Here is a 56,731-nt window from a genome sequence, read left to right as displayed (position 1 = left end):
GGCGCGGAAGCAGCGGCAACTTCTGGCATTATTGTTGATTCGTCATTCTACGGTGGTACCGGTGGCGACACTTGTCGAGGAGTTGTGGAACGATAATCCGCCGCGGAGTGCCACCACCGTCGTACAGACCTATATTTTGGGTATCAGAAAAAACTGGCCGAAAATTTGCGTGTCGATCAGGGTGAGGTTGCGGAGAAGTTTCTGCGCACCTGGAGCAAGGGATATATGTTCGATGCTCAGGATTGCGTGCTCGACCTGCGTGATTACCGGTCGATGACCAGCGCTGCGCGGTGCGCGGTGCACGCCGGCGACGATCGGCGCGCCGTGGAGTTGTTCACGGCCGCGGAGGCGCTGTGGACCGGGCCGGCGCTGCTGGACGTGGAGGCGGGGATTCCGCTCTCGGCGGAGGTTTCACATCTCGACCAGCTGCGTCTCACCGATCTGGAGCTGCGGATCGAGGCGCAGCTGCGGCTGGGCTGGAATCGGGAGGTGTGCCCCGATTTGGCCCGTTTGACCGTCGAACAGCCACTGCACGAAAAACTGCAGGCGTACTACATGTTCGCGCTGTGCCGCTCCGGCCAGCGGCATCGCGCCTTGGAGTCGTATCACCAGTTCGTCCGAGTGCTGCAACGTGAGCTGGGATTGGATCCGTGCCTGAAACTGCAACGGTTGCATCGGGATATTCTGAATGCTTGCGATGAGGACGTGGCGGAGATGCTGGAGGCCCGGCACGCTGTTTATCTGATCGGCTGGCGGTCGCTGGCATCCGGTAAGGTGAATACGCGGCCCGCCTAGTCGTTGTTCCGGACCGTATCGTCGATAATTTCGGCGACGAGTGCGGTCGAATGGTTCCCGGACCGAAAATCGGCGTGATCGAGGACGCTCATGAGGAATTCACGGGTCGTGTGCAGTCGCTCGCCGTCGATTTCGAACTCGGCGAGGGCTCGCCTCATGCGCGCAATGGCGCCGTCGCGGTCCGGCGACCATACGATCACCTTGGCCAGCAGAGAATCATAATTCGGCGGAACCGAGTAGCCCGTGTAGGCGTGCGTGTCGACACGTACGAACGGCCCGCCCGGCGGCATGAACGTAGCGATACACGCCGGCGTCGGTGCGAATCCTGCCGCCGGGTTCTCGGCATTGACCCGGCACTCGAGGGCCGCCCCTCGAGACACGACCTGATCCTGCGCGTAGCCCAGGCGCAAGCCCGCCGCGATTCTGATCTGTTCGGCGACCAGGTCGATGCCGGTGACCATCTCCGTGACCGGGTGCTCGACCTGGATTCGGCAGTTCACCTCCATGAAGTAGTAGTTCCCGGCGTGGTCGACGAGGAATTCGACGGTGCCCGCACCGACGTAGCCCGCCGCCAGCACACCCTCGACGGCGGCGCGGCCCATGCGTGCGGCCAGCCCGTCCGGCATGTGCGGGGCCGGTGACTCCTCGATCAGTTTCTGGTGCCGGCGCTGGACCGAGCAATCGCGTTCGCCCAGGTGGATGCCCGCACCGTGGCCGTCGCACAGCACCTGGATCTCGACATGGCGGGCCCGTTCGAGGTACTTCTCGACGTAGACGCGGCTGTCGCCGAACAGCATGCGGGCCGTGGCCCGGGTCTCCCGGTAGGCCTCCGGGAATTCCGCGCTGTCGCGCACGATCCGCATGCCGCGACCGCCGCCGCCCGCGGCAGCCTTGACGATCACCGGGTATCCGATCTCCTCGGCGAGCGCATGGGCGTCGTCGGGTTCCAGAGCGTCGAGGCTGCCGGGTAGCAGCGGCAGCCCGGCCTTCGCCATCAGGGTGCGCGCGGACTGTTTGTCGCCGAGCTCGGCCATCACGTCCGCGGGGGGACCGATCAGCGTGACCCCGGCGGTTCGGCAGGCGTCGGCGAAATCCGGTGACTCCGAGAGGAACCCGTAGCCGGGGTGGACGGCGTCGGCGCCGGTGATCCGGGCGGCGGTCAGCACCGCGGCGGCGTTGAGATAGCTGTGTTTGGCCGCGGCCGGTCCGATGCAGATCGCTTCGTCGGCCAGCCGGACGGCCATGGATTCGCGGTCCGCCTCCGAATACACGGCGACGGTGCGCAGCCCGAGCTCCCGGCACGCGCGCGCCACCCGCACGGCGATCTCACCGCGATTGGCGATGAGGATTTTGTCGAACATGATGCCCCGCATTCGTTTACGCTGCCGACCAGACGGCCACCGGTGCGCCGAAACGGCGGAAGCGGGCGCGGCGCTGTGCCGCGAGGTCCGCACCGCCGTGCCCGAGCAATTCGTGCAACGTCGCCGCGAGGGCGCGTCGCAGGCCGTCGGCCGCGACCGGTGGGGTGTCGCCGGGTTCGGGCAGTACTCCGTCCGCTACCCCGAGGCGCAGGAGGTCCCGCGCGGTAAGGCGCAGTGCCGCGGCGGCTTTCGCGGCGGCGCCCGGGTCGTTCCAGACAATCGCCGCACAGCCTTCCGGGCTGATCACGGAGTAGGTGGCGTCGGCGAACATCAGCACGCGGTTGGCGACGCCGAGCGCGAGCGCCCCGCCGCTGCCGCCCTCTCCGATCACCACGCCGATCACCGGCACGCGAAGAGCCGACATGAGCCGGATGTTCTCGGCAATCGCGATGGCCTGGCCCTGTTCCTCGGCGGTCGCGCCGGGATAGGCGCCGGGCGTGTCGATGAGGGTGATGATCGGCAGTCCGAGTTTCTCGGCCAGGCGCATGAGCCGGGCGGCCTTGCGGTATCCGGCGGGCATCGGCATGCCGAAACTGCGGGCCATGAGGTCCCTGGGCGTGTGGCCCTTCTGCTGCCCGATCACCATGACGGGTCGGTCGCCGAGCCAGGCGGTGCCACCGACGATGGCCGGGCAGTCACCGGAAGCGCGATCGCCCCGCAACTCCCGGAATCCGTCGAAGGTGAGTGCGCAGTAGTCGAGCGCGCTCGGGCGGTCGATCCGCCGTGCCGCGCGCACCCGCGTCGCGGCATCGACATCCGGCAGAGCGTGGGGATCGGTGATGATTCCGGCATCGGCGGGCGGCCGGCCGGTGGGGTCGGCCGGGCTTGCGACGCGCAGCAACCCGGCGAGGGTGGCCCGCAGATTCGAGCGCGGCACGATCATATCGATCAGCCCGTGGTCGAGCAGGAACTCCGCGGTCTGGAAGCCCGCGGGAAGTTCCTGATGGATCGTCTGCTCGATGACGCGGCGCCCGGCGAATCCGAGCCGTGCGCCCGGCTCGGCGACGAGCACGTCGGTCAGCGTCGCGAAGGAGGCGGCGACGCCCCCGTAGGTGGGGTCGGTGATCACGCTGACGGTGAGGATGCCCGCGCGATCCAGCTGCTCCAGTGCCGCGCTGGTTTTCGCCATCTGCATGAGCGCCAGCGGCCCCTCCTGCATCCGGGCGCCGCCGGACGCGGTGACGATGATCAGCGGAAGGCGTTCGGCGAGAGCCGTTTCCGCGGCGACGGTGATCTGCTCGCCGACCGCGGTGCCCAGGCTGCCGCCGAGGAAGCGGAAGTCCATGGCGACAACGAGTGCCGGGTTGCCGTCGATGGTCATGGACGCGCACACGGACGCATCGCGCAGTCCGGTACGCGCGCGGGCGGCCGCGAGCCGGTCGGTGTAGCGCTTGGTGTCGGTGAACTCGAGCGGGTCCTCCGTGGTCGCGATGACGGGCAGCAACTCGAAACGGCCGCCGTCGGCCAACTGCCGCAGCCGCTGTTCGGCCGTCACCGGTGTGTGGCGTCCGCATTCGCCGCAGACACCGAGATCGCGATCGAACCGTTTGCGGTACAGGGGTGTCCGGCAGCCGGGGCAGAGCACCCAATCCACCGGACCGGTAGTTTCGGTCGTTCTCACTGGCGTCTCCTGTGCTCGATCGGCGGGTGAACCGGACCGTCGATGCGTCCGGTGATCACGCGGACGACGTCGGCCGCGTGATCACTGTTGCCAAGTTCGCAGGCGGCGCTCGAGAACAGCTCGACCGTCCGACTCGAGCAGCGCTCGAGTGCGGGCGCCCATTCTGATCGCGATCCGGAAGTGGAAACACCCTCGGCGTGAAGGGAGATCGCTGTGAATGTCATGGAAATCGGGGGTGCGCTGTGACCCGTCGTGTGGTTGTCACCGGACTCGGTGTCCGTGCGCCCGGTGGAACCGGCAGGGACGAATTCTGGAAGCTGCTGTCGGAGGGGCGGACCGCGACGCGGTCGATCACGTTCTTCGACGCCTCGCCCTACCGCTCACAGGTCGCCGGCGAAGCGGACTTCGATGCGACCGCGGAGGGCCTGTCCCCCAGGGAGATTCGGCGGATGGATCGGGCGGCGCAGTTCGCGGTCGTCTGTGCCCGGGAAGCGGTGGCCGACAGCGAGTTGGACCTCGACGCGCTCGACCCGCATCGCCTCGGCGTCAGCCTGGGCAGCGCGGTGGCCGCCGCCACCAGCCTGGAGCAGGAGTATCTGGTGCTGTCGGACTCGGGCCGCAACTGGCTGGTCGACGAGAAACATCTGTCGCCGTACATGTTCGACTACATGGTGCCGAGCGTCATGCCCGCCGAGGTCGCCTGGAGCGTGGGCGCCGAGGGGCCGGTGGCGATGGTGTCGAACGGCTGCACCTCCGGCCTGGATTCGGTCGGCCACGCCGTACAGCTGATCCGGGAGGGTTCGGCGGACGTGATGATCGCCGGCGCCTCGGACACCCCGATCACGCCCATCGTGGTGGCATGCTTCGACGCCATCAAGGCGACGACGCCGCGCAACGACGATGCGGAGCACGCCTCGCGGCCGTTCGACAACTCCCGCAACGGATTCGTGCTCGCCGAGGGCGCGGCGATCTTCGTGCTGGAGGAGTACGAGAACGCGCGTCGTCGCGGTGCCCGCATCTATGCCGAGATCACCGGCTACGCGACGCGATGCAACGCGTACCACATGACGGGTCTGAAGGCCGACGGCCGCGAGATGGCCGAGGCGATCCGGGTGGCACTGAACGAGTCGCGGATCGACCCGACCGCGGTCGGCTACGTCAACGCGCACGGATCCGGCACTCGCCAGAACGACCGGCACGAGACGGCGGCGGTCAAGCGCAGCCTGGGCGCGCACGCCTACCGGACGCCCATGAGCTCGATCAAGTCGATGGTGGGCCACTCGCTGGGCGCGATCGGATCGGTGGAGATCGCCGCGAGCCTGCTGGCACTCGAATACCAGGTGGTGCCGCCGACGGCGAATCTGCACGAGCCCGATCCGGAATGCGACCTCGACTACGTGCCGATCACCGCGCGCGACCATCGCATGGACACGGTGCTGACCGTCGGCAGCGGATTCGGTGGATTCCAGAGCGCCATGGTGCTGCGCCGGGCAGAGGATGTGGGCGTATGACGGTCGTGACGGGCGTGGGCGTCGTCGCGCCCAACGGTCTCGGTGTCGAGCGGTTCTGGCAGGCCGTGCTCGAGGGGCGCAGCGGCATTGCGCCGCTCACCCGGTTCGACACCAGCGCATCCGGGGCGTCGCTCGCGGGTCAGGTATCGGATTTCGTTGCCGCCGAACATCTTCCGAGCCGCCTGCTCCCGCAGACCGACGTCTCCACCCGGATGGCGCTGGTTGCCGCGCACTGGGCACTGGACGACGCGAAGGTCGATACCACCGCGCTGACGGACTACGACATGGGCGTGGTGACCGGAAATGCCTCCGGCGGTTTCGAATTCACCCATCGTGAGTTCAACAAGCTGTGGTCGAAGGGATCCGAGCACGTCAGCGTGTACGAGTCGTTCGCGTGGTTCTACGCGGTGAACACCGGCCAGATCTCCATCCGGCACGGTATGCGCGGACCCAGCAGCGCCTTGGTCGCCGAGCAGGCGGGTGGGCTGGACGCCGTGGGACACGCGCGGCGCACCGTGCGCCGGGGCACCCCGCTGGTGGTGACCGGCGGCGTGGACTCCGCGCTGGACCCGTGGGGCTGGGCCTCGCATGTGGCGAGTGGAATCGTCAGTACCGCAACCGATCCCGCGCACTCGTATCGGCCCTTCGATGCACTCGCCACCGGACATGTACCGGGGGAGGGCGGTGCGATGCTGGTTCTCGAGGACGCCGCCGCCGCGCACGCCCGGGCAGTGCCGAAGATGTACGGCGAAATCGCGGGCTATGCGCAGACATTCGACCCGGCACCGGGCTCCGGGCGGCCGTCGGGTCTGCGGCGGGCCATCGACATGGCGCTCGCCGACGCGGGATCGGGCCCCGGTGATATCGACGTGGTGTTCGCCGACGCCGCCGGAGTCCCCGAACGGGACCTCGAAGAGGCAGCGGCGCTGGTGGCGGTCTTCGGGCCGCGCGCGGTGCCGGTCACCGCGACGAAACCCCTGACGGGACGGCTGTTCTCGGGCGCGGGCCCGCTCGACATCGTCACCGCGCTGCTGGCCGTGCGCGACGGGGTGATCCCGTCCACGGCCGCGACGACCGAGGTCACCGAGGGTTTCGATCTCGACCTGATCCTCGGTGAGCCGCGCGAGGCGGCCGTCGGGTCGGCACTGGTGCTCGCGCGCGGCCGGTGGGGATTCAACTCGGCAGTGGTGGTGCGCGCGGTATCCGGCAACTGACCCGAGCGGTGCCGAGCCACGGCAACCGCTTCATCCGACAATCGAGGAGCAGACCATGAGCACGATCATGACCATCGACGAGCTGCGCCGAATTCTGGTGGCATGTGCGGGTGGCGACGAGGACGCGCCCGAACTGGCCGGTGACTTCTCCGCGGCGAACTTCGAGGATCTCGGCTACGACTCCCTGGCGCTGATCGAGACCGCGTCGAGGATTCAGCAGGACTTCGGGGTGACGGTCCCCGAGGAGCAGCTCATCGACCTCGAGACGCCGCAGGAGCTCATCGACATCGTCAACAGCCGGCTGGCGGGTGCGGCGTCATGAGCATCGTCAAGACGCGGCACTCCCGCATCGTGGCCGCCCCGCCCGCCGACCTCTACGCACTGGTCGCCGATGTCACCCGCTGGCCGGTGATCTTCGAACCGAGCGTCGCGGTGCGGCATCTGCACCGCGGGCCCGACGAGGAGCGGTTCCAGCTGTGGGCCACGGTGAACGGCGCGGTGATGCATTGGACCTCCCGGCGCGTACTCGACCAGGAGCAGCGTCGCATCTCCTTCGAGCAGGAGCGCAGCCATCCGCCGATCGCATCGATGGGTGGTGAGTGGTCGTTCGAGGAAATCGACTCGGCCACCACGAGAATCGTGCTGGACCACCACTTCGGCGTGCTGCCGGGCGCCGATCCCGAAGACGTGTCGCGCGCCGTCGACCGCAACAGCGAGACCGAACTGGCCGCCCTCGGTCGCATCGCCGAACTGGGGCATCCGATCGGCGAGATCGTGTACACCTTCGCCGACACCGTGACCCTGGACGCCACGGCCGCGGAACTGTACGACTTCGTCCGTCGCAGCGATCGTTGGCCCGAGCACGTCCCGCATGTGGGCCGGGTGGAGCTGAGCGAGGACTCCGACGGCGTGCAGCTGATGGAGATGGATACCGTCACCGGCGGTGGACTCACCCACACCACCAAGTCGGTGCGGATCTGCTTTCCGGGCGAACGCATCGACTACAAGCAGCTGATGCCCCCGGCGATGCTGTTCGGCCACAGCGGCAATTGGGAATTCGCGGACGGGCCCGACGGCGCCGAGGTCACCGCTCGGCACACCGTGGCGATCAACCCGGAGGCGGCACGCGAAATTCTCGGAGAAGCAACAGATCTCGCCGATGCGCGGGCCTACCTCGAGGAGGCGCTGGGCACCAACAGCCGCAACACCCTGCTGTGCGCGGTGAAATACGCGGCGGCGGAGCGGATGTCGACGACGAAGTCCGCGACATGATCACCGGGACACCCGCGCCCGCGCGCCCGGCGATCCAGGAGGTGGCCGACGGCGTCTTCGCCTATACCCACGACCGCGGCGGCTGGTGCGTCAGCAACGCCGGGGTGCTGATCGGGCCCGGAGGGGCCCTGGTGATCGACACCCTGGCCACCGAGGGCCGGACCCGTGGCCTGGTCGAGTTCGTGGACCGGATGGCGCCGGGACCCGCCCGGACCATCGTCAACACCCACCATCACGGCGACCACAACTTCGGCAACCACCTGTTCGGCCCGGCCGCGGTCGTCCTCGGCCACGATCGGATCCGGCCCGAGATGATCGAGACCGGCCTCGCCCTGACCCAGCTGTGGCCGCAGGTCGACTGGGGCGATGTGCGCGTCACCCTGCCGACCGTCACCTTCGGTGAGCGGGTGACGGTCCACGTGGGCGAGCGGCCGGTCGAGCTGATCCATCTCGGCCCGGCCGCGCACACCACCAACGACGTGGTGGCGTGGCTGCCGCAGGAGAAGGTGCTGTTCGCCGGTGACATCGTCATGTCGGGGGCGGCGCCGTTCTGCTTGTTCGGGTCGGTGCGCGGCAGCCTGGCGGCGGTCCGGCGGCTTTCGCAGCTGGGCGCGGAAACCGTTGTGGCGGGCCACGGTCCGATCGCCGGGCCGGAGATCTTCGAGCAGACGACACGGTATCTGCACTGGATCGAGGACGCCGCGATCGAGGGCCGGGCCCTCGACCTGCCGCCACTCGAGATCGCGATGGAGGTGGGGCTGGGCGAGTTCGAGGAGCTGGTCGACTCCGAACGCATTGTCGGGAACCTGCACCGCGCCTACGCGGAGCTGGACGAGCTGGCCCCGGGGAGTCCGCTCGACGTGTTGTCGATCTTCGACGAGATGGTGCGCTACAACCACGGGCGGTTGCCGACATGTCTGGCGTGACAAGCGAATCCGTCGATGTCTGCGTGATCGGCGGTGGCCCGGCCGGCCTCGTCGCTGGGCTGCTGCTGGCCCGATCGGGAGTCGACGTCGTTGTGCTGGAGAAGCATCCGGACTTCCTGCGCGACTTCCGCGGTGACACGGTGCATCCGTCGACGCTGGCCGTGCTCGACGAACTGGGTGTGGCCGACGAGTTTCTGCGGCTCCCGCATGTGGAGGCGCCGCGGTTGCCGATGGCCACCGATCTCGGGCCCGTGGTCTTCGCCGACTTCCGCAGGCTGCCCGGCCGTTTCCCGTTCGTGGCCTTCATGCCGCAGTGGGATGTCCTCACATTCCTTGCCGAAACCGGCCGTCGCTATGCGGGTTTCCGGCTGCGGCAGCGTGCCGAGGCGACCGAACTCATCCACGAGGACGGGGCGGTCACGGGTGTCCGGGCACGCACGCCCGACGGGACGGCGGAGGTCCGGTGCCGGTTGGTGATCGCGGCGGACGGCCGCAACTCGCTGGTGCGCCGCGACGGCCTGCTCGAGGTGGGGGCGGGCGAGGCGCCGATGGATGTGCTGTGGTTCCGGGTGAGTACACCGGACGGCGACCGGCTGCCCACCGTCCGCAGCGGGAAGGGCTTCTTCATCGTCTGCATCGATCGCGGCGACTATCTGCAGGTCGCCTACATGATCCCGAAGGGCGGGTTCGAGGCGGTCCGGGCGGCGGGGCTGCCCGCCTTCCGCGCGGACCTGGCGGCGATCTATCCCGTGCTCGCGCCGCATCTCGAGGCCGAGATCCGCGACTGGGAGGACGTGAAACCGCTCGACGTGCGCGTGGACCGGTTGCGCCGCTGGTATCGGCCCGGGCTGCTCGCGATCGGTGATGCCGCGCACGCGATGTCACCGGCGGGCGGTGTCGGCATCAATCTCGCGGTGCAGGATGCCGTCGCGGCGGCCCGCCTGCTCGCGCCCACCCTGGCCGCGGGACAGGCGCCGACCGCGGCACGGCTGCGCGCCGTGCAGCGCCGTCGCGAATTCCCCATGCGGGTGGTGCAATTCGCGCAGCTCCGGCTGCTGGCCGATCTGTATCCCAGTGCGGGACGCCCCGGCACGGACAAACCGTTGCTGGCCCGGCTGCTGCGCCGGTTCCCGGGGCTCTCGCACGTGATCGCGCGGGTCATCGGGCTCGGTATCCGCCCCGAGCGCGTGCCGCCCGGAATCGACGAAACACTCACTGTCACAAGGAAGTAGGAGAAACGATCGTGTCGACCTATCTGCTCGTGCACGGAGCGTTCCACGGCGGCTGGGCCTGGCAGCGGGTAGTGCCGCTGCTGGAGTCGGCGGGCCACACCGCGCTCGCCCCTTCGCTGGTCGGACTGGGGGAGCGTGCCGACCAGCTCACCCGCTACGTCGGACTCGATACCCACGTCGATGATCTGGTCGGACTGGTGACCACCGAGGCTCTCACCGATGTGATCCTCGTCGGCCACAGCTATGCCGGGATCGTGATCACCGCCCTCGCCGACCGGATGCCCGACCGCATTGCCGAACTGGTCTACGTGGACACCTTCGTGCCGCGTGACGGCGAGGCGGTCGCCGACATCATGCCCCCCATGGTGGAGGCATTCGCGCAGGCGGCGGCGGACAGCGGCGATGGCTGGCGAGTACCACCGCCGACCGAGCCGCTGGGGGACGGTGGAATCAACGGTGTCACAACGGAACCCGATTTGAGCTGGCTGGCGTCCATGCTCACGGCGCAGTCGCTGAAGACCTTCCAGCAGCCGTTGTGGCTGAGCAACCCACAGGCCCTGGCCTACATACCGGTCACGCATATCTACTGCAGCGAGGGCGGCGCGGAGTTCCAGGCGATGCGCGCGGCGATGCCGCGCACCCTGCCGCCGGACGACCTGCCGCCCGAGCGCCTGAAGGTGCTGCCGACGGGGCACGACTGCATGATCACGATGCCGCGGGAGTTGGCCCGCCATCTGCTCGCGGTGGCGGCTCAGCCCTCCGCGGCGTCGTAGGCGGCCCGTGCGGCGAGCACCTCGCCCAGGTGCTCGTCGGACCACTGCGCGAGATTGTTGAACAGCGGGCGCAGCGTGGTGGCCAGTGTGGTGGCGGTGTACTCCACCCGGGGTGGCACCTCGGGGTGATAGGTGCGCTGCACCAGCCCGTCGCGCTCCAGCTGCCGGAGCCGCTGCGTGAGCACCTTCGGTGTCAGTCCCGGAATGCGTTGCAGCAACTCGTTGAATCGGATGCGGCCATGGTGGGTCAGCACCCACAGCACCTGGGTGGACCAGCGGCCGAAGAACAAGTCGACCACGGGGGAGATGGGGCAGGGATCGACCGGGGGTGCTGTGACGTCTGTCATAACCTCTCCTGCACGCTTTCCATTTGGTAACTACTATACTTTGGAAACTACTGTGTGACCAGACGGCCCGACGGTCGTGAAAGGAGCACAGTGATGACAGCGACGGCCACGCACAGGCATCCGGCCCTCCCTCCTCGCTTCGGTGCGCGGCCGGAGACCCGACCACATACTCCGCACCAGCAGTTGAGTCAGAATGCTCCGGCAGGTCTGCAGCAGACCCTGTGGGCTCGCATGGTCAGCCTCCCGGGTGTCCTGGTCGGGCGCAGCGGAATCTCGGCGCCGGACACCCGTGCGCTGCACCTGAAGCCGGAGTTCGCCGGGGGTCCGGACGACGCGTACCTGCGGGCCACCGAATTCGCCCATCTGCACGGCAGTACGGACGGCAGCCTGCATCTGTGCCTGCCGGAAGCGCTTGCCGTGGAGGCGATCACGCAAGGCTGGGCCGAACAGCATCCGCTGGCCCGCCAGCGGTACCTGCCGCCGTCGGTCCTGATGGTGTACGGCCCGCGCGACCCCGGTGAATTGGAGGTGGTCTGGGAACTGGTGCAGGCCAGCCATGCCTACGCCCGGGGGACCGCTCGAGCATGACTCGAGTGCGGGCGCTCATCGTGGGATCCATGACAGCGAGCGATCTGGTCGGGACCTGGGAACTGGTGTCGTACTACGACATCGACGATGCGGACGTGAGAACCGAAGGGCCACTGGGTGATGCGCCGCGCGGCCTGCTGATCTACAACGCGCACGGCTATGTGTCGGTGAGCATGATGCGCACCGACGCCGCCGCCGGTGCCGCCCCGTTCATGGGTTACGCGGGGACGTGGCGACAAGAGGGAACGGAAGTCGTCCACGCGATCAGGGTCTGTTCCAACCCGGCCTGGGCGAATACCGAGCAGGTCCGGGAAATGTCGCTGCGCGGTGACGTGCTCACGCTGATCGGCAGCGCCCAGGTGGACGGGCGGGCGCAGCGCCGGGTCCTGACCTGGCGCCGCGCCGCCCTGACCGAGCGCCGGGCTCACCCCGCCGAGTAGGAGAACAGGGGGTCGTCGAATTGCACCGATTCACCGTCTTGTTTGCAGATCTCGGTGATCACCCCGCCCGCCTCGGCGGTCACCGGGATCATCAGCTTCATCGCCTCGACGATGGCGACCTGCTGACCGGCCGTGACGTGATCACCGATGTCGACGAACGGGTCGGCGCCCGGTTCGGGACTGCGGTAGAACACACCCACGCTCGGCGCGCGGATCGTGGGGGAGGGCGCCGGGACGTCGGAGACCGCAACGGTTTCCGACGTCGTCGGGGCCGTCGCCGAATCCTGCTGCGGCCAGTGTGCTTCGACGGTCACCTCGCCGACCCGGATGCGCAAGGTGCTCGGTTGTCGTGGGAATCCGCCGAGCAGGCGCAGCGCGCCCGACTGGATCGCATCGAGAACCTGCAGATGGTCGTGTGCGGCCGCGTCGAGTTCGGCGGTCGCGGGTGCGGTGTCGTCTACTGCGGTCATCGCGGTGCCTCCCGGTCAGTAATTGCCCAGTCCGCCACAGACGTTCAGCGCCTGCGCCGTCACCGCGGCGGCCGCCGGGGCGATCAGGTAGTCGACCATGGCGGCCACCTCGCTCGGCTGGACGTAGCGGCCGATCGGCACGCGAGCGCTGACCCTGGCGTGCACCTCGTCGGTGTCGACCCCCCACAGGCCCGAGTACACCTCCCGAACCCGTTCGGCCATAGGCGTTTCCACGAAGCCCGGGCAGACGGCGTTCACCGTGATGCCGGTCTTGGCCAGCTCCAGCCCGAGCGCCTTGGTGAAGCCGACCACGCCGTGCTTGGACGCGGAGTACGGGGCGCCGTGCAGCACACCCTGTTTGCCGCCGGTCGAGGCGATGTTGACGATGCGGCCGCTGCCGCGTTCCAGCATGCCGCCCGCGTTGAGCGCGGCCTTGGTGGCGAAGAAGACGCTGTGCAGATTGGTGTTGACGACGTCGAGCCACAGGTCTTCCTCGATCTGCGCCGTCACGCCGCCGCCACTGCGGCCCGCGTTGTTCACCAGGATGTCGACCGGGCCGAACCGGCGGACGCCGGCGTCGACGAATTCGCGGATCTGCCCGGCGTCGCGCACGTCGCAGGCGACGCCGTCGACGGACAGCCCCTCATCCTGCAGACCCTTGGCCGTATCCGCCACCCGCTGCTCGTTGCGGGCGCAGATGAACACGGAGATTCCCTGCGCCGCCAGGGTTTTGGTGATCTCCAGCCCCATGCCGCTGGTTGCGCCCGTGACCATCGCGACGCGTTGACTGTCCGCCATAGTTCCTCCATCGGTCGGTTGTCCGGACTCGCCGGAGTGTCCGACCTCCAGGCTCGCTGCCGGTCCTATAGCTCCGGTCAACTCACCGCGCGCTGGACCGATGCTCGAGTGCGATCGGGGACGCTGGGGCGCAGTCGAGGCCCGCCGAATCCCCGGCGGGCACACCGTTGTTGGAGGAGCCAGCCATGCCGACCGTCGCCAGCAGGACCGAGTTGTACGCCGAGGTGCAGCAGTTCTATGCCGAGCAGATGCAGCGGCTCGACGGCCGCGACATCACCGGATATGCCGAGACCTTCACCGAGGACGCGGAATTCGAGCACACACCCGGCCGCCCACCGGCGCGGACACGGGCGGGCATCGTGTCCGACCTGGTCGCGTTCCACAAGCGATTCGAAGACGATCCGATGCAGCGGCGGCACTGGTTCAACATGATCAACCTGCAGCCGCAGGACGACGGTTCGATCGTCTCCACCGCCTACTGCCTGGTCGTCAAGATTCGCCCCGGGCAGCAGCCGGAGATCGCGCCCAGCTGCGTGGTGCACGACGTGTTGGTCCGAGTCGACGGCGCCCTGCTGACCCGCTCCCGGCGCGTGGCCCACGACTAGCCGAAACACCTACCGACCCAAGGAGATACCCATGAATATCGCGCAACCCGCCACCGGCCTCGCACTGGCCGCGGAGGCGCAGGACCTGCTGTTCCGCGAGGCACGGACCGCGAACACCTTCACCGACGAGCCGGTCGGCGACGACGTGATCCGCGAGATCTACGAGCTGATCAAGTTCGGCCCGACGTCGATGAACCAGCAGCCGATGCGTATCGTGCTGGTCCGCGGCGAACAGGCGCGGGCGCGGCTGGTCGAACACATGATCGACAACAACAAGCCCAAGACCGCCACGGCGCCCCTGACCGCGATCCTCGCCGCGGACTTGAACTTTCACGATCAGCTGCCGAAGGTGTTCCCGCACGCCCCCGACGCCAAGGACTATTTCGCCGACGACGAAATCCGCGCCGACTCGGCTCGCTTCAACGCCCTCATCCAGGTCGGCTACTTCATCCTCGGCATCCGCGCCGCCGGGCTGGCCGCGGGGCCGATGAACGGATTCGACGCGGCCGGTGTCGACAAGGAATTCTTCCCCGACGGCACGCACAGCTCCCTGGTCGTGGTCAATATCGGCAAGCCGGGCCCGGACGCGTGGTTTCCGCGGTCGCCTCGGCTCGACTACGACGAGGTCGTCTCGATCGCCTGACCGTTCATTCCGTAGCGCGGGGGAGTCGCGGCACGCTGTGGCTCCCCGCGCTCATTTCGCCTACGCACTGTTGTTCGCGCCGAAAGGGATCCGATCATGCCGCACGGTCAGCTCACCGACTCCAGGGTTCTGCTCACCGGGGCGACCGGCGGCATCGGGCACGCGGTGGCGCGCGAATTCGCCACGGAGGGAGCGGAACTCGTGGTGACCGGCCGTCGCTCCGACGTGCTGGACGTACTCGCTTCCGAACTCGGCGCGACCGCGATCGCCGCCGATCTGTCCGATGCCGCCCAGGTTGCCCGCCTGGCCGCCGACTCCGGTCCGGTCGATGTCCTGATCGCCAATGCGGGCCTGCCCGCAGGCGGGCATCTTCTCGAGCTGTCGACCACCGAGCTCGATCGGATCGTCGACGTCAATCTCCGCGCCCCGATGCTGCTGGCACGTCACTTCGCCGAGGGCATGCTGGCACGCGGCCGTGGACATATCGTCTTCGTGGGGTCCATCGCGGGCCTGCTCCCGGCCCCGATGGTCAGCCTGTACAACGCGACCAAGTTCGGCCTGCGCGGATTCTCCCTGGCGCTTCGCCACGACCTCGGCAGCGCCGGTGTCGGTGTATCCGTGGTCGAGCCTGGGTTCGTCCGAGATGCGGGCATGTTCGCCGACGGCGGGAGCAGCCTGCCGCGTGGAATGCGGACGGTCAGCCCCCGACAGGTTGCCCGCGCGGTCGTCCGGGCCGTCCGCGACGATGTCGGCGAGATCGTCGTCGCTCCCCTCGAGGTGCGCCTCCTGGCCAGGATCGGATGTGTCATGCCCGGACTGCTGGCTCCGCTGCATCGTGCGATGGACGCCGAACGGCTGGGCGCCGAACTCGGCGGCGGCCTCCGGAACAAGTTCTGAGGCCACCGCCCGTGGTTCAGGCCATCGCCTCACTGGGCTGTCGGATGGGGCCGGGCATGCCCTGATTGGCGAGCCCGAGGATGCGCCTGTTGAGCAGCATCAGCGGCTGGATGAGCAGATCGACGCCGACCAGGAAGAAGACGGTTCCCACGCCGACCGGTCCGCCGAGCAGATAGCCGCTGAGCAGCAGCACACCCTCGATGAGGCCCTTGCCGATCCAGAACGGCAGGCCGGTCGTGCGGAGTGCCTGAATCGCCACCAGATCCATGGCCCGAATTCCGAGACCGCTCATGATGATCAGCGCCGAACCGTAGGCGCAGAGCAGGGTGGCCACGACGAGCATGCCGTACCCGGACGGCAGTGACCGATCCCAGTCACTCCACATCAGCAGGTCGATCATGCTGCCGCAGAGGAAGAAGGTGACCAGTGAGGAGAGCGGGGGTCGACGCCGGTCCCAGACCGTCACGACGAGAACGCATATCAGCGCGACACCGAACTGGGCGATTCCCACGGTGATCGGGATGTGGCGCTTGAGGCCGAGTGCGAATGTGTCGAGCGGGTCGGTGCCCATATGTGAGGCGATGAAGAAATAGGCGCCGAGCGAGAACAAGACGGCGCCGGAAAGATATTTCGCCAGCACGACGGGATAGTCCCGAAATGCACCTTCCGTGGTGGCGCGAAGCGGTGTGAACATATGACCTCCTGACGATTGGAATCGCAGCAGAAGAACTGCTTTCCCTTTGATAGGTGTCGATTCGGTGTCGAGACGATCCGCGTTCCTACCGGCGGCGCCCCAGCACGAAGTAGACGGCGGCGACCGGCAGGGCGGCCGCAGCGAGTACCGCGAATGTCGGCTGGATCCCGAGGGCGTCGGCGACGGGCTGGGTAACGATGGGAGAGACGAACTGCCCCAGGAACATTGCCGTCGTCAGGCGCCCGCTGTACCGGCCGCGCAAATGCTCCGGGGCGACCGTGACGACCCAGTTGCCGGCGTTGGGCATGATGAGCCCCACCCCGGCGGCCATCACGAACAGGCCCAGCGTGAGCACGTACAGCGTGCCCGCCACGGACATCACCAGCAGGCCCAGCGCGATAGCGAGGTAGGACAGAGCCATCAGGGTGTGCTCGTCGGCGAGCGGCCGGAGGCGCGCGAATTGCAGTGCCACCATGCCCATCGTGAACACCATGGCGGCGATCACCGTGCCCGACGCCAGGGCCCCGGCTCCGAATTCGTCCTCCACCAGGAACGGCACCTGAACCGGGACGGCATAGAACGCGATCTGGCCGAGCAGCATCGCGACCAAGGGCGCCGCGACCCGGGCCCGCACCGACGGCGTAGTCGTGCCGCCTTGTCCCACAGGGTGTTTCGCAGGTACCGCGTTCTGTAGATACGCGAGCGTCGGCACGATCAGCAGCGAACCGAGCAGGTAGACGAGAAACACCATGCGCCAGTCGAGATCCGCCAGCGCGCCGCCGCCGAGCAGGAACGCCACGCCGCCGAACGCGGTGGCCGCGACCTGCTGCCCGAGCAGTCGCCGGCGGGCGTCGCCCTCGTATTTGTCGGCGATCATCGCCACGCTGCTGGTCATGATGAGGCTGACGCCTACGCCGAGGATGATGCGTCCGGCGAGGATGGCGGCGAGATTCGGCAGGTAGGCGCCCGAACTCCCGCCCACACCGAAGGCGACCAGGCCGGCGAGGAGTGCCGATCGTCGCCCCAACCGGTCGGCGATCAGGCCCGCGAGGGGCGCGAAGGCCACGATGGCGATCGCGTGCGTGGTGATGATCATCCGCACCAGCAGATCGGCGTTCGGGACGCCGGCGAACGCGGTCCGGATGCCCGGAATCGCGGGCGCCACGGTCGCTCCCGCCATCGTGGTGAGCGTCCCCAGCAGGACGAGCGTGGCGGCCTCGCGGCGCCCGCGGGCGGGCGTTGTCGAGGCCGGTGTGGTCAGTACTTTCTCCGAGTGGTCCATCGCGTGATCCGTCCGACTCGAACGACTGTGTGGCACAAAGGAATTACGCGTCGCTGAGGCCGATCGTGTTGCCGTCCGGATCGTAGGCGAAGATGTGCTTCCCACCGGGGTGGTCGAGTATCTCGGTGACACCGGCGTCGCGCAACGCGACGCGCGCCGCCTCGAGATCGGCCCCCGCGAAGTTGGGGAGCATTCGCACCGGCGCGTCCTTCCACAGCACCAGTTCGCCACCGTTCCCGGTGTGGAAGGAGGTGAAAGTCGGCCCCGACTTCATCACCCTCATCTGCATCACGTCGCGATAGAAGGCCGTCATCGCGTCGAGGTCCTTGACCTGGATCGTGACAACAGAAAGAGTCCCGAACATCGTGTAGTTCCTCTCCGTCGGAGACGCTCTATTCGAATTTCCTGTGCGCGTGGAAAATACGATAAGCGGGCCACGACAGCGGTAACCAAATGGAAAGCGGCACACGATGCGGTAATCGGTCCGACACCTCGGGTGAGCCGGACGAGGAAAATGGGCGGACAACTCGCCCGCGGGGCGTTACTGCGCGTCCGGATAACCAGGATCGTCGAGTTCGCGCTGTGGCGGTGTGCCGTGCGCTCGGTTGTACCTGCGTAACAGCAGGATCGCGGCGACGAACGTCGCGATCAGCACGATGACCGTCGGTTCGGGCATCCGCTCACGGTACCCCGATCACCCGCCACCCGGCGTCGAAACCGCCGCGTTGGCAGCGTATCTGCGGAGTTGCCCGGCAGGGTGGTCGTCTCAGGTCGTTCGGTGTCGGTTTTCGGTGTCGCGCCGCTCGTGCCAGCGGTCGAACAGTACGGGTAGTTCGGCGACGAAGAATTCGAAGAAGTCGCGCATTTCGGCGAGCCGGTGTCCGGCGGGGGAGTCGGAGCCGATGAGTTCTATTCCCTCGGTGGCGGTTTCGGCCCACATCTTCATCATGCGGTCGCGTTTGAGGAGGCTGGCGTACCAAAGGTCGTCGTACAGGCGATAGGAGTCGCGCCGGGCGCCGGGGAGGCGTTCGCGGGCGACGAGTCCGACCTGGTCGAGGTACCGGACGGCGCCGGAAACCGCTGCGGGACTGATGGACAACGCGTCGGCGAGCTCCCGCGCGGTCATGCGGCCGTCGTCGTTCATCATGAGTGCGGCGAAGACGCGGGCGGGCATGCGGGGCCAGCCCATATCGGAGAGACCGAGTGCCAGCTTCTCGACGAAGCGCGCGGTCGCGGAGGCAACGGTGTCGGGGTCGTCCGGCACGGTCGATCTCCTCTCAGTCGTTCGAGCCGGTCGGGAAGTCGTCGGGGAACAGTTCGCGCCGACGTTGCTGCCATCGTTGCATCGTCTGGGGGAGTTCGGCGCGCAGGAACCGGTAGTACTCCAGGGTTTCGCGGACTCGGCGGCCGCCGGGGCGGGCGTGGTCGAGTAGCTCGACGCCCTCGTTGAGGAACTGCACCGAGCGGTCGAGGGCGGTCTCGCGCTGCATGGTGATGGCCGACCAGACGTCGTCGTCGTAGACGCGGTAGGTGTCTTGCCGGGCGCCCGGCTCGCGTTCGCGACCGAGCAGTCCGATGCGGACCAAGTGCCGGACCGCCCCGGAGATCGCGGCGGGGCTGACCCGCAGCCCTTGCGCGAGTTCGCCTGCGGTGTAGCGCTCTTCATCGTCCGCGAGAACGAAGGCGAACACCCGCGCCGACATGCGGGGCATGCCGGATTCGGTCAACAGCAGGGCGAACTGTTCCACGAACCGCAGGACCGCGTCCTCCTGCTGATTCCCCTGCGCTGCCGACACCGAACAACCTCCCATGTCTCATGCTCGTCGAGTAGCTACATCATAGCTTTCAAACTATTCACACTTTTGTGAAAAGCGTGTACTGTTTCCGTATGGAGAACGCCATCGCCATCTCCGGATTGCGTAAAACTTTCGGCCCCACCATTGCGCTCGACGGCCTCGACATGGAGGTCTCCCGCGGTGAGGTGCACGGCTTCCTCGGCCCGAACGGTGCGGGTAAGACGACCACGATCCGCGTCCTATTGGGCCTGCTGCAGGCCGATGCGGGCACTACCACTGTGCTGGGCGGTGATCCGTGGACCGATGCGGTCGATCTGCATCGCCGCTTGGCCTATGTGCCCGGCGATGTGGAGTTGTGGCCGAATCTCACCGGCGGCGAGGCGATCGATCTGTTCGGGCGGTTGCGCGGCGGCCTGAACGAGAGCCGTCGCGACGAGCTGATCGAGCGGTTCGACCTCGACCCGACCAAGAAGGGCCGCACGTATTCGAAGGGCAACCGTCAAAAGGTCGCGCTCATCGCCGCGCTGGCCTCCGATGTGGAGTTGTACCTGCTCGACGAGCCCACCGCGGGGCTGGACCCGTTGATGGAGGTCGTATTCCAGGACGTCGTCCACGAGGTGAAGGCCGCCGGGGCGACGGTGCTGCTGTCGAGCCACATCCTGGCCCAGGTGGAGAAACTCGCCGACCGGGTCAGCATCATCCGGCTCGGGCGGATCGTGCAGTCGGGCACCCTGACCGAAATGCGGCATCTGACCCGGACCTCGGTCGAGGCGGTGACGGTCCGGCCGGTCACCGGTCTGGCGGAACTCGAAGGCGTGCACCATGTCTCGACCGAGGACGGCCGCATCCGCTTCGACGTCGACGGAGCCGCCCTCGACAACGCAATCGAAAAGCTCAGCGCCGCAGGTATTCACGCCCTGACCAGTCATCCGCCCACGCTGGAGGAACTCATGCTGCGCCATTACGGCGACGAACTCGCCGCGGGCGCCAACGGGCAGGGGAACGGGCGATGACCGTGCTGACCTCCGAGATGCCGCGCGGCCGGTACGCGCGGACGCGGCGGAGTGACACGTTGACCGGCACCGCGACGCTGATCCGGTTCATGCTGCGCCGCGACCGCATCAAGCTGCCCGCATGGATTCTGGGCATCACGGTGATGAGCCTGTACTACGGTAGTGCGCTGCCGCAGGTGTACAAGACCGAGGAAGACCTGAAGGCGGTCAGCAGCTTCGCCGAAGGCACCACGGGCGCACTGATTTCCGGCCCCGGTTACGGCTTGGCGCATCCCACGGTGGAATCCGTCATCGTCGCCGTGTACGGGTTGTACTTCCTGCTGCTGGCGGCGCTGATGAACATCCTGCTGATCTCCCGGCACACCCGCGTGGAGGAGCAGACCGGCCGCGCGGAACTGGTGCGCGCCAACGTCGTCGGCCGGTACGCGCCGCTGACCGCCGCGCTCGTCGTGGCGTTGGGTGCGAATGTGGTGCTGTCGCTGTTCGTCGCGGCCAGCTTCCCACTCGCGGGGCTCGAGGCCGACGGCGCGCTGCTGTTCGGGGCGGGTGTCGGCGCGGTCGGGCTGGTCTTCGCGGCGATCACGGCGGTGACGGTCCAGATCACCGAGTACTCCCGGGCTGCTTCGGGCCTGGCCGGTGCCGCGCTCGGTGTCGCGTATGTCGTTCGCGCCGCGGGTGATTCGATCCGCGAGGGCGGCAGCGCGCTGTCATGGCTGTCGCCGCTGGCCTGGTCGCAGCAGACCCGCGCCTATTCCGACCCTCGCTGGTGGCCGCTGGTGCTGTCGCTCGTGTTCGCCGGTGCGGCCGTGGCGCTCGGCTACGCGCTGTCGTCGCGCCGCGATCTCGATGCCGGTCTGGTGGCGGCCCGGCGCGGCAGCCCGCGCGCGGCACTGTGGCTGAATTCCCCTGTCGCGCTGGCCTTCCGGCTGCAGCGGGCGAGTCTCATCGGGTGGGGTTGTGCGCTGGCGGCGATGGGCCTGCTGTACGGGGCGCTCACGAAGACGATGGTGGACTCCTTCGCGGACCTGCCCGATCAGGTCGTCGAGGTCTTCGGCGGCGACACCAGCCGGATGCTGGACGGCTACATCAGCACCATGGCCATCTTCGACGCCCTGCTGGTGGTGATCTTCGCGATCCTCGGTGTCCAGTCCCTGCGTGGCGAGGAAACCCGGGGTCGTGCGGAGCCGGTCCTGGCGACCGGCACGGGCCGGTGGGCGTTGTACGGCAGTTGGATCGGAGTGCTCGCCGTCGGCGCCGCGGCACTGCTGCTCGTGACCGGGCTGGCACTCGGGATCTCCTCGGCCATCTCGATCGGCGACGGCACCTACCTGTGGAAGGTGATCGCCGCGCATCTGGTGTACCTGCCTGCCGTTCTGGTGGTTCTCGGCGTGGCGGCACTGCTGTTCGGTGTCGTGCCCGCCGCGGTCGGTGCGGCCTGGGCGCTGTTCGGCTTCTCGATGATCCTCGGATTCTTCGGTCCCATCATGGATCTGCCCCAGGCGGTCATGGACCTGTCGCCGTTCGAGCACGCCGCCGGACTACCGCTGGAGCCGATGACCTGGCTTCCGATGGTCGTGCTCACCCTGCTCGCGGCCGCCCTGGCCGGAATCGGTGGCTATGGCTTCCGCCGCCGAGACCTCGACATGAAATAGGGCTGCGGGACCGGGACGCGTTCTGGTGTTCAGCGCCCCGGTTCGACCCGAGTGTTGTTGTGCTACAAGCGGATCAGGAGAGGCAGATGGCGAACAAGGTAGCGGGAACAGCCGTCGGTCCCATGGTGATCGCGGCCGTGGAGAACCAAGCGCCGGACGGGGAGGCGCTGCTGCGCGACGACCTCGCGGTCCGCGTCCTCCCTCCCGGCGTGCGGTGGCTGGTGCGGCAGTCCCGGCGCGGGTTCGTGCGCCGGTGGTTGATCGCCGCGTCGGATAAGCAGGCACCGGGGATCTGGAACAGCATCGCCTGCCGCAAACGCTACCTCGACGACACCGTCGCCGCCGCCGTCCGCGACGGCATCGACACCATCGTCGTTCTCGGCGCAGGGCTGGATACCCGCGGAGCGCGGCTGGCAACTCCGGCCGGGATCCCGGTATTCGAGGTCGACCTGCCGGTCAATATCGACGCCAAACGGCAGCGGCTCCCCGCCGCCGACGTCACCGCGGTGCCGATCGACTTCGAAACCGAGGACCTCGCAACGGTTTTGGCCGCGCACGGCTACCGTATCGGGGCCACAACACAGTTCGTCTGGGAAGGGGTCACCCAGTACCTGACCGAGGAAGCCGTCCGGGCGACCCTCGCCGTATCGGCCAAGGCCGGGTCCGGCAGTCGGCTGGCGTTCACCTACGTGCGCCGTGACTTCCTCGACGGCGTGAACGACTACGGCGCCCAGGTGCTCTACGAGCGATTCGTGGTCAAGGATCGAATCTGGCGCTTCGGCCTGAACCTCGGCGAGGTGGAGGCGCTTCTGGCCGAGTACGGCTGGCGCCTGGTCGAACAGGTCGGCGCACAACAATTCGCTACGCGCTATCTGACCCCGATCGGTCGAACCGGCCCGGTTTCGGATCTGGAGTGCACCGTGTACGCCGAACGCGAGTGAGCGGCGGGATCATGCGACGGGAGTGCGCGGTCACCGACGCTCGTACCGCTGGTGCCAGCGTTCGATCAGGGCGGGCATCTCCTGCGCCATGTAGCCGTAGAAGTCCTGCATTTCCTGGAGCCGGTCGGCGGCGGGGCTGTTATCGGAGACGGCGTGCAGGCCTTCCTGGGCCGCGTCCTGCATGACCTTCAGCAGGGCATTCTGCTGGGTATACAGCCGCGACCAGGCGCCTTGGGGAAACCGGAAGTGGTCGCGGCGGCTCCCCGGTGCCGGTACCCGCTCGACCATCATCGACTGGGTCAGCTGTTTGACCGCCGTCGATGCCGCGCCGGTGGAGATCGACAGCTGCTCGCACAGGTCGGCGGCGGTCATCGTCTCCTGTTCGGTATAGAGCAACGCGGTCATCACCCGCGCGGTGGTCTTCTGCATCCCGCCCTGGGCAAGGGTCAGCGCCAGCCGTTCGGCGGCGTCGCGCAGTCGCTGTTCTTTGTCCATGCCTCACATAGTACAGATAGCTCAGATAACTCCCATCAATCAAAGACTTCACAAATCTCTGAAAGTTCGTTAGTGTGTGAGTCATGAACAACGCGATCGAACTCCGCGACCTCACCAAGAACTACGGTGCCCGTCGCGGCCTCGCCGGACTGTCCCTCGACGTGCGTGCCGGGGAGGTGTTCGGCTACCTCGGACCCAACGGTGCCGGGAAATCGACCACCATCCGGCTGCTGCTGGATCTGATCCGTCCGACCTCGGGCAGCGCGACCGTGCTGGGCCTGGACCCGCGCGCCGAGGGAGTCGAGCTGCGGCGCCGGATCGGTTACCTGGCAGGCGATTTCGTCGTCGACGGCCGTCAGCGGGTGCGCGAGTGCCTGCGGTTCCTCGGCGATCTGCGCGGAGGGGTTCCGCAGCATCGCATCGACGACCCGGCCACCCGGCTCGGCCTCGATCAGACCGCCACGATCAAGAGTCTGTCGAAGGGCAACCGGCAGAAGGTCGGGCTGGTGCAGGCATTCATGCATACCCCCGAGCTGCTGATCCTCGACGAACCGACGTCGGGGCTGGATCCGCTGGTGCAGCAGACGTTCATGGAACTGGTGAGCGAGGCTGCCGCGAACGGGCAGACGGTGTTCATGTCCAGTCACATCATGGACGAGGTCGAGGCGGTCGCCGACCGTATCGGCATCCTGCGCGACGGCGAACTCGTCGCCCTCGACACCGTCGCCGATCTGCGGGCCGGAGCGACCCGGCGCATCGAGATCGTGTTCGCCGCACCGGTTTCGGCCGACGAGTTTCGCGACGTAGCGGGACTGGTGGATCCGGCCCTGGACGAGTCGGGAACTGTCCTGCGGGCCGGGCTGGCCGGTTCGCCGGATGCCGTGATCAAGATGGCCGCACGGCACACGGTGACCGCGCTGCACACCACCGAACCGCACCTGGACGAGATCTTCCACAGCCACTACGCGGGCGCCGAAGCGGCCCCGCGCCCAGCCGCCTGACCTTCACCTTTCGCCGGAACCTCTTCACTTGCAAAGGAATTCGATTTCCATGAGCGCCACCGTAGTCATCGCCCCGATGATCGAGCCCGCCGTGACCACCGCCCGCACCGTCATCCTCACCAAGACCCTGCGCGACAACCGCCGCAGCCTCATCGGCTGGGCGACCGGGACGACGCTGGCCGCCGTCCTGTATGCCAGCTTCTACCCGCAGATGGCGAAAAACGGTGCCTCCCAAACCGAGAACATCCCCGAGGGGCTGCGCGACGCGCTGAACATGACCGACCTCACCTCCGCCGCCGGATATCTCGGCGGGCCGGTGTTCGGGTTGATCGTGCCGCTGCTGGCCATGTTCTTCGGAGCGGCAGTGGGCGCCCGCGTCACCGCCGCGGACGAGGAGTCCGGCACCCTGGATCTGCTACTGGCCCACCCGATTACGCGGACCACGCTCATCCTGCAGCGCTTCGCCGCACTGGTGCTGGCCGCGACCGGCATCGGCGCGATCGTCTGGCTCGCCATGCTCGCGATCCGGGGTGGAGCCGACCTGTCGTCGGTCAGCCCGGGGCAATTCGCCGCCCAGTGCCTGAACATGGTTCTGCTCAGCGTGACCTTCGGCGCCCTGGCCACCGGGATCGGTGCGGCCGCCGGGCGACGCGGAACCGTCTTCGCCATCACCGCGATCGTCGGCGTCCTCGCCTACGCCGCACACGCCTTCGCCGCGCAGATCGGCCTCGACTGGGCCGCGTACCTGTCGCCGTTCCACTACTACCTCGACGGCGAACCCCTGCGCAACGGCTTCCAGTGGGGCAGCGTCGCCCTCCTCGCCGTCGCGTCGATCGTCCTCGTCACCGCGGGGACCTACCGGTTCAACCACCGCGACCTGGGCGCCTGAACACAACACCGCATACCGGCAGTCTGTTGCCTCGTCCGCCGCGGCGGACGAGGCAACAGCGGCAAATGAATACGGAAGTGATGCACGATGACGGTCATCGATGTGGACGAGCTGACGTTCACCTATCCGAGGTCGGCCGAGCCCGCAGTGCGCGGCATGAGCTTCTCGGTAGCCGCGGGGGAGGTGTTCGGTTTCCTCGGCCCGAGCGGGGCGGGCAAGTCGACCACGCAGAAGATCCTCACCGGACTGCTCACCGGGCACGGCGGCACGATCTCGGTGTGGGGCAAGGACCCACAGCGTTGGGGCACAGAGTATTTCAACCGGATCGGTGTCTCGTTCGAGCTGCCCAATCACTATCAGAAGCTGACCGCTCGGGAGAACCTGGAGTTCTTCGCGTCGCTGTACGGACGGCCGACCGACGATCCCACGGCGTTGCTCGACCTGGTCGGCCTCGCCGACGCCGCGGACACCCGGGTCGGCAAGTTCTCCAAGGGCATGCAGATGCGGCTCGTGTTCGTCCGTGCCCTGCTGCATCGGCCCGAGCTGTTGTTCCTGGACGAACCCACCTCCGGCATGGACCCGGTCAACGCCCGGCGAGTCAAGGACACTATCCGCGAGATCCGGGCCGAAGGCCGCACGGTATTTCTGACTACGCACGACATGGCCACGGCGGAGGAACTGTGCGACCGGGTGGCGTTCGTGGTCGACGGCCGCATCGCCGCGTTGGATACTCCGGCCGAGCACAAGATCAGCCGCAGCCGCCGGACGGTCCGCGCCACCTACCGCATCGGTAACGAACTGCGGCACAAGGATTTTCCACTCGACGGGCTGGCCGACGACCCTACCTTCCGGGCGCTGGCACACGACCACCACATCGAGGCGCTGCACAGTCAGGAAGCGAGCCTGGAGGACGTGTTCATCGACATCACCGGAAGGGCGCTGGCATGATCGGCACGACACCCGCGCTGGCTGCGGCGATCCGGATGGATTTCCGGTTGCAGCGCCGCTACGGGTTCTACTACGCCACCGGGTTCGTCATCGTGCTCTGGGCCGGTGTGCTCGCGGTGGTGCCGGACAGCCTGCTGGGCACCGCGATGCCGTATGTCCTGATGGCAGATCTGGAGTTCTTCCTGTTCTTCATCGCCGGGGCGGTGTTCTTCGAAAAGGGCGAGGGCACGCTGTTCGCCCTGCTGAGCACGCCGCTGCGATTCGGCGAGTACCTGACCGCCAAGCTGGTGTCGATGTGCACACTCGCGCTCGCGACCTGCGTCGTGGTATCCCTCGTCGACTACGGCCCGCGATTCGATCCCTTCGCCCTGATCGGCGGCGCGCTGTCGATGGCACTGCTGATGATCCTGGCCGGATTCGTCACCGCACCACTGTTCCCCTCGATCAGCGAATGGATCATGCCCTCCACCCTGATTCTCACCCTCGCGGCCGTGCCGCTGTTCGACTACTCCGGGGTCATCCAGCATCCGGCGTTCTACCTGATCCCGACCGAGGGCTCGATCCTGCTGCTCGGCGCCGCGTTCGACCAGGTCTCGCTGTCCGGGGCCCAAATCGCTTACGCCCTCGGCTATCCCACTGCCTGCATCGCCGGACTGTGCTGGGTCGCTCGGCGGGTGTTCTACGCCTATGTCGTCAACGGAGAAGGAGGCCGATGATGGGTGCACTGACGGCCTTCGCCCGCAACGATCTCCGGTTCCTCCGCCGGGACTCACTGATGATCGGTGTGCTCCTGGGCCCGTTCGTGTACGCGGCGTTCATCTGGTTCCTGCCACGGATCACCGAATTCGTCTCCCGCGAATGGGATTTCGACCTCGGTCCCTACCACTCGCTCCTCATCAGCGCATTCTGTGTCCTCGGACCGCCGATGCTCATCGGTGCCATCACCGCCATGCAACTGCTCGACGACCGCGACCAGCACACGCTGTCGGCACTGCGGGTCACCCCGATGCCACCGGCGGCGTACCCGGCCTACCGGATGCTGGTGGCGTTCGCCGTGTGCACGATCACCACCGCGGCATCCCTCGCGGTCACCTTCGCGCTGCCCCTGGAGGTATGGTTGCGCAGCCTGCCGGTCGCGGTGCTGTCCGGCCTGCTGGCTCCGGTGATCGGCCTGCCGATGTCGGTTCTCGGCCGCAACAAGATCGAAGGACTCGCCGTCATGCGCGTGATCGGACTGGTCGTGTTCACCGTGCCCCTGGCGCCGTTCTTCTTCCTCGACAACCCCTGGCAACTCGCCTTCGGCGTCCTGCCGCCCTACTGGCCGGTCCGAGTGTTCTGGTCGGCCATGGACGGCGGCCCCTACTGGCCCTACATCCTCGGCGGCATCGCCGTTCTCCTGATGACCAATACCGCTCTACTGCAATGGTTCCGGGCTCGTATGAAGACCGCATGAGCGGGCGCAGACCGACAATGCGAATCGGTGAAAGTCGCGACGGGAGAACCGCGCACGGGAGTGTCAGAAGCGGTAGCGGACTATCCAGACGCCGCGGCGGGGTGGGTGCGCACGAACTCGGCGGCGGCGCGGTCGAGCATGCTCGTGCGGATGGCGATCGCGGCCGGAACACCGGTGGACAGCTTGACCGAGTCGGTGTCGTAGTCGAGCCGGTCGATGAGTTCGGCGGCCCGAGGGCGACCCTGGAGAATCGTGGTGTGCGCATCGAGGTTCTGGGTCCGCTGCGGGTTGTGGTCGACGATCGAAACGTGGGTGTGGGCGGGGTACGGTCGCGGGCACTGCTGATACGGCTGGCGCTGGTGGCGGGCCGTGTGGTCTCGGCACGGACGCTGGTGGAATCGGTGTGGCCGGAAGATATTCCGAATCATCCGGATGCCGCTCTGCATTCGCTGGTGGCGCGGTTGCGGCGGGCGCTGCCGGAATCGGCGATGCTGCTTGCCGGGACGGCGGGATACCGGCTGGACGTTTCGGCCGGCGCGGTCGACGCGCTACGTTTCGAACGGCTGGCCGAGGAAGGCCGTCGGGCCCTGGGAGCCGGGCGTCATGGCGCAGCCCAGGAGCTGCTTACCGAGGCGCTGGGGTTGTGGCGCGGTGAGCCGCTGGTCGATGTCGCGCATCTGCCGTTCGCGTCTGCGGTGGCCGCGCGGCTGGACGAACTGCGGCTCGCTGCCATCGAAGACCGGATCGAGGCTGTGCTGAGCGGATCTTCCCCGGAGCGAGTTCTGCTGCCGGTCGAGCTGAATCAGCTGATCGCCGCCAACCCGCTACGGGAGCGGTTGCGCAGGTTGTACATCCGTGCGCTGATCGCCGACGGCAGGCAGGCGGAGGCGCTGTCCGCGTACGAGGACTACCGCGCCGCGCTCGCGGCGCACTTGGGTACCGATCCTGGGCCGGAGCTGCGCGAGCTACATATTCGAATGCTGCGCGGAGACGTGGAGTGGTCGCGTGGGCGCGGGAACCTGCGCGCGCCGTTGACGAGTTTCGTCGGCCGCGAGGCCGATCGGCGTCAGGTCGGCCGGCGGTTGCTGGACTATCGGCTGGTGACCTTGGTCGGGCCCGGCGGGGTCGGTAAGACCCGCCTCGCCACCGCGACCGGCGCCGGGATGGATATCCCGGTTTGGCTGGTGGAGCTCGCGCCGGTGACGCGTCCCGAGGAAGTGCTCCGTGCGGTGGTGGCCGCTCTCGGCTTGCGTGATTCGGCCGATCCGATGGCTCGTCTGGTCGAGACGCTCGTGAACCGTGAGACGGTGGTGATCCTCGATGGTTGCGAGCATGTGGTCGAGGCGGCAGCGGAGCTGGCGGCGGAGTTACTCGGCCGTTGCCCCCGGCTCCGAATACTGGCCACCAGCCGCGAATCGCTCGGCATCACCGGCGAGGTGCTGTTCCCGGTAGCGCCGCTCGATGTGGGCTCCGCGGCGCAGCTGTTCACCGATCGGGCGCGAGGCGTGCGAACCGACTTTGTGCCGAACGACGAGGTCGCTCGGATCTGTCGCCGATTGGACTGCTTGCCGCTGGCCATCGAGCTGGCCGCCGTTCGTCTGCGCTCGATGTCGATCGAAACGCTCGCTGCCCGGCTCGACGACCGATTCCTGCTCCTGACCGGCGGCAGCCGCGCCGCGCCGCCCCGGCACCAGACGTTGCGGGCCGTCGTGGAGTGGAGCTGGGACCTGCTCAAAGACACCGAACGCGCCGCGGCGGACCAGGCAGCCGCCTTCCCCGGGAGCTTCTCCGGTGAGGCCGCCGAATACGTCGGCCTCACCGCAGACACCCTGCATGCTCTCGTCGACAAATCGCTGCTGGAGTACACGGATGGCCGATACCGGATGCTCGACACCGTCCGTGAGTTCGGTGTCGGGCGGCTGGCCGCGGCCGGCCGCCTGGTCGCCGCGCGCGCCGCCCACGTCGCCTACTTCCTCGAGCTGGCCGAACAGGCGGAACCGCACCTTCGCGGCTCTGCACAGCTCTCGTGGCTCGCCCGGCTTGCTGTGGAACGGGACAACATGAACGCCGCGCTCGCGTTCGCCGTCGACGGCGAAGATACCGATACAGCCGTCAGGTTGGGCGCCGCACTCGCTCAGTTCTGGACAGTCCACGGCGATCACGCGGAAGCCACAGAGAAACTGCGCGAGGTCCTCTCGCTGCCCGGTCCGGTCCCAGCCGAGGCGCGGTTGCGTGCGACCGCCGCCTACCTGCTCAACGCGACCTTCGCGGGCAGTCTCGGTGCCGCCGCGGCCACCGTGCAACGCCCCGGCTTAGCGCACGAACCGAACGCTGCGTTCATCTGCGGTTTGCTTGCCCTCGCCACCGGCGAAACCGACGACGGATTAGCAACGTTGGAGCCACATCTGAAACACCCCGATCCGTGGACGCGAGGAATGCTGTGGTTCACACGCTCGCTGTTGCATGGTGCAGCGGGCCGGGGCGACAAAGGCCGACTGGATATCACCAGAGCGGCCGAAGGGTTTCGCGGCTGTGGTGAGCGATGGGCGTTGTCGCTGTCGCTGATGTCGCTGGCAAGTGCGTTGATCACCGCCGGTGACACCGCCGAGGCCTTGACAATGCTGGACGAGGCGGCGCAGCTGTCGTGCGAGCTCGGCACCCACGACGGGCAGCGGGCCTGGCTTGCCATGGTCCGCATCGACGCCGGCGACGTCGATACCGCGCGTGCACACTTGACGGAGGTTCTCACCGGCGGCGCCGCTCCGCACGAGATCGCCCTCGCCCGGATCTCCCTCGCCGACCTGGCTCGCCACGACGGTGACCTCGACGAAGCACAGCGACATCTCGCCTATGCCGCGGATGCCGCCGACCCACCCGAACGTGCCCTGTACGCGGCCGGTGCGGGACACCTCGCGGCGGCTACCGGCGATCTCACCGCCGCCGCGCGCTACCTGAGCGAAGCACGAGACCTCGCCATCGGCCTGCCCGATATGCCGATGCTGGCCCATGTGGCAGTCGGAATGGCCGACCTGGCCTACCGGCACGGGGAGCCCGGTCGGGCAGCGGAGATCCTCGGCGTAGCCCACGCGTTGCGAGGCGGCCCCAACTCGGCCAACCCCGACGTCGCGCGGATGGCGGATGCCCTGCGCGAATGCCGAGACGATTACGAGCGCGGATGTGGGCTCGACCCCACGAGCGCACTGGCCAAGATCCAGGCATACTGACCGCGCTCGCTGTTATGCCCGCGCAGCCTTCTCTCGTTTCGCCACGAACTCGGCGCGGCAGCCGCGGCAACAGAAGGCATACAACTCGCCATCGATCTCGATGGTGACGGCGCTGTCGTCCAACGGCACGAGCACGCCGCACATCGGGTCCTTCAACGCCTTTCCCGCCGCAGCGTCGTCGCGGTAAGGATCGCTCAACATCTCGACGAGGTCTTCCGACCTCACCATCTTTCCGAGCATTCCGATGCTTCCCTCCGAGACTCCGACGACGTGTACCTGCACCGTCGGACGGCGGTAGGGCAACTCCTGGTCGTCGAACTCGTCGGAGACGATGCGTGTCGCGTACGAGATCAACGTCTCGCTCATATCCTTGCGCCACGGTCCCGGAACATGAATCCGGACCAGGCAGTGCGGGGGATCCTGCTCGGTCAGGGCAGACTCCCCAGCGACCCAGATCTGCGGCTCGTGCACCACTACCTGGAACATCGACGCGAACACGGCCGCCGAACGAGGCGCCATCTCGTCTCCGCCGCTCTCGGGTTCCCCAGCCCCCAACTCGTGGATCGTCCCGAGACGCTGGGCAACTCTGCGTCGCTGTGCCGGATCGAGCGCACCTTCGGACAAGAACAATTCGATGAACATCATCGCCGATCACCTCCCCGCGCAGCATCCCGAAAAGGTCTGTCAGATCGCTGTCGAAATACTGTCACCGGTCGATGTCCGCATCGAGACTTCGATAACGCCGGACCGCCGTACCCGGCCTCGCTATGGAAACGACTGCGGGACAATGGGCTACTGCGTCTCGGCGCCCGGGTCGTCGGACTCGGCTGATGCCTCATAGCAGGAGCGCTGCGAGCAGGACGGCGCCGAAGGCGACGGCCAGCCACCAGATCGTGGTTCCGGTCGACCACGATTCTGCGAATCGCCCGTCCGGGCGTAGCGGGCGTGCGGCGGCGGTGAGCAGTGTGGCGATTCGTTGCCGGGGTATGGCGGTCTGAGCGGTGGTGAGGTGGGGCGAGCCGCGATCGAGGATCGGATACTCGTCGGCAAGGTCCCGGGCATACATTGTGGCGAGCCTCGCTGATACGCCGACGAAATCGTCGGCCGCGGGATTGCTGAAAAGCTATCGTAATCGAAATGGCGCCCGAATGATCCGGTTTTCCGTTTCGCTGGCCGATGGCTGCGAGGGCATACGCACCGGCCTACCCGGATTCCGCTGCGGCGTTCAGCCTGCCGTGCTGTTCGTCGGTGGCGAGGGTGGTCAGCCGGTGTTCGACGTGAGACGGCATGTTTTTGAGGCGCAGGGAGATTCCGAGTTTCTCGGAATGGTCGATGAATGTCAGCAGTGCCTTCGCGCCGGAGGTATCCATGTAGTTCACGTTTTCGAGGCTTACCGCGACATTCGATTCGGCCTTGCGCAGAGAGGTGACGACGTGGTCGGCGGACAGGAACGACAGGGGGCCGTGGATGCGGTAGGTCTGGGTGGTGGCGTCCTCGACGATCGATGCCTTGCGCTGCCGGGATTGGATGCCGTGCACGATAAGCGAGAGCACCACACCGCACAGCACGGCGATGGTCAGGTCGAAGACCACGGTGACGACCATTGTCACGATCATGACGGCGACGTCGCCCTTCGGCGCGATGTGTGCCTTCCTGATGGCGTCCCAGTCGAACATGCCGACCGCGGTGACGATGAGGATGCCCGACAGCACCGCGAGCGGAATGTATTGCACGGCACCGCCGAGCCCGGCGACGAGTGCGAGCAGGATGACGCTGTGGGTGGCCGCCGACAGCGCGGTGCGGCCGCCGCCGCGGATGTTCACCACGGAGCGGACCGTGGCGCCGGCGCTGGCCAGGCCGCCGAACAGCCCGCTGGCGATGTTGCCGAGGCCCTGGCCGATGAGTTCCTTGTTGCTCTGGTGGCGGGTGCCGGTGATGTTGTCCATCACCACCGAGGTCAGCAGCGAGTCGATGGATCCCAGGAGAGCGATGCTGAGCGCGGGCAGCAGCAGCGACAGGATCAACGATCCGCTGAGATCCGGAATGCTCACGGAGGGAAGGGATTCCGGGATCCTGCCGATGTATTCGATGCCGGAGTTGAGTGGCAGCGGACCGATGCGCAGGTCCCGCAGTGCCGACGACAGCAGCGGCAGTACCGCGGTGACGGCCACCAGGGCGATCAGGCTCGCGGGAATCGCCTTGATCATCCGCGCCGACAGCAGCATCAGCGCGATCGTCACCGCGACCACGAGCAGGCTGTGCTGCACCTGGTCGAGCTCACCGATGATGATGATCAGCGCGATGCCGCCCATGAAACCCGACACGACCGGGTGCGGGATGTAGCGGATGAACGAGCCGATGCGGCATACACCGAAAAGGATCTGAAAGGCTCCCGCGAGGGCGAAGGCGATGAAGGCGCCCTCGAGGCCGTGGGCGGCGATCACCCCGGTGGAGACGACGGTGATGGGGCCGGTCGGACCGGTCACCTGGCCGGGCGTGCCGCCGAAGATCGCGGCGAAGAATCCGGCGAAGATCGCGCCGTAGAGGCCGACCAGAGCGCCCTCGGCGGTGCCGGTCGCGGTGATGCCGAAGGCGATCGCCAAGGGAAGGGCGACGATCGCGACGGTTAAGCCGGACAAGGATTCTCGTGCGATTTTCTGTAACACCGGCCAAGCACCTCGTCCCGCGACAAACTCGGCCCGACTCCTGGTGGTGCCGAGCTGCCGACCAGACTTCCCGGCGCTCCTGAGTCGTAAAGATGCCGTAAAGATCCCGTCAACGCAACCCCAACCAATGTTCGGCTGGACCCTCGCTCGAGCGGACGGGCACAATGTCCGTGCAGGTCGAGGAGGGTTCGAATGGCGTCCGGTTTGTCCGCACGATTACGGGAAATTGTCGAGGCCATCCCGTTGCGGCCGGGGATGCGGGTGCTGGAGATCGGGTGCGGTCCGGGTGCGGCGGCGCGGGCGATCGCTGCGCGGATCGGCGACGGACACGTGCTGGGCATCGACCGCTCGGCGGTGGCGATCAGGCAGGCGCTCACGGCTTCATGGGCGGAGGTGGAGTCCGGACGGTTGAGTTTTCGGCAGGCCGCGGTCGAGGATTTCACGCTCGAATCCGGTGAGCAGCCATACGATCTCGCGCTCGCGGTGCGGGTCGGCGTCCTCGACGGACGTCATCCGCAAGCCGAACTCCGTGCCCACCACCACCTCGCGGCCGCGTTGGCCCCGGGAGCGAAGCTGTACCTGGACGGCGGCACACCGCTGCGCGAAATACGTTTGCGTACAGAATGATTGCGACGGGCTGAATGCGACTCAGCGCAGGGCCGCGGTGACGTGATTGAGGATGGTGGTCCGGGCGGCGGTCCACGCCGCGGAATCGGCGTCGACGAATTCCGCGTGCCCGGTGCCGGGCAGGATCCGCAGGTCGGCGGCGAGCCCGGCGCGTCCGGCCGCGGCTATGTAGCGGCGGCTCTGCTCGAGGGCGACGATGCGGTCGCCGTCGCCGTGCACGGCGGTGATGTGGACGCCGGTGGGCAGGTGGGCGATGGGGGATGCCATGCGGTAGCGGTCGGGGACTTCGTCGGGGCCGCCGCCGAGGAGTCTGCGGACGTAGGCGTCGCGGCCGTCGGTGACGGCGAACCGCATGTCCAGCACCGCGGCCAGCAGGGTGGCGCTGCGGATGCGCACCACCGGTGCGGATGGGGCGCGTCGCGCCGGCGCGCTGTGCCGGGCCGCGGCCCATGCCGCGAGCTGGCCGCCGGAGGAATGCCCGGCCAGGTGGACCTGTCCCAGATCCAGCCTGTTGCCGCTGCGCTGCTGGACGATGCCGGCCAGGGCGGTGACGGCGTCGTCGACGTCGGTGAGGGTGGTCGGCCAGCCACCCTCGCCGTTGACCCGGCGGTATTCGATATTCCACACGGCCACACCGTGTTCGGCCAGTTGTCGCGAGTGTCGTGCGAATCCGGCGAGGCTGCGGTGTTGCGACCACCCGCCGCCGTGGATGAGCACCACGACCGGGTGCGGCCCGGTTCCGTTGGGCAGGTAGAGATCTCCGAAGGTGTCCGCGGCGTCGCCGTAGCGGATCCGCGACGGTGTGTCGGGAGCGGCGGGGACGGTCTCGGCTGTGATCGCGACGGGGGAGGCGGGTTCGACGGAGGCGTAGGAGACCGCGCCGACGACGAATGCGAGGACTGCCGCCGACGCGAGGGTGCGTGCGCGGCCGCGCCTGTGCACGCGGTCGCCGGGGCGACGGTGCTGCCGGGGAGCCACGATTCGACAACTTACCGGCATCGTATGGCGCTCACCAAGATTGGCGGCCGGTGTGACTGGATCGCCACCTGCCCGGACTACCACCAGTTCAGCAGCGGGCCCAGTTCGCGGCCGAGCGGCCCGGCCAGTGATCGGGAGTAGCTGGCGGTGAAGTGGTGCTCGTCGTGGTAGATGAGAATGTTGCCTGCGGCCACCGGGCAGATCGCCGGTTCGCAGACGGCGTCGGAGAGGTCGACGGGGAAGACGTTCGGGAACCGTGAAGCGGGTTCGATCTCGGGGTTGATCGGGTCCAGCGCGTCGTCGCGGCGCATGCCGCAGCCGATCCGATCGCCGCCTCCGGCAAGACAATCCGGTGCGCTGTAGCGGACGCTGTCGCGCCGCAGCCACGGTGTGTCGCGGACAGCGACGACATTGAGGCCGCGGTCGGCGAGTGCGGACCACACGTCGATGTAGTCGGCCGGGATCTCGTCGCCGACATCGTCGCGTGGCCGGGTGCCGGTGGTGAAGATCCAGTCCGGACGGTCGAGGCCGAGGCGGTCGATCACCTCGCGGGACCAGTCGCGGCAGTCGGGAATGGGCTCGCCCTTGTAGGTCACCTCGTCGGAAAGGGTCAGCGGGCAGCCCATTTTCAGGTAGACCTGAATACGGAACCGGTATTCGTCGGCCAGCACCTGCAGGGCGGGCAGCCAATGCTCGGCGTGCGAGTTGCCGACCAGGGCAAGGGTTCGCGGGCCCACGGGATCGCCGTAGATGCAGGTGATCACGTCGCGGGTGTCCCAGTCGGCGATGCAGCCGTCGACGGTCGGGGGCGGGACGTCGGCGGCCGCCTCGAACACCGTCGGCCGCATCCGCACATCGGGAGACGGTGCGCCCGAGGCGAGCGCTTCGGCGCCCGGATACAGCCTCTCGTTCAGCGCGTCGACCGATCGCGGTGGATTGACGTGCGCGACGGCGACCTGCCACGCACCGCTGACACCGACCACGGCGGCAATGGTGACGACCACGGTGACTCCCATCGCGCGCCGGTACCTGGCCGACGCAACCCCGGTGGCCGAGGACGGGTCCACGTCGGTGCGGCGCATGCGCAGGGGTTGTTCGATCCACCGGTGCGTCGCCCACGCCAGCGGCACCGACACGGCGATGACCGCGACACCGCCGATCAGGTCGGCGTGCGAGCGTCCGGTTTCGACGAGATAGAAGATCAGGATCGGCCAGTGCCACAGATACAGCGGATAGGCGAGGTCGCCGAGCCATCGCGCGAACCGCGTCGACAGCATCCGGTTCGGCCACGGCCGCGCCGCCGCGGGCAGATTGGCACCGGCCACGATCACCGCCACCGCCGCACCGACCGGCAGCAATGCGGCAGGCCCCGGGAATCGGTTGGCGCCGTTGACGATCAACCACCCGCACGCGATCACGCCGACCGCGCCGAGCACCGCCAGCGGCACCCGCAGCATCCGCGGCGGTGCGAGATAAGGCACCGCGAGGGCGAGTCCGGCACCGGCCAGCAATTCCCAACCGCGGGCCAGGCTGTCGTAATAGTTCCACCCCTGCTGGGTCGCGGCGCCCTCCGCCGCGTACGCGAACGACCAAATCGCCATCACGGTCGCGACGATGCCCAGCACCGGGCGCAGAGCCGGAATACGGTGCCGCGCACGGCATATCCACGCCAGTGTCGCGACGACGAGGAGGGCTGCGACATAGAACTGACCCTGCACCGACATCGACCACAGGTGCTGCAGCGGGCTCACCGACGGATCGGCGGCGAGGTAGTCCGACCAGGTGAGCGCCAGCTCCCAGTTCTGGTAGTACAACAGCGACGCCAGTGTCTGCGCCGCGACGTCGGACCACTGGGTATAGGGGCGCAGGGCCACCGTCGCGGCCACCACGGCCGCGAGCACGACGACCATCGCCGGAAGCAACCTTCTTCCGGTGCGGCGCACCGTGAACCACACTCCGACCGACCCGGAGGCCTCGGTACGGCGCAGTAACAGACCCGTGAAGAAGAACCCGGACAGCACCAGGAACACGTCGACGCCGCCGGAGACCCGGCCGAGCCAGATATGGAAGACCACGACCAGCGCGATCGCCACCCCGCGCAGGCCGTCCAGATCCGAACGGTAAGCGGTGTCGGGGCGTGAATCAGCCGAAAACGTTGCGGGTGTTGACGTGTCGTTGGCCGAATCGGCCACACGCGGCTCTGCTCGCTTCACCGGATGGCGCGGCGGGCCGGTGCGGTGACCACATGCACCGGGTGAACGAGGCGCCGTGCGAGATGGACGAGAAGAAGCCGAGACACGACATTCCTCTTACCACGGGGCTGGAATACGCGTCCACTTTCCGCGATGTGCACCGGGGCAACGGTCGACGCGGGTCAGCGTAGGCGCCCGGTCGCCAGGACTGCCGGCCTGTCGCGCGGCATCCATTCGACGTCGACATGAGACAGAGTGGCCGAGAACTGTTCGGCCAGCAGTGCGGCGGCGCGACCGGACAGGCGAACTGAGCCGACAGCCGATCGGTCAGCATCGTGGGACGAGATGACGGCGGGGTGACTGGCGGACATAACCCTCGGCACGGCCGCAGACGGACCAGAGGTATTGCCACACAAGGGGATTACGGGTGTCAACAAAGCGTTAAACTGCACGGGCGGCGGGGTCACCGGGGCGTTGCCGGTCGAATCGGGGGAGACGCGCTCTGTTTGTCCAGCTGCTCGGACTGCTCGTCGGTGTGATCGTTCTGCCCTATGCCGCGGATCAGCTGGTACTGGGCTCGGCTCATGTGGCGCGGCGGCTGCGCATCGCGCCGGTGGTGGTCGGTGTCATCGTGATCGGTTTGGGCACCTCGGCCCCGGAGTTCCTGGTATCCGGGACCGCCGCCGCCCACGGGGACACCGGGATCGCGCTGGGCAACCTGATCGGGTCGAACATCCTCAACATCACACTGGTGCTCGGTGTCGCCGCGGCGATTCGAGTGGTGGTGGTGTCGGCGACGGTGGTCGACCGCGAGATCGTGCTGTCATTGGTGAGCGTGGCCGCCTTCGCGGTGCTGGCGGCGATCGGGTTGACCTGGTGGGGCGGGCTCGTGCTGAGTATCGCGGCGGTGGTGGCACTGGTGCTGCTTGTCCGCTGGGCTCGGACCGATCATGCGAACCAGTCGGTCGCCGAGCAAGCCGCCGAGTTCAGCGCCGAGCCGGATGCCTCCCGCCGGCCCTCGATGCGGGGCGAGGTCGTGCGGGCGCTGCTCGGCTTGGCGGGAGTGCTGCTCGGTGCGCAGCTGCTGGTCACCAACGCGGCGGGCATGGCGGCGAGATTCGGTGTGCCCGAGATCGTCATCGGATTCACGCTGGTGGCGCTGGGCACGTCGTTGCCGGAGCTGATGACGACGGTGCAGGCGCAGCGGCGCGGCGAGACCGATCTGCTGGTGGGAAACCTGTTCGGCAGCAACCTGTTCAACAGCTTGATCGGCGGCGGTGTCGTCGGCGTGCTGAGTGGTACGGCGTCTCCGGTGCGTCCGCACGCGGGCGTGCTGATCGCGATGGTCGCGGTCTCCGTGTTGGCGTGGCTGCTGTTGCGCCGCAACTTCCGCATCACTCGGATCGGGTCGGTGATCCTGCTCGGCTGCTATGTACTGACCGTTCCTGTCCTATTGGGCACTTGAGCCGAGCCGCCGTCGGAGCGATCGGCGACTTCGGCAGCTGACTACTCCCGGGCAGGTTCGACCTCGGGCAAGGGCACCGTGAGTTCCATTCTCGACAGTCGGTCGTCGTCCGCGACCGCGTTGATCTCGGCGATGCGTTCGCCCGCGAATCGGAAGGTCATCACCAGCCGCAGTCTGCCGCCCGGGGCCAGCACCATGCCCGGCTCGCCGTCGAGCATGATCGCGCGGGCGGGCCGCGCCCCGCCACAGAATGCCTCGGCCAGGACCCGGCCGCCGTCGAAGTCGGTCCCCGCGCCCAGCAGGCGCGCGGCCTCGTCCGGGCGGTAGGTCGCGTCCGGGTCGAGCATCGCCAGCAGCGCCTCGAACTCCCCGTGTTGCGCGGCCCTCAGGAATGCCTCCACGGCGCGGTATCGCCGCATCCGGTCGTCGCTGCCCCGTGTGGAGTCGCCTCGCACTCGCCGCCGCGCCCGGCTGGCGATCCGCTGCGTCGTCTCGGGGCTGCGGTCGACGATCGGGGCGATATCGGCGAACGGTACGGCGAACAGGTCGTGCAGGACGAAGGCGATGCGTTCGGTCGGCGCGAGTCTGTCCAAGACCACCAGCAGGGCGAGGCCGACCGAGTCGGCCAGCAGGGCCTCCTCCTCGGGATCGGTCCGAGGCCGCGTCTCGGGACCGGCGGCGTGTTCGTCGAGGGCGTCCTCGCGGCGTGATTCGCGGGATCTGAGCATGTCCAGGCACACCCGGCTCGCCACGGTGGTCAGCCAGCCGCCCAGGTTCGCCACGCCGCCGGTATCGGCCCCCGCAGTCTTGAGCCAGGTCGTCTGGACGGCGTCGTCGGCCTCGCTGAGCGATCCCAGCATCCGGTAGGCGACGGCCCGCAGATGGCTCCGATGCTCCTCGAAACGCTTCGCGAGCAGATCGTTTCCGTTCATGTGTCTGGTTTCCTCGCCGTCACCCGTCAGAGAAGCAGCAAGCCGTTCCGACGCGAATAGGTGGAGGTAGTCAATCATGAACGTCGCGCTGTGGATCGTCGCCGGAGTGCTCGCGGCCGTCCTTCTGGTCAGCAGTGCCAAGCTGGTGATCCCCAAGGAGAAGATCCTGGCCGCCGGCGGCTACGCCGCGTGGGCCGAGGATTTCGGCCCGGCCGCCCTGAAAGCTCTCGGGGCCGTGGAACTCCTGGGCGCGGTGGGGCTCGTCTTGCCCGCCGTGCTCGATATCGCGCCGATCCTGGTGCCGGTGGCGGCAACCGGTACGGCCCTGCTGTTCGCCGGGGCGATAACCGTTCGGATCCGGCGCGGACTGTGGGGGACGGCCGCCGCCGAGATCCTCTATCTGGCCGCGGCCGTCTTCGTGGCCTGGGGCCGGTTCGGCCTCGAGCCCTTCGCCTGACGCACGCGGGATTGCATTCGAGGCCAGTCGATTCCGGCTGGCTTCGTCACGCGCCACGGCGGCCGGTGTTCGTGGACGATCCTCGTCGCGCATCGCGGCAGCGCTTCGCTGCGGCGTTTTAGCGGGTTGGTAACAGCTTGTCGATTTGATCGAGCGCTTTCCTTACGGCATCTTTACGGGCGGTGCGCCGGGAAGTCTGGTCGGCAACGGTGACTCGAAACCTCGGGTCGCCGCGGTTCGACCCGAGGAGTTCACGGTGACACCACGATGCACAGATCCTCCGGGCCCGCCGGGAGCGGCACCGCGCCGAGGAGTCGTATCCTGCAAGGATGCACGCCGCACAGATGGCCGAGGAATACCCGGTGGTCAGCATGGACACCGACGCGTTGGAGGCGGCACGGCTGCTGGCCGAGCATCAGCTCCCGGGAATCGTGGTGACGGACGCGGACGGCAGCGCCGCGGCCGTGCTGCCCGCGTCACAGGTGGTGCGGTTCCTCGTCCCGAAATACGTGCAGGACGACCCGTCGCTGGCCGGCGTGCTGACCGAGTCGATGTGCGACCGGTCCGTAGAGAAGTTGCGCGGCAAGAAGGTTCGCGATGTGATCCCCGAACGGCTCAGCCAGGTTCCGGCCGCCAAGGCCGACGACACCATCGTCGAGGTCGCCGCCATGATGGCGCGGCTGCGGTGCCCGCTCATCGCGGTCACCGACGGCGACAAGCTCCTCGGCATCATCACGGCCTCACGATTGCTCGCAGCGGCACTGAACGCCTGAACCGCGCCGCCGGTGCGCGGGGGTGGAGCCGGTGACGGCCGTCGCGGTAGTGGTGTTCGCCGCCGCCTATGTCCTGATCGCCACCGAACGGATCCACAAGACCGTCGCCGCGCTGGGCGGCGCGGCGATCGTGCTGGCGCTGGGCGTGGTCGGCTCCGACGACGCGTTCTACTCCCACGACACCGGTATCGACTGGGATGTCATCTTCCTGCTGCTCGGGATGATGGTCATCGTCGGGGTGCTGCGCCAGACCGGTGTGTTCGAGTACACCGCGATCTGGGCGGCGAAGCGCGCCAAAGGATCCGCGCTGCGGATCATGATCCTGCTGACGCTCATCACCGCCATCGCCTCGGCCTTCCTGGACAACGTGACCACCGTGCTGTTGATCGCACCGGTGACACTCCTGGTCTGCGAACGCCTCGAGATCAACCCGACGCCGTACCTGATCGCGGAGGTGCTGGCGTCGAATATCGGTGGCGCCGCCACCCTGATCGGCGACCCGCCCAACATCATCATCGGCAGCCGAGCCGGGCTGGCGTTCAACGACTTCCTCATCCACATGACGCCGATCGTGATCATCGAACTGGCGGTGTTCACGCTGATCCTGCCGCGATTGTTTCGCGGGTCCTTCGACGTCGACCCCGACCGGGTGGCCGACGTGATGTCGCTCGACGAACGCGAAGCCATCCGTGACCCCCGCCTGCTCATCAAATGCGGGGCGGTGCTGGCGGCGGTGTTCACCGGGTTCATCGGGCATTCGGTGTTCCATGTCGAGCCGTCGGTGGTGGCGCTGCTCGGCGCCGGCGTGCTGGTGCTGATTTCCGGTCTGCCGCAACGCGATTACCTGTCCGCGGTGGAGTGGGAGACGCTGCTGTTCTTCGCCGGGCTGTTCGTGATGATCGGCGCCCTGGTCAAGACCGGTGTGATCGAGAATCTCGCCGAGCTGGCCACCGACGCCACCGGTGGGGATGCGCTGGTCGCGACCATGCTGATCCTCGTCGTCTCGGCTTTGCTGTCCGGGGTGATCGACAACATCCCGTACGTGGCGACGATGAGCCCGCTGGTCGCCGACCTGATCGGCAGCATGGATCCCGCCCAGTCCGGGGCGCTGTGGTGGTCGCTGGCCATGGGCGCCGACTTCGGCGGCAACCTGACCGCGGTGGGGGCCAGTGCGAACGTGGTCATGCTGGGCATCGCCAAACGCGCCGACAACCCGATCTCGTTCTGGGAGTTCACCAGAAAGGGCATCGTCGTCACCGCGATCACCATCGCGATCGCCGCGCCGTACCTGTGGCTGCGCTACTTCGTCCTAGGCTGACGCAGGTGATCGTGCGACGTCCCGCGCCGGTGCTGGGCCGTCTCGGCCCGTTCGGGCACCCGGCCCGGCTGACCGTGCTGGGGTTCTTGGCCGTGGATCTGCTCGGAGCGCTGCTGCTGATGCTGCCGATCTCGTCGGAGACCGCGGGCTGGACCGATCCGGTCACCGCGATATTCACCGCCACCTCGGCGGTGTGCGTGACCGGTCTCGTCGTCGTCGATACCTCCACCTATTGGACCGGGTTCGGGGAGGCGGTGGTGCTCGGGCTGATTCAGGTCGGCGGCTTCGGCATCATGACCGCCGCCTCGCTGCTCGGGCTGCTCGTCGCTCGGCGCATGGGCCTGCGTATGCAACTCGTGGCCCAGGCCGAAACCAAGACGCTGCGACTCGGGGAGACCCGACGGGTCGTGATCGGCGTTGTCGCGATGAGCCTGGGGATCGAGCTGGCGACCGCGGTGGTGCTGACCGCTCGACGCCTGGCCACGACGACGGAATCCTTCGGCTCGGCGCTGTACTATGGTGTGTTCCACGCGATTTCGGCGTACAACAACGCGGGGTTCGCGCTGCACGAAGACAGTCTGGTCCGGCATGCCACGGACCCGTGGATCATCGTGCCGATCACCCTCGCCTTCATCCTCGGCGGCCTCGGCTTCCCGGTCGTTTTCGAGGTCTATCGCGCGATCCGGAACCGAATCGGCGGCTCCCGGGTTCCGGGCTGGTCGTTGCACACCAAGATCACGGTGCTCAGCTATTTCGGGTTGGCGGTGGTCGGGGTGGTCGTGGTGACCGCGCTGGAATGGACCAATCCGGGCACCCTGGGGCCACTGTCGTACCCGGGTCGCCTGCTCGCCGGTGCCTTCCATGGCGTCAGCCCGCGCACCGCCGGATTCAACTCGGTCGATGTGGGGGCCTTGCAGCCGACTACCTTGCTGGTCAACGACGTGCTGATGTTCATAGGCGGTGGCAGCGCGGGCACCGCGGGCGGGATCAAGGTGACCACCTTCGCGCTGCTGGCGTTCGTCGTGCTCGCCGAGGTCCGCGGGCAGCCCACCGTCCACGTCATGGGCCGTCGCCTCGCCGCCTCGGTGCAGCGGCAGGCCGTCACCGTGGCCCTGCTGGGTGTCGGCATGATCATGCTCGCCACCATGGTCCTGTTGTGGCTGTCGGCATTGCCGTTGGACGCGGTCCTGTTCGAGGTGGTCTCGGCATTCGGCACCGTGGGACTGTCCACCGGCATCACCGCCGACCTCCCGACCGCCGGACAGCTGTTGGTGGCGGCCATGATGTTCCTCGGCCGCGTCGGACCGATCACCCTGGCCTCGGCGCTGGCCCTGCGCGAGCACGAACGCCGCTACGAACTACCCGAGGAGCGACCCATCGTTGGCTAAGTCACCGTTCGCCAAACACCCCAAGCACCCGACCACCCGCGTCGCCGTCCTCGGTCTCGGCCGCTTCGGCAGCTCTCTGGCGCGGGAACTGGTCGTGCACGGCTCCGAGGTGCTGGCTGTCGACTCCAATCCCCGTCTGGTGCAACAGTTCGCCGACGAATTGACCCATGTCGCCGTCGCCGACACCACCGACGCCGACGCACTCGAGCAACTAGGCGTCGCCGATTTCCCGCACGCCGTCGTCGCCATCGGCTCCGACCTCGAGGCCAGCATCCTCACCACGTCGACCCTGGCCGACTTCGACATCCCGCGCATCTGGGCCAAGGCCACCAGCCGCCAGCACGGACAGATCCTCGAACGCGTCGGCGCCCACCGCGTCGTGCTCCCCGAGTTCGACATGGGGGAGCGGATCGCGCACCTGGTCACCGGTCGCATGCTCGACTACATCGAATTCGACGACAACTACGCCATGATCCGCACCACCGCACCCCGCGCGGTCGTCGGCATGACCCTCACCGACAGCGGACTACGCCAGCAATTCGATATCACAGTCGTCGCCATCAAACGCCGCGGCGGCGAATTCACCTACACCACACCGGAAACCGTCGTCTCGGACGGGGACCAACTCATCGTCTCCGGCGCCATCGCCGACGTCGAGGCCTTCGCCGACCTGATATAGACCACGTTCGCGTCGTCCGCGTGGTGGCGTGGTAGCGCTGACCATTCCGGAACCTGCGGCGCACAGACTTCCCGCAGTTGGGAAGGTGCGCTCTGATGCCTACGTCACATCTAGTATCGTACCGTTAAATAACGGCTCATTAAATAACGGGAGGATTGCTCGGCGGGCGATCGGCCCCGGGCTTCGTAGCAGCGAACCTGGATGCCCTTGTGGCACAACGTGATCGATATGAGCCAGCCGAGTTGAAGGAAGTGGCCTGCGGTCGGCGGTTCCCGCGCGGGACGGTGCTCGATCGACAGCAAATACGTATAAGTAACGCGCGCGGTCCGCTCTTCGCGGGTACATGCGCGCACCGAAAGGTCGCAATGTCCGCGAACATCGCAGGTCCAGAGTCCGAGATCCAGGCTCCCGGTGGAGATCTCAGCGTGGCTACGGCCGGGGAGGGTGCCGCGGTCGTCCCCGTGCGCCCGAGGAAGATCTGGGAAAGCTCACGACTGCGCCCGTCACGCGCACTCCTCGGGGTGGTGGCGTTGGCGGTCGGTCTGGTCGCGCTCGGATTCCTTTCTCCCGGAAGGGTTCCGGGCGAGGGCGATCATGTGGGGCTGTTCAGTCTGCTGCCCGCGGTGATCACGCTGCTGGTCGTCTTCGTCACCAAGAACGTGGTGGCCGCGCTGTTCCTGGGCGTCATCACGGGCGGCGTCGTCAGTGCGCAGTACAACGTCGTCGACGGGTTCATGCTTCCGGCGCTGGGCACCGCCTCGTTCGCGACGATCCTGCTGGTCTACCTGTGGGCGCTGGGCGGCATGATCGGCCTGTGGACACGCACCGGCGGTGCCCAGGCTTTCGCGGAGATGGCGGGCCGCACGCTGGTTCGCGGACCCAACAGTGCCCGGATCTTCGGGTGGCTGGTGGGAGTTCTGTTCCACCAGGGCGGCACGATCTCGACGATCCTCGCCGGCACCACCGTGCGCCCGCTCACCGACAAGCACAAGGTGTCGAAGGAGGAGCTGACCTATATCGTCGACTCCACCGCGTCGCCGGTCGCGACGATCCTCCCGTTCAACGCCTGGCCGCTGTATGTGGCGGGACTGGTGGTGGGGACCACGCCGCTGTTCGCCACGGAGGACGACGGCGTCGCGTTCTTCATCAGCTCGATCCCGTTCAACTTCTACGCGATCTTCGCGCTCCTGGCGACGCTGCTGTTCGCCTGGGGAAAGCTGCCCTGGGTCGGCGGCGCCATGAAACAGGCGATCCATCGCGCACGCACCACGGGACAGCTGAACGCGCCGACCGCGAAGCCGATCACGTCCGAGGAGCTGGTCACCATGAAGCTGCCGAAGGACTACTCGCCCAGCGTTGCCGATTTCGCCGTCCCCATGGGCGTACTTCTCGTCATCGTGATCGGCTCCTACATCGTGACCGGTGAGGTTCTCATCGCGCAGGCATTCGGCTTGGCCGTGGTGGTCGCGATCGTGCTGGCGCTGATCAAGGGGCTTCCGCTCGGTGAGGCGATCGACGGCTTCGTCGACGGCTGCAAGGGCGTGACCGTGGGTGCGCTGATCCTGGCTCTGGCGGTGACGCTCGGCTATGTGTCCAAGCAGCTCGGCACGGCGAAGTACATCGTCGAAACCACCTCGGATTGGGTCGTGGACCCGTTGTTGCCGGCCATCCTCATGGCCATCTGCATGGGTGTGGCGTTCTCCATCGGATCGTCCTGGGGCACCTTCGCGGTCGTCTTCCCACTCGCGATGCCACTCGCCTACGCCATCGATCCCAACCCGCTGTATCTGCACCTGTGCTTCGGGGCCGTCGTCGGTGGCGCGGTATTCGGCGACCAGGTCTCCCCGATCTCCGATACGACCATCCTGTCCGCCCTCGCCTGCGGCGGCGACGTGATGGACCACGTGAAAACCCAGATGCCACTTGCCATGGCCGCAGCGGGCCTCGGCGCCGTGACCTCCACCGCCCTGGCCTTCGCCATTCTGTGATCGCCCCGCCCCTGACGAATCGGCCGAAGTCGGAGGTCGCTAGCCAGACCCGACACCGCCGAACGAGTCGCCGACTCGCCGAGGGCATGGCGCTGCCGGGGCACGACCGTTGCGATGTGTCCCGATGCGAGCTCACAACTGTCGGTACTGTGGGGTGTCCGAGGAGGTGGTCCGGGCGGTGGATGGGGCGATCGTGGCGGCCAGGCGGGAGCGTCGGCGGGTAGTCATGGCTGCTGCGGCGGGGTTGTTCGCTGCGTGCGGTTATCGGGCGGCGAGCATGGAGGAGATCGCCTGCCGGGCGGGGATCAGCAAACCTGTGCTGTACAAGTCGTTTCCGAGCAAGCTGAATCTGTATCTGGCGGTGCTGCACGAGGCGGTGCAGTTGCTGGGGGAGACGCTCACCGCTGGACTCGCCGCTGCCGGGAGTGTGGGTCGGTCGTGGAGGCGACGGTGTCAGCAGTGTTCGAATTCGCCGATACCCATCCGCGCAGTGCCGCCCTGTTGGCCGGTGCATCGGTGGTCGACGAGCCGTCGGCGCAACGGATGGCGCGGCAGGCCGCGACGATCTGTACCGACGCGCTGTCGCGGGCACTGGCGCCGTATCCGGTGGCCGGTGCCCAGCACGGCTGGCTGGTCACGGCGGAGGTGGTTGCGATCGCGCAGGCGTGTGCGCGGGACTGGGCGCTCACCGGCAAGCCGCTGCCGAAGTCCGAAGCCATCGCCACGACCACCGGTTTGTGCTGGACCGGACTCGCCGGTATCCGGCGAGTTCCGAAACGGCCGGTCCCCGCCGACGATTGACGGCCGACGGTTGGCGGCGACTGTGCCGGTTCACCCAGTTGGCGAGGTCGGAAAGTAGGTGAAATATGGGGCAAGTGGGCGTTGGCGCCCTGCTGCACCGACGATGTGGGCGTGCCACTCCGGCGTGTTCCACTCTCACCACCGCACAGCAATTTTGGAGAAGCGCTCTGATCGACGGCGCCGTTAGCGTGGAATCGCTTCGGCACCCAGCCGACATCTCTTCGAAAGGAGCCTCGTGCAGATCGCTATCGTGTCTGTCCCAGTCCGTGACCAGGATAAGGCGACAGCCTTCTACTCCGACAAGCTCGGCTTCACAGTCGTGTCGGACGATCCTATGGGGCCCGACTCCCGATGGGTCATGCTGGCCCCGCCCGAGGGAGGTGCGGCGATCACACTTGTCACCTGGTTTCCGACCATGCCGCCCGGTTCGTTGAAAGGGCTCGTCTACGCCGTTGCCGACCTTGACCGGATACGCACGGAACTGATCGGGAAGGGCGTCGCCGTAGGCGAAGTCGAGGACACGCCCTGGGGCGTACGGCTGGCTCAGTTCGATGACATCGACGGCAACGGCATCGTCCTACAGGAAACGGTCCCCGCGCCGAAATAACCCGCCCGGCGAGGACTGCGGCGTCGGCCGGGCCACAAGGGGGCGGCACTCGCCATGGTTCCTGCCCCAGCGGCGTCACGGCAGTGTGTAGCCCGGCAGTGGCGGTGCGATTACTTCCGCGGCAAACGAATGGTGGGGCATCCTGGGAATCGCCCTGATCCACCGTTCGGCATGTCTTCCGGTGAGCGCGTCCGGTCCCGCCTGAATCGGAGCGGTACTCCTGGCCGGAACTGCGGGGGCGTCGGCAGATGTCGGTGCTCCGTCCGGGCACGGCGTCGGAGGGATGGCGGGCCGGTGCGTGCGGGTGGTCGGCGGCTTCTGCGAGCGTCAGGGCAGGGCTGACGTAGGCCTGGCTCTGGTAGATTCCTCGACCCACTCGTCTCGGGGTCGGTTACGAAACGTTGCGCGCGACTATGGCCGGGTCAGGGCGTGGAGTAGCCGATGAGGGCGCCGAGGCCTGCGCCGACGGGGATGGTGACGAGGGCGCCGACGCCGCCCAGGAAGAATCCGATGACCGCGCCTATTCCGGCGCCGATGAGTGCGCCGACGCCCGCGTTGTACTGCTTGCGGGCGAGGGTGTCGGAGGCTTCGTCGATCGCTTGCGCGGTCTGCGGGTTGGTGGATTGTGGTGTGAGGGTGAGGGTTCGGCCGTTGTTGCCGATTTCCGGTGTGAGAGTGACGGTTCCGGCGGTGGTTTGCAGTCCGAGCGGGATGATGGCCACAGTGCTTCCGACGGTATCGGTGAGAGCGATCGACCGGGCATCCGCGGCTACCGTGAATTGCCCGGCCTCTACCGTGGTGCTGACGCCATGGCCATTCGTGGTCGGTGTGGTGGTGTAGGTGATGCCGTGATCGGTTGCGTGCATTCCGGTTTCGCCGGGGGCGCCGGTGGTGGGCTGGGCGTGGACGACCCCGGCGGTGATGCCGGTGGCGCCTATCGCGAGCAGGGCAGTGGCGGCGAACTTGCTGGCTCTCATCGATTCTCGCATTCGTCGTCTGCTATGTGGCGTCACGTTCCCTGAAATGTTGTGCAGGGGAACGTGTCTCGTTCGATCACCTGGCGAGTGACCGAGTCCTATCCTACTGTCCGGTAGCAATTCGTGTGTCGCCGAACTACTTCCGCGGTCGGGGTTCCTGGCCGGGTCGATCCGTACGTGTGCGTTTCGTAGAGTGCTTGCAGGTCGGTCGCTGTGGTCGCGGTATCGGAGTGCAGCCGGTCGACGGCTACATACGTGGTGAACGAGTGCTCATGCTCGATGACACCGAATCCGAAGCAGTCCCAGTGCAGCGCGTCCGGGACGTCGGCCCGCACGGCCGCGCTGATTGCGCGCCCGTCGGCAAGGTCGCCGCGAGCGGTGGCGACCAGTTCGACTTCTTCGGGTGCGAGCAGGTGGCGCAGCACGCGACCGTCGGGCTCGACGCTGAACCAGGTCCGGAAGCTGTCGTGGCGGCGGACGAGTTCGGTGATCGCCCGGGTCATCGCCGCGATATCGGGCCGCCCGGCAATGCCGAAGTCGGTGATGCGGAGCCGAACGTGCGGGCAGTTGGTGCCCGCGAGACGGTGTGTTGCGCGTAGGTATCGCTGTTGCCATCCTCGTACCGGTGTGGTGCAGGCGGGCGTCTGCAGCATCGCCGAGCGTGCCGACGACAGCACGGTCCAGGTGGTGAGTTGCCCGGATCGGGGTCGCCACCCGTCGAACCATCCGAGATCAACCACGGCGTCCTCGCATTATCCATCGGAAACACTCCGGGAGCGTGTCCGATTCGGTCATTGACCCATCTGCGTCATCGACGCTACGTCGGCATCCGATCTGCGATGCGTCGGCGCGGCCAGATCTGTGAATCGCACCAAGAAACCTGTCTCGGGCTGGCCGGAACTCCAATCGGTGCGTGCGCCTTGATTGCGGTTGGTGGGTGGCATGCGGTTTCAGTGAGGGTCGGTGGTGTCGAGGGCGAAGCGGGCGAGGTTGGTGGAGACGATCTCGGGTTGCCGGTTGCTCTGGGTGGTGGCGGCGGTGAGGACGTCGAGGTGGTGGTATCCGGGGGCGATGACGGTGGTGCCGCGACCGGGGTGGCCGCTGGCGAGGGCGATTCCGGAGCCGCCGACGAGGTTGAGGGTGGGCTTGGCGTCGAGCATGGCCGGGTGGGTGGTGTGCCGGGCGATGTCGGGCGCCTGCAGTTGGTAGGTGTCGGCGGCGAGTTTGGTGGGGAAGTACCACTCGGTGAAGTCGAGGGGCTGTGCGGCCAGGCTGCGCGACAGGTCCTGTAGATCGGTGACTTCCTGCTGCGGGTCGGTGAACGGGACTCCTCGGCTGTCGACCGGAATGGGTATGTCGGCGAGTTGGTCGTAGTTGCGCCAGGTGTAGAGCGGGCCGTCGGGTGTGGCGGGGATCGCCTTGGGGTCGGGGCCGAGCATGGCGCCGGTCAGTCGGTGTAGCGCGGGGGTGGTGGCGATGTCGCCGGGGACGGGGAAGTTCTTGTCGGTGACCGGTCCGCCGTCGAAGAATCCGAATCCGGTCTGCAGGAAGGCCAGGGGCTGGGAGTTGGCGTCGAGGAAGGCGCCCAGAACGGCGGCGTTGGTGACCCGGAAGTCACGAACGGACGGGGAGCCGGTCGCGGCCGTCGCCGCGTCGCGTGACATCAGCACGCGGTAGGTGGCGTCTTGGTTGAGGCTGTCGGGAATGTAGTGGGCCAGATCGGATTCGGCGTCCGGGGCGAGGTAGGCGGCCAGCCCCGCGATGCCGAGGAGATTCATCGTCTCCGGGTTGACGACCGCGGGCAGTGCCAGCACGCGGGGAATCGTGCCGTTGTCGAGTCCGGCCTGGACGGTGTCGTAGCTGCGGCCGCCGAGGGACATGTCGATGGTGTCGGGGATGCCGTTGAGTGCCGTCAATGAGGTGTCGATCGCGGAGTCCAGGGCGAAGTAGCCCGCGCACTGATCGCCTCCGGCGGCGCCGTCGAAGTCCCAGGTGGCGAACACGCCGGTGACGATGCCGCCGAGTGAATGTCCGCCGCACAGCACCTTCTGCTTGCGCAGCGCGGGATCCGGCAGCTCGGCGGTGAGCAGGTCGTACTGGTCACGCACGGTCTGTTCGATGCCGATGTGCGCCAGCCAGGCCGAGCGGTCGTCGAGTGGGTAACCGTCGAATCGGCGGCCGTCGATGTCGGCGCCGCGGTAGTAGTAGTCGACGGCGACGTGAGTGTCGCCGGTGGCGAGAGCGGCCTGGGTTCCGGTGTGATCCTCGAGGCAGTTGGATCGGCGGTCCAGCGCCCAGAATTCGATGTGGCGGCCCTGTTCAGCGGCCGCGGCGACGGTGTTGCGGGCGACGTTGTCGAAGGCTCCGGCGCCTTCGAAGATGCCGGGTTGGGCGACCAGGACGGCATCGGCGTCGGCGGAGTCGCGCGGACCGTCGCCGGCGCGGTAACGCAGGTAGGACAGCCGGTCGCAGGCGCCGGGATGTTGTCCCACCGATTCCGGCAGTGGAATGTGGACTGACACAACAGATTCCGCGACGGATGCGACCTCGGATGTGGAAGTGACCGGCGTTTCCGTCCGCTCGGTGCCCATCGGCGCCGCGGCTGCGGGCGTCACCGTCGCGGCGGATAGTAGAGCGGTCAAAACTATTGGGCGCCACCAGGACTGATGTCTCACGCAGTGATCGAGCGCTGTGTACTTTGTCACCGTCGGACTTCTCCTTCGCCCTGAGTGGATTCCGCCCGCCGAGGCTATGACCCGGATCTGGTGGTGGAACAGATTTTCGGCGCCTTTGTGAAATCTGATGACGACCGGCCGTTTTCATGGCCACAGACCCGAGCGGATCGCCCCGGACACAACGGCATTTCCTTTTTCGCTAGTCGGTATGCCTGGTCCTCGATGCGGAACGAGTGTCGGCATTGCGAGTGATCATGCCGGCGATGAGGTTCCATCGGTCGGGAGTCGTTTGGGGGTCGAGGCCGGTGAGTTCGGTGATCCGTTGCAGGCGGTGCCGGACCGCGTTGACCGAGATCTCCAACCGGCGAGCGGTTGCCTGGCGGCTCCCTTCGGTGGCCAGGTATGTCCGGAGGGTTTCGTGCAGTTCCGGGGTGGCTTCGAGGGGGCGCAGGTAGGACTGGAGTCGTTGGTTCGCCGGTCCGGGGCGGGTGATCTGGTATTCGCAGGCGAGGTCTCGGAACAGGTGTAGCCCTGGACCGCGCTGCAGTAGTACGGCGAGGTCCAACAGATGGTGGGCGATTTCGGTGGCCTGGGGGATTTCGTCACGGCGGGCCGCGACGGCGGTAGCGGTGACGGGTGCGCCGGCGCTGTGTCCGAGTCGGGTGATCAGTCGGCCGGCCCAGTCCCCGGCCGAGGTGTCCGTGCCTTCGATGTCGATGGTTGCGGTGGTGGGTATCAGCAGGGTGCCGCCGTCGGTGCTCAACAGCGACAACACCTTCGGCTCGGCAATGGTCGCGAGTTCGGCCTGGACACGGCGTAGTTTACGGCGGGCTACGATCCGGCCGTCGACGTCGAGGTGGTCCTCCTGCGGATGCCGTGCCAGTGCCACCGCGACCACCAGATAGTGGGCCGACAGGGTGTCGTGGTGTGCCTGTGTCAGTGTTGTTCCGTCGGCCAGGAGCGCGGCGGTCAGTGACTGGTCGGCGGCGCGCTGTTGCGTGGAGGCGGCGCGTACTTCGCTGCTGTACCCCCGGGACACAGCGACGGTGAGAGCTCTCAGGGCATCGACCATCAGCATCCCGCTCCTGTGGATCGCGGGTGCGCCGTACCGGAACAACTGTTTGCCGGCCAGGTCGACCGCGACGGTGACGCTGGCATGGATGGCGTGGTGGAGCACCGCGATCGGCAGGTCCCGCTCTGCCCACCAGGTAGCTGTTGCTTCGATCCGGGCCGTGGTGTGTTCGGGCACCGAGCCGTCGGTGTGCGCGGCGTGCATCAGACCGGCGAGGCAGCATTGCACCGCCGCCATCAGGGTGATCTTGGCGGTGGCTGTGTGTTCGTTCGAGAGGCAGGTTGTGTCGAGGTTGTCGAGAATCGTTCGGGCCAGCCGGCGGTCGCTCGATGTCAACTCCGACAGATCGACGGGCCGGGCGGCCGGATCGGTTCGGCCGTTCGCTATCCGCATGCGGTCGACCCCGGATCGACTGGGCCGGTACGGGTTTCGGGGTAGCGTTTCTGACTTGGTCTCGATTCGGGCACCGTCAGTCCTCGTCGGCCGGTGCGCCGTGCAATTGCCGGATCCGGGTCTTCATCAGTTTGCCGGACGCGTTGTAGATCAGTTTGTCAACGAAGACAACGGATTTCGGGATCTTGTAGCGGGCGATCCGGTCGTCGAGATAGTCGAGGAGTTGCCGTTCGGACAGTTGGGCTCCGGGGTGGACAACGACCACGGCGCGGCCGACTTCGCCCCAGGTATTGTCCCGAATGCCGATGACCGCGCATTCGGCGACGGCGGTGTGGGTGTAGATGGCTTGCTCCACTTCGGCGGGGTAGATGTTCTCGCCGCCGGAGATGTACATGTCGTTGAGCCGGTCGGCGACATAGAGGTATCCGTCGGTGTCGAGGTGGCCCAGGTCGCCGGTGTGCAGCCAGTGACCGTCGGTGTAGGTGGCCGCGGTGGCGTCCGGGCGGTTCCAATAGCCGGGGCTGACATTGGGGCCGTGCACCAGGATCTCGCCCGTGTCGCCGGCTCCGTCGGTGGAGTCGAGTCGAACGTCGGTGAAGAAGCACGGTGTGCCCGCGGAACCGGGTTTGTCGTGATCGATGCCGGGGCCGGTGGCCCGCAGGATCGTGACGCCGGGCGAGGCCTCGGTGAGCCCGTATCCGACGATGATCGGTGGCCCGTGCTCGCGAAACTGCTCCAGCAGTGTGGTGGGGACCGGTGCGCCGCCACACAGCGCGTGCCGCAGCGTCGAGAGGTCCGCGGTGCCCGAGGCCGATGCGCGCAGCAGCGACAGATACATGGAAGGAACCCCGAAAAGCATAGTGACGCTGTGCGTTTCGATGAGCTCGAGGGCCCGATCGGCGTCCCACCTCGCCTCGATCAGCGCCGTGCCGCCCTTGAGGAGGATCGGGAACAGTACCTGGTTGAGGGCCGCGGTGTGAAACAGCGGCGCGGTGACCAACGCGACCTCGGTGCTGCCGAGATCGATATCGATGAGCAGGTTGAAGACGTTCCAGGTGATATTGCCGTGAGTGAGCCGGACGCCCTTGGGGTAGCCGGTCGTGCCGGAGGTGTACTGGATCATGAACAGCTCGTCGAGCGAGATCGGTTCGTCGAGCGTGAGATCACTGCCGGGGTCGCTGAAGGGGCCCAGCGGGTCCGTGCCTGTGGCTGCGTCGATGGTCACGATCTCCATGCCGATCGAGCTCAGTCGCTCGGAGTCGACGACGGGGTCGAAACCGCGTTCGGCGATCAGCACTCGCGGCGCGCAATCAGCGAGGATGTAGGAGGTTTCGGGTGCGGCCAACCGCGTGTTCAACGGCACCATCACGGCGCCGAGTTTGGCCACCGCAAAGAGGATCTCCACCAGGGCGATCGAATTCCAGCCCAGGTATGCCACGCGGTCTCCGCGCTCGACACCGTGCTCGCGCAGCCCGTGCGCCAACCAGACTGCGCGCGCCTCCAACTCGCGGTAGGTCAGCTGTCTCTCGTCCTGCATCAGAGCGACACGGTCGGGGGTCATGCGAGCTCGGCGGGCAGGCCATGAACCCACTCCCTGGTCGTTCATTCCGTGTCTCCCAATGTAATTCGGTGCCAGCTCGGGGTGGACTCCGATGGCAACTCCCGGGCATATGGGTCCGATCGCTCGAAAATATATCAGGAATCCTGTCATTGCAAGATGCTTCAATGACGGGGTGACCGCTTCCGACGAACCACGGCCCGCGACGCTGCTGTACCTGCTGAAACGGCTGGAACTGGCCAGTCGTGCGCATCTCGACGCGTTGCTCAAGCCGTCGGGTGTGACGGCCCTGCAGTACACCGCGCTGACCGTCCTGGAGCGGCGGCCGACGATGACGTCGGCCGATCTGGCGCGGGCCTCCTTTGTCCGGGCGCAGTCCGCCGGTGACCTGATCGCCGCGCTGGAGCGACGAGGTCTCATCGAACGGAGGGCGGACCCGGCCCACGGGCGCCGATTGCTGATCAGCCTGACCGACGAGGGGCGAGACTTTCTCGTCGAGTACAACCCACTGGTCGCGGACCTGGAGGAGAGGATGCTCGCCGATCTCGACGAGTCGGACCGGCGTGCTTTCCGTAGATGCCTCGTGGCGGGCCGCCGAGCGTTGACGGACGGGGCGGGCGCCTGACCCGTCGCTCTGCCCACCGCCGAGCGGGGCAACTCGGCCCTGTGTCACCAGAATTGCTGCGGCACTGTGTAGTTCGTGCAGGAGTCGATTTCGGGCCGACGGTCCGGGGTGTTGACCTGACGCTCGCCGAGTGCCACACTCTCGATTATAAGGAATCCTGATATTGGAGGACTGATGACTGCAGCGATCGAGCCGTGGGGCGACACCGTCACCGTGGAGTTCGACGAGGGCATCGCCTGGGTGACGCTGAACCGTCCGGCGAAACGCAACGCGATGAATCCGGCATTGAACGAGGAGATGTGCCGGGTGCTGGACCAACTCGAGACGGACGACCGCTGCCGGGTGCTGGTGCTCACCGGTGCTGGCGAATCATTTTCCGCCGGAATGGATTTGAAGGAATACTTCCGCGAGGTCGAGGACGTCGGCAGTGCCACGCTGCAACATCGAGTCCGCCGGGTCGGCAACGAGTGGCAGTGGAAGCGGTTGGCCTATTTCCCGAAGCCGACGATCGCGATGGTCAACGGCTGGTGCTTCGGCGGGGCATTCACCCCGCTGGTTGCGTGCGATCTGGCGATCGCCGACCAGCGGGCACAGTTCGGGCTGTCCGAAGTGAACTGGGGCATCCCTCCGGGCAGTGTGGTCACCAAGGCAATCGCGGCGACCGTGCCGCACCGCGACGCGCTGTACTACATCATGACCGGCGAGCCGTTCGACGGTGCCCGGGCAGCGCAGATGCGGTTGGTCAACGAGGCGGTACCGGCGGAGCGATTACGAGCGCGCACAAGGGAATTGGCGGTGCGGCTCGGATCGATGAATCAGGTCGTCTTGCACACGGCGAAGGTCGGCTACCGGTTCGCCGCCGAGATGAGCTGGCACCAGGCCGAGGACTACCTGTATGCCAAGCTCGACCAGTCGAGAGTGCTCGACGGCGAACGGAGCCGAGCACACGGCCTCAGCCGGTTCCTCGACGACAAGAGTTACCGGCCCGGCCTCGGTGCCTTCGACCCCGCCGAATAGGCTCTGACCGACCGCCACCGTCGCGACCTTTCTCATCCCCGGATGGCAGCTCCCACTTGTAGCGGCGCCGAGATGTCAACTGGCACAACAATCATGGTCGATGCCGGAACCTGCTGCTGATTGGGCGTCGGAGGAGACAGCCGCCCTGCCCGAAACGCGATGCCGGGGCGACGGACATCCATGTGCGTCACCCCGGCCGCTCTCGATTCGTGCTACCTGGTCGTCACGCGGAGAGCAGGAAAGGCTACGTGACGGCCGTGTTCGACTACAGGGCTCGGATGAGGGGACGACCGACTGTGAGCCGAACAGTGAAGTGTGGCAGCAGCGCTCGAGCGGGCCGTAGCTGTCGAACAGCTTTGCGTTTCGGCCCGCATGTCACAGTAGTGCCGCTGTCCAACCCGCTTCCAGCCTAACCCGGGGTATTAGTAAGGCTCACAACGGGATTCGAGTGCCAAGTTCTCGGCACCACGAAATCTCGACTACATCCGACTCAACGCCCGGCCACATCGCGTCACCTGCGGCGACTGCGAGAGGCGGGCTGGTGCACTCGCGCCCCGATGGGACGCGGCGCCGCTATTCGCCAGAACCCGGTGCCCTGCGGG

At 67.4% G+C, this 56,731-nt stretch carries 58 protein-coding genes and 1 pseudogene (1 of these 59 cut by a window edge); 36 read left to right on the top strand and 23 right to left on the bottom strand.

Going from position 1 to position 56,731, the window contains the following annotated elements:
• A protein-coding gene (locus tag NM1_RS44685) for an AfsR/SARP family transcriptional regulator (RefSeq protein WP_169814329.1) crosses the window boundary here: on the top strand, window positions 1–277 show its 3' portion. The gene continues 74 nt to the left of window position 1, outside the view; 277 of the gene's 351 nt are visible here — the last part of the coding sequence; its start codon lies beyond the left edge, outside the window; it ends in the stop codon at window positions 275–277.
• Window positions 166–795: an AfsR/SARP family transcriptional regulator gene (locus NM1_RS26400; protein WP_068025265.1), complete on the top strand. Its 630-nt coding sequence runs from the start codon at window positions 166–168 to the stop codon at window positions 793–795. Before NM1_RS44685 ends, NM1_RS26400 begins: the two co-directional genes overlap by 112 nt.
• On the opposite strand, the gene accC is transcribed toward NM1_RS26400, so the two are convergent.
• A complete protein-coding gene (accC, locus tag NM1_RS26395; RefSeq protein ID WP_068025345.1) occupies window positions 792–2,156 on the bottom strand; it encodes an acetyl-CoA carboxylase biotin carboxylase subunit in 1,365 nt (454 codons plus the stop codon). The two genes, NM1_RS26400 and accC, sit on opposite strands and share 4 nt — an antisense overlap.
• A 16-nt stretch (window positions 2,157–2,172) precedes the next feature.
• Window positions 2,173–3,837, bottom strand: a complete 1,665-nt coding sequence (gene accD, locus NM1_RS26390; RefSeq protein ID WP_068025262.1) for an acetyl-CoA carboxylase, carboxyltransferase subunit beta — start codon at window positions 3,835–3,837, stop codon at window positions 2,173–2,175.
• 242 nt (window positions 3,838–4,079) lie between these two features.
• Between accD and NM1_RS26385 the strand changes: the two genes are divergently transcribed.
• From NM1_RS26385 to NM1_RS26355, 7 genes are read left to right on the top strand one after another with little or no spacing between them, the layout of a single operon-like run.
• Window positions 4,080–5,348, top strand: coding sequence for a beta-ketoacyl-[acyl-carrier-protein] synthase family protein (locus NM1_RS26385; protein ID WP_068025260.1), 1,269 nt, complete (start codon window positions 4,080–4,082; stop codon window positions 5,346–5,348).
• A complete protein-coding gene (locus tag NM1_RS26380; protein WP_068025258.1) occupies window positions 5,345–6,562 on the top strand; it encodes a ketosynthase chain-length factor in 1,218 nt (405 codons plus the stop codon). The genes NM1_RS26385 and NM1_RS26380 overlap by 4 nt, the downstream gene beginning before the upstream one ends.
• Before the next feature lie 55 nt (window positions 6,563–6,617).
• Window positions 6,618–6,884: an acyl carrier protein gene (locus NM1_RS26375; RefSeq protein ID WP_068025255.1), complete on the top strand. Its 267-nt coding sequence runs from the start codon at window positions 6,618–6,620 to the stop codon at window positions 6,882–6,884.
• A complete protein-coding gene (locus tag NM1_RS26370) occupies window positions 6,881–7,834 on the top strand; it encodes an aromatase/cyclase (RefSeq protein WP_068025253.1) in 954 nt (317 codons plus the stop codon). The genes NM1_RS26375 and NM1_RS26370 overlap by 4 nt, the downstream gene beginning before the upstream one ends.
• Entirely contained in the window at window positions 7,777–8,760 is a 984-nt protein-coding gene (locus NM1_RS26365; protein WP_211339544.1) for an MBL fold metallo-hydrolase, read from the top strand. The genes NM1_RS26370 and NM1_RS26365 overlap by 58 nt, the downstream gene beginning before the upstream one ends.
• A complete protein-coding gene (locus tag NM1_RS26360) occupies window positions 8,748–9,992 on the top strand; it encodes an FAD-dependent oxidoreductase (protein ID WP_068025247.1) in 1,245 nt (414 codons plus the stop codon). Before NM1_RS26365 ends, NM1_RS26360 begins: the two co-directional genes overlap by 13 nt.
• Window positions 9,993–10,003: 11 nt before the next feature.
• The gene (locus tag NM1_RS26355) at window positions 10,004–10,765 is read left to right on the top strand and encodes an alpha/beta fold hydrolase (protein WP_068025244.1); all 762 of its coding nucleotides are present in this window, start codon (window positions 10,004–10,006) and stop codon (window positions 10,763–10,765) included.
• Here the strand turns inward: NM1_RS26355 and NM1_RS26350 are convergent.
• Window positions 10,744–11,112 carry a winged helix-turn-helix transcriptional regulator gene (locus tag NM1_RS26350; RefSeq protein ID WP_068025239.1) on the bottom strand — a complete coding sequence of 123 codons (369 nt, stop codon included), beginning with the start codon at window positions 11,110–11,112 and terminating at the stop codon, window positions 10,744–10,746. The genes NM1_RS26355 and NM1_RS26350 overlap by 22 nt on opposite strands.
• Window positions 11,113–11,205: 93 nt before the next feature.
• Between NM1_RS26350 and NM1_RS26345 the strand changes: the two genes are divergently transcribed.
• Window positions 11,206–11,700, top strand: coding sequence for a luciferase domain-containing protein (locus tag NM1_RS26345; protein ID WP_068025236.1), 495 nt, complete (start codon window positions 11,206–11,208; stop codon window positions 11,698–11,700).
• 29 nt (window positions 11,701–11,729) lie between these two features.
• On the top strand, window positions 11,730–12,140 hold the full coding sequence (locus tag NM1_RS26340) for a lipocalin-like domain-containing protein (protein WP_084520066.1): 411 nt from the start codon (window positions 11,730–11,732) through the stop codon (window positions 12,138–12,140).
• Here NM1_RS26340 and NM1_RS26335 read toward each other — a convergent pair.
• Entirely contained in the window at window positions 12,125–12,610 is a 486-nt protein-coding gene (locus tag NM1_RS26335; RefSeq protein ID WP_084520052.1) for an acetyl-CoA carboxylase biotin carboxyl carrier protein, read from the bottom strand. The two genes, NM1_RS26340 and NM1_RS26335, sit on opposite strands and share 16 nt — an antisense overlap.
• Before the next feature lie 15 nt (window positions 12,611–12,625).
• Window positions 12,626–13,408 carry an SDR family NAD(P)-dependent oxidoreductase gene (locus tag NM1_RS26330; protein ID WP_068025234.1) on the bottom strand — a complete coding sequence of 261 codons (783 nt, stop codon included), beginning with the start codon at window positions 13,406–13,408 and terminating at the stop codon, window positions 12,626–12,628.
• A gap of 185 nt (window positions 13,409–13,593) precedes the next feature.
• Here NM1_RS26330 and NM1_RS26325 point away from each other — a divergent pair, with 185 nt between their 5' ends.
• The 3 genes from NM1_RS26325 to NM1_RS26315 all read left to right on the top strand — a co-directional run bounded on the left by NM1_RS26325 (window position 13,594) and on the right by NM1_RS26315 (window position 15,553).
• Window positions 13,594–14,013, top strand: a complete 420-nt coding sequence (locus tag NM1_RS26325; protein WP_068025231.1) for a nuclear transport factor 2 family protein — start codon at window positions 13,594–13,596, stop codon at window positions 14,011–14,013.
• 31 nt (window positions 14,014–14,044) lie between these two features.
• Window positions 14,045–14,656: a malonic semialdehyde reductase gene (locus tag NM1_RS26320; RefSeq protein WP_068025229.1), complete on the top strand. Its 612-nt coding sequence runs from the start codon at window positions 14,045–14,047 to the stop codon at window positions 14,654–14,656.
• Window positions 14,657–14,752: 96 nt separating this feature from the next.
• On the top strand, window positions 14,753–15,553 hold the full coding sequence (locus NM1_RS26315; protein WP_068025227.1) for an SDR family NAD(P)-dependent oxidoreductase: 801 nt from the start codon (window positions 14,753–14,755) through the stop codon (window positions 15,551–15,553).
• A 16-nt stretch (window positions 15,554–15,569) separates the two neighbouring features.
• Here NM1_RS26315 and NM1_RS26310 read toward each other — a convergent pair whose 3' ends face one another.
• The 6 genes from NM1_RS26310 to NM1_RS42530 form a co-directional block, all read right to left on the bottom strand.
• Complete coding sequence (locus NM1_RS26310) at window positions 15,570–16,247, bottom strand: YczE/YyaS/YitT family protein (protein ID WP_068025224.1); 678 nt, start codon at window positions 16,245–16,247, stop codon at window positions 15,570–15,572.
• A gap of 85 nt (window positions 16,248–16,332) precedes the next feature.
• Complete coding sequence (locus NM1_RS26305) at window positions 16,333–17,529, bottom strand: MFS transporter (RefSeq protein WP_084520051.1); 1,197 nt, start codon at window positions 17,527–17,529, stop codon at window positions 16,333–16,335.
• 43 nt (window positions 17,530–17,572) lie between these two features.
• Window positions 17,573–17,893, bottom strand: a complete 321-nt coding sequence (locus NM1_RS26300; protein WP_068025221.1) for a VOC family protein — start codon at window positions 17,891–17,893, stop codon at window positions 17,573–17,575.
• Between the two features lie 177 nt (window positions 17,894–18,070).
• Window positions 18,071–18,205 (bottom strand): hypothetical protein, encoded by a 135-nt coding sequence (locus tag NM1_RS44185; RefSeq protein ID WP_255286226.1) that lies wholly within the window; start codon window positions 18,203–18,205, stop codon window positions 18,071–18,073.
• A 90-nt stretch (window positions 18,206–18,295) separates the two neighbouring features.
• Window positions 18,296–18,793: a GbsR/MarR family transcriptional regulator gene (locus NM1_RS42535; RefSeq protein ID WP_068025218.1), complete on the bottom strand. Its 498-nt coding sequence runs from the start codon at window positions 18,791–18,793 to the stop codon at window positions 18,296–18,298.
• A gap of 13 nt (window positions 18,794–18,806) precedes the next feature.
• Window positions 18,807–19,325, bottom strand: coding sequence for a GbsR/MarR family transcriptional regulator (locus NM1_RS42530; RefSeq protein WP_246011648.1), 519 nt, complete (start codon window positions 19,323–19,325; stop codon window positions 18,807–18,809).
• A 92-nt stretch (window positions 19,326–19,417) separates the two neighbouring features.
• On the opposite strand from NM1_RS42530, the gene NM1_RS26285 reads away from it, so the two are divergent.
• The 3 genes from NM1_RS26285 to NM1_RS26275 all read left to right on the top strand — a co-directional run bounded on the left by NM1_RS26285 (window position 19,418) and on the right by NM1_RS26275 (window position 22,931).
• Window positions 19,418–20,338 (top strand): ABC transporter ATP-binding protein, encoded by a 921-nt coding sequence (locus tag NM1_RS26285; protein WP_068025210.1) that lies wholly within the window; start codon window positions 19,418–19,420, stop codon window positions 20,336–20,338.
• On the top strand, window positions 20,335–21,990 hold the full coding sequence (locus NM1_RS26280; RefSeq protein ID WP_068025208.1) for an ABC transporter permease: 1,656 nt from the start codon (window positions 20,335–20,337) through the stop codon (window positions 21,988–21,990). The genes NM1_RS26285 and NM1_RS26280 overlap by 4 nt, the downstream gene beginning before the upstream one ends.
• An 86-nt stretch (window positions 21,991–22,076) precedes the next feature.
• Window positions 22,077–22,931: an SAM-dependent methyltransferase gene (locus NM1_RS26275; protein ID WP_068025205.1), complete on the top strand. Its 855-nt coding sequence runs from the start codon at window positions 22,077–22,079 to the stop codon at window positions 22,929–22,931.
• Window positions 22,932–22,961: 30 nt separating this feature from the next.
• On the opposite strand, the gene NM1_RS26270 is transcribed toward NM1_RS26275, so the two are convergent.
• On the bottom strand, window positions 22,962–23,426 hold the full coding sequence (locus NM1_RS26270; RefSeq protein ID WP_068025202.1) for a GbsR/MarR family transcriptional regulator: 465 nt from the start codon (window positions 23,424–23,426) through the stop codon (window positions 22,962–22,964).
• Window positions 23,427–23,509: 83 nt separating this feature from the next.
• Between NM1_RS26270 and NM1_RS26265 the strand changes: the two genes are divergently transcribed.
• From NM1_RS26265 to NM1_RS26240, 6 genes are all read left to right on the top strand, one after another.
• A complete protein-coding gene (locus tag NM1_RS26265; RefSeq protein WP_068025201.1) occupies window positions 23,510–24,427 on the top strand; it encodes an ABC transporter ATP-binding protein in 918 nt (305 codons plus the stop codon).
• A 49-nt stretch (window positions 24,428–24,476) separates the two neighbouring features.
• Complete coding sequence (locus NM1_RS26260) at window positions 24,477–25,316, top strand: ABC transporter permease subunit (protein WP_084520049.1); 840 nt, start codon at window positions 24,477–24,479, stop codon at window positions 25,314–25,316.
• An 87-nt stretch (window positions 25,317–25,403) separates the two neighbouring features.
• A complete protein-coding gene (locus NM1_RS26255) occupies window positions 25,404–26,264 on the top strand; it encodes an ABC transporter ATP-binding protein (RefSeq protein WP_068025198.1) in 861 nt (286 codons plus the stop codon).
• Window positions 26,261–26,980 carry a fluoroquinolone export ABC transporter permease subunit gene (locus NM1_RS43135; protein WP_068025194.1) on the top strand — a complete coding sequence of 240 codons (720 nt, stop codon included), beginning with the start codon at window positions 26,261–26,263 and terminating at the stop codon, window positions 26,978–26,980. The genes NM1_RS26255 and NM1_RS43135 overlap by 4 nt, the downstream gene beginning before the upstream one ends.
• Window positions 26,980–27,717 carry an Rv2686c family ABC transporter permease subunit gene (locus NM1_RS26245; protein WP_169814327.1) on the top strand — a complete coding sequence of 246 codons (738 nt, stop codon included), beginning with the start codon at window positions 26,980–26,982 and terminating at the stop codon, window positions 27,715–27,717. Before NM1_RS43135 ends, NM1_RS26245 begins: the two co-directional genes overlap by 1 nt.
• Before the next feature lie 257 nt (window positions 27,718–27,974).
• Complete coding sequence (locus NM1_RS26240; protein WP_084520063.1) at window positions 27,975–30,941, top strand: ATP-binding protein; 2,967 nt, start codon at window positions 27,975–27,977, stop codon at window positions 30,939–30,941.
• A gap of 12 nt (window positions 30,942–30,953) precedes the next feature.
• On the opposite strand, the gene NM1_RS44180 is transcribed toward NM1_RS26240, so the two are convergent.
• The 3 genes from NM1_RS44180 to NM1_RS26225 form a co-directional block, all read right to left on the bottom strand.
• Window positions 30,954–31,586: a YHS domain protein gene (locus NM1_RS44180; RefSeq protein ID WP_068025184.1), complete on the bottom strand. Its 633-nt coding sequence runs from the start codon at window positions 31,584–31,586 to the stop codon at window positions 30,954–30,956.
• A 190-nt stretch (window positions 31,587–31,776) separates the two neighbouring features.
• Window positions 31,777–32,007: a hypothetical protein gene (locus NM1_RS26230; protein ID WP_068025181.1), complete on the bottom strand. Its 231-nt coding sequence runs from the start codon at window positions 32,005–32,007 to the stop codon at window positions 31,777–31,779.
• Between the two features lie 136 nt (window positions 32,008–32,143).
• Window positions 32,144–33,607 carry a SulP family inorganic anion transporter gene (locus NM1_RS26225; protein WP_068025178.1) on the bottom strand — a complete coding sequence of 488 codons (1,464 nt, stop codon included), beginning with the start codon at window positions 33,605–33,607 and terminating at the stop codon, window positions 32,144–32,146.
• A 192-nt stretch (window positions 33,608–33,799) separates the two neighbouring features.
• On the opposite strand from NM1_RS26225, the gene NM1_RS26220 reads away from it, so the two are divergent.
• Window positions 33,800–34,234, top strand: a complete 435-nt coding sequence (locus tag NM1_RS26220; RefSeq protein ID WP_068025175.1) for an SAM-dependent methyltransferase — start codon at window positions 33,800–33,802, stop codon at window positions 34,232–34,234.
• A gap of 21 nt (window positions 34,235–34,255) precedes the next feature.
• Here the strand turns inward: NM1_RS26220 and NM1_RS26215 are convergent, their stop codons facing one another.
• Both NM1_RS26215 and NM1_RS26210 read right to left on the bottom strand, forming a co-directional pair.
• Window positions 34,256–35,212, bottom strand: a complete 957-nt coding sequence (locus NM1_RS26215) for an alpha/beta hydrolase family protein (protein ID WP_246011649.1) — start codon at window positions 35,210–35,212, stop codon at window positions 34,256–34,258.
• A gap of 77 nt (window positions 35,213–35,289) precedes the next feature.
• Window positions 35,290–37,404 (bottom strand): acyltransferase family protein, encoded by a 2,115-nt coding sequence (locus NM1_RS26210; RefSeq protein WP_114699813.1) that lies wholly within the window; start codon window positions 37,402–37,404, stop codon window positions 35,290–35,292.
• A 502-nt stretch (window positions 37,405–37,906) separates the two neighbouring features.
• On the opposite strand from NM1_RS26210, the gene NM1_RS26205 reads away from it, so the two are divergent.
• Complete coding sequence (locus NM1_RS26205; protein WP_068025168.1) at window positions 37,907–38,869, top strand: calcium/sodium antiporter; 963 nt, start codon at window positions 37,907–37,909, stop codon at window positions 38,867–38,869.
• A gap of 41 nt (window positions 38,870–38,910) precedes the next feature.
• Here the strand turns inward: NM1_RS26205 and NM1_RS26200 are convergent, their stop codons facing one another.
• Window positions 38,911–39,801, bottom strand: coding sequence for a sigma-70 family RNA polymerase sigma factor (locus tag NM1_RS26200; protein ID WP_068025165.1), 891 nt, complete (start codon window positions 39,799–39,801; stop codon window positions 38,911–38,913).
• Between the two features lie 76 nt (window positions 39,802–39,877).
• Between NM1_RS26200 and NM1_RS26195 the strand changes: the two genes are divergently transcribed.
• The 9 genes and pseudogenes from NM1_RS26195 (at window position 39,878) to NM1_RS26160 (ending at window position 47,812) form a co-directional block, all read left to right on the top strand.
• Window positions 39,878–40,258, top strand: coding sequence for a DoxX family protein (locus NM1_RS26195; RefSeq protein ID WP_068025161.1), 381 nt, complete (start codon window positions 39,878–39,880; stop codon window positions 40,256–40,258).
• Window positions 40,259–40,587: 329 nt separating this feature from the next.
• On the top strand, window positions 40,588–41,031 hold the full coding sequence (locus tag NM1_RS26190) for a CBS domain-containing protein (RefSeq protein ID WP_068025158.1): 444 nt from the start codon (window positions 40,588–40,590) through the stop codon (window positions 41,029–41,031).
• Window positions 41,032–41,062: 31 nt separating this feature from the next.
• A complete protein-coding gene (locus tag NM1_RS26185; RefSeq protein ID WP_068025330.1) occupies window positions 41,063–42,349 on the top strand; it encodes an ArsB/NhaD family transporter in 1,287 nt (428 codons plus the stop codon).
• Window positions 42,350–42,354: 5 nt separating this feature from the next.
• On the top strand, window positions 42,355–43,737 hold the full coding sequence (locus tag NM1_RS26180; RefSeq protein ID WP_246011650.1) for a TrkH family potassium uptake protein: 1,383 nt from the start codon (window positions 42,355–42,357) through the stop codon (window positions 43,735–43,737).
• Window positions 43,730–44,416, top strand: coding sequence for a potassium channel family protein (locus NM1_RS26175; RefSeq protein WP_068025156.1), 687 nt, complete (start codon window positions 43,730–43,732; stop codon window positions 44,414–44,416). Before NM1_RS26180 ends, NM1_RS26175 begins: the two co-directional genes overlap by 8 nt.
• Before the next feature lie 425 nt (window positions 44,417–44,841).
• On the top strand, window positions 44,842–46,404 hold the full coding sequence (locus NM1_RS26170) for a Na+/H+ antiporter NhaC family protein (protein WP_211339548.1): 1,563 nt from the start codon (window positions 44,842–44,844) through the stop codon (window positions 46,402–46,404).
• A gap of 124 nt (window positions 46,405–46,528) precedes the next feature.
• Window positions 46,529–46,756, top strand: a pseudogene (locus NM1_RS44525) (helix-turn-helix domain-containing protein); the annotation flags it as partial.
• A 98-nt stretch (window positions 46,757–46,854) separates the two neighbouring features.
• A complete protein-coding gene (locus tag NM1_RS44170) occupies window positions 46,855–47,205 on the top strand; it encodes a hypothetical protein (RefSeq protein WP_246011660.1) in 351 nt (116 codons plus the stop codon).
• A 235-nt stretch (window positions 47,206–47,440) separates the two neighbouring features.
• Window positions 47,441–47,812: a glyoxalase superfamily protein gene (locus NM1_RS26160; RefSeq protein WP_068025150.1), complete on the top strand. Its 372-nt coding sequence runs from the start codon at window positions 47,441–47,443 to the stop codon at window positions 47,810–47,812.
• Window positions 47,813–48,234: 422 nt separating this feature from the next.
• Here NM1_RS26160 and NM1_RS26155 read toward each other — a convergent pair whose 3' ends face one another.
• From NM1_RS26155 to NM1_RS26135, 5 genes are all read right to left on the bottom strand, one after another.
• Window positions 48,235–48,789 (bottom strand): DUF8020 domain-containing protein, encoded by a 555-nt coding sequence (locus NM1_RS26155; RefSeq protein WP_068025147.1) that lies wholly within the window; start codon window positions 48,787–48,789, stop codon window positions 48,235–48,237.
• Window positions 48,790–48,887: 98 nt separating this feature from the next.
• A complete protein-coding gene (locus NM1_RS26150) occupies window positions 48,888–49,529 on the bottom strand; it encodes a condensation domain-containing protein (RefSeq protein WP_068025144.1) in 642 nt (213 codons plus the stop codon).
• Window positions 49,530–49,739: 210 nt separating this feature from the next.
• Window positions 49,740–51,311 (bottom strand): hypothetical protein, encoded by a 1,572-nt coding sequence (locus NM1_RS26145; protein ID WP_246011651.1) that lies wholly within the window; start codon window positions 51,309–51,311, stop codon window positions 49,740–49,742.
• 352 nt (window positions 51,312–51,663) lie between these two features.
• The gene (locus tag NM1_RS26140; protein ID WP_068025136.1) at window positions 51,664–52,929 is read right to left on the bottom strand and encodes a PucR family transcriptional regulator; all 1,266 of its coding nucleotides are present in this window, start codon (window positions 52,927–52,929) and stop codon (window positions 51,664–51,666) included.
• A gap of 76 nt (window positions 52,930–53,005) precedes the next feature.
• Window positions 53,006–54,490 carry an acyl-CoA synthetase gene (locus NM1_RS26135; RefSeq protein WP_246011652.1) on the bottom strand — a complete coding sequence of 495 codons (1,485 nt, stop codon included), beginning with the start codon at window positions 54,488–54,490 and terminating at the stop codon, window positions 53,006–53,008.
• Between the two features lie 172 nt (window positions 54,491–54,662).
• Between NM1_RS26135 and NM1_RS26130 the strand changes: the two genes are divergently transcribed.
• Complete coding sequence (locus tag NM1_RS26130; protein WP_068025129.1) at window positions 54,663–55,112, top strand: MarR family winged helix-turn-helix transcriptional regulator; 450 nt, start codon at window positions 54,663–54,665, stop codon at window positions 55,110–55,112.
• Window positions 55,113–55,286: 174 nt separating this feature from the next.
• Window positions 55,287–56,129 carry a p-hydroxycinnamoyl CoA hydratase/lyase gene (locus tag NM1_RS26125; protein ID WP_068025126.1) on the top strand — a complete coding sequence of 281 codons (843 nt, stop codon included), beginning with the start codon at window positions 55,287–55,289 and terminating at the stop codon, window positions 56,127–56,129.
• Window positions 56,130–56,731 lie beyond the last annotated feature (602 nt).

The sequence above is a fragment of the Nocardia mexicana NBRC 108244 genome (assembly GCF_001613165.1).
Lineage (GTDB): Bacteria > Actinomycetota > Actinomycetes > Mycobacteriales > Mycobacteriaceae > Nocardia > Nocardia mexicana.
The sequence above is the reverse complement of the archived record's forward strand: the minus strand, read 5'-3'. Positions and strand labels throughout refer to the sequence as shown.

Coding starts and splice junctions, on each gene's coding strand:
- NM1_RS26260 (WP_084520049.1), top strand. CDS start 24,477: ATGAGCGCCACCGTAGTCATCGCCCCGATGATCGAGCCCGCCGTGACC.
- NM1_RS26315 (WP_068025227.1), top strand. CDS start 14,753: ATGCCGCACGGTCAGCTCACCGACTCCAGGGTTCTGCTCACCGGGGCG.
- NM1_RS26190 (WP_068025158.1), top strand. CDS start 40,588: ATGCACGCCGCACAGATGGCCGAGGAATACCCGGTGGTCAGCATGGAC.
- NM1_RS26195 (WP_068025161.1), top strand. CDS start 39,878: ATGAACGTCGCGCTGTGGATCGTCGCCGGAGTGCTCGCGGCCGTCCTT.
- NM1_RS26135 (WP_246011652.1), bottom strand. CDS start 54,490: ATGACCCCCGACCGTGTCGCTCTGATGCAGGACGAGAGACAGCTGACC.
- NM1_RS26275 (WP_068025205.1), top strand. CDS start 22,077: ATGGCGAACAAGGTAGCGGGAACAGCCGTCGGTCCCATGGTGATCGCG.
- NM1_RS26380 (WP_068025258.1), top strand. CDS start 5,345: ATGACGGTCGTGACGGGCGTGGGCGTCGTCGCGCCCAACGGTCTCGGT.
- accC (WP_068025345.1), bottom strand. CDS start 2,156: ATGTTCGACAAAATCCTCATCGCCAATCGCGGTGAGATCGCCGTGCGG.
- NM1_RS26370 (WP_068025253.1), top strand. CDS start 6,881: ATGAGCATCGTCAAGACGCGGCACTCCCGCATCGTGGCCGCCCCGCCC.
- NM1_RS26310 (WP_068025224.1), bottom strand. CDS start 16,247: ATGTTCACACCGCTTCGCGCCACCACGGAAGGTGCATTTCGGGACTAT.
- NM1_RS26325 (WP_068025231.1), top strand. CDS start 13,594: ATGCCGACCGTCGCCAGCAGGACCGAGTTGTACGCCGAGGTGCAGCAG.
- NM1_RS26335 (WP_084520052.1), bottom strand. CDS start 12,610: ATGACCGCAGTAGACGACACCGCACCCGCGACCGCCGAACTCGACGCG.
- NM1_RS26285 (WP_068025210.1), top strand. CDS start 19,418: ATGGAGAACGCCATCGCCATCTCCGGATTGCGTAAAACTTTCGGCCCC.
- NM1_RS26280 (WP_068025208.1), top strand. CDS start 20,335: ATGACCGTGCTGACCTCCGAGATGCCGCGCGGCCGGTACGCGCGGACG.
- NM1_RS26270 (WP_068025202.1), bottom strand. CDS start 23,426: ATGGACAAAGAACAGCGACTGCGCGACGCCGCCGAACGGCTGGCGCTG.
- NM1_RS26220 (WP_068025175.1), top strand. CDS start 33,800: ATGGCGTCCGGTTTGTCCGCACGATTACGGGAAATTGTCGAGGCCATC.
- NM1_RS26200 (WP_068025165.1), bottom strand. CDS start 39,801: ATGAACGGAAACGATCTGCTCGCGAAGCGTTTCGAGGAGCATCGGAGC.
- NM1_RS26360 (WP_068025247.1), top strand. CDS start 8,748: ATGTCTGGCGTGACAAGCGAATCCGTCGATGTCTGCGTGATCGGCGGT.
- NM1_RS26375 (WP_068025255.1), top strand. CDS start 6,618: ATGAGCACGATCATGACCATCGACGAGCTGCGCCGAATTCTGGTGGCA.
- NM1_RS26155 (WP_068025147.1), bottom strand. CDS start 48,789: ATGAGAGCCAGCAAGTTCGCCGCCACTGCCCTGCTCGCGATAGGCGCC.
- NM1_RS26245 (WP_169814327.1), top strand. CDS start 26,980: ATGGGTGCACTGACGGCCTTCGCCCGCAACGATCTCCGGTTCCTCCGC.
- NM1_RS43135 (WP_068025194.1), top strand. CDS start 26,261: ATGATCGGCACGACACCCGCGCTGGCTGCGGCGATCCGGATGGATTTC.
- NM1_RS26350 (WP_068025239.1), bottom strand. CDS start 11,112: ATGACAGACGTCACAGCACCCCCGGTCGATCCCTGCCCCATCTCCCCC.
- NM1_RS26125 (WP_068025126.1), top strand. CDS start 55,287: ATGACTGCAGCGATCGAGCCGTGGGGCGACACCGTCACCGTGGAGTTC.
- NM1_RS26265 (WP_068025201.1), top strand. CDS start 23,510: ATGAACAACGCGATCGAACTCCGCGACCTCACCAAGAACTACGGTGCC.
- NM1_RS26345 (WP_068025236.1), top strand. CDS start 11,206: ATGACAGCGACGGCCACGCACAGGCATCCGGCCCTCCCTCCTCGCTTC.
- NM1_RS26320 (WP_068025229.1), top strand. CDS start 14,045: ATGAATATCGCGCAACCCGCCACCGGCCTCGCACTGGCCGCGGAGGCG.
- NM1_RS26140 (WP_068025136.1), bottom strand. CDS start 52,929: ATGCGGATAGCGAACGGCCGAACCGATCCGGCCGCCCGGCCCGTCGAT.
- NM1_RS44185 (WP_255286226.1), bottom strand. CDS start 18,205: ATGCCCGAACCGACGGTCATCGTGCTGATCGCGACGTTCGTCGCCGCG.
- NM1_RS26230 (WP_068025181.1), bottom strand. CDS start 32,007: ATGTATGCCCGGGACCTTGCCGACGAGTATCCGATCCTCGATCGCGGC.
- NM1_RS44180 (WP_068025184.1), bottom strand. CDS start 31,586: ATGATGTTCATCGAATTGTTCTTGTCCGAAGGTGCGCTCGATCCGGCA.
- NM1_RS26255 (WP_068025198.1), top strand. CDS start 25,404: ATGACGGTCATCGATGTGGACGAGCTGACGTTCACCTATCCGAGGTCG.
- NM1_RS26330 (WP_068025234.1), bottom strand. CDS start 13,408: ATGGCGGACAGTCAACGCGTCGCGATGGTCACGGGCGCAACCAGCGGC.
- NM1_RS26300 (WP_068025221.1), bottom strand. CDS start 17,893: ATGTTCGGGACTCTTTCTGTTGTCACGATCCAGGTCAAGGACCTCGAC.
- NM1_RS26305 (WP_084520051.1), bottom strand. CDS start 17,529: ATGGACCACTCGGAGAAAGTACTGACCACACCGGCCTCGACAACGCCC.
- NM1_RS26340 (WP_084520066.1), top strand. CDS start 11,730: ATGACAGCGAGCGATCTGGTCGGGACCTGGGAACTGGTGTCGTACTAC.